The organism is Oceanobacillus arenosus (assembly GCF_003369575.1).
Taxonomy (GTDB): Bacteria; Bacillota; Bacilli; order Bacillales; family Amphibacillaceae; genus Oceanobacillus; species Oceanobacillus arenosus.
Genome location: NZ_PIOC01000024.1, coordinates 1 through 57,671, shown reverse-complemented (window position 1 = coordinate 57,671; position 57,671 = coordinate 1). Strand labels below are relative to the sequence as shown.

The window sequence follows — 57,671 nt, the reverse complement described above, 5'->3', positions numbered from 1 at the left end:
AAATTCATAATCAAATTAACCACTATATTCGACAATTTAATTACAAGGGCTTCTACAAAAAAAAGACACAGGTGCGAGCACCTGTGCAAAAACTAATTTATCTATTAAAAGGGGGTCAATTAGTTATCTATAATATACCTCATTTATATTGCGAATGTATTACAGGAGCGTTAAGAAGCAGTTAAAATTTAATTAACTTTTGCTGCTTTTGCTTCTTCTGCAAGATCTTCTACATACTTAATTGCAGCTTCAGCGGCAATACTACCATCACCGGTTGCTGTCACAATTTGTCGAAGTTGTTTTTCGCGAATATCACCTGCTGCAAATATACCAGCTACATTTGTTTCCATATTTTCATTTGTTGGAATGTAGCCTTCTTCATTCGTAATTCCAAGCGATTTAAATGGTTCACTAAGTGGTACCATACCAATGTAAACAAAAACACCATCCGCTGCAAATTCTGATTCTTCACCCGTAATATTATTTTTAAGAGTGACACTACTTACTTTTCCCTCAGGTCCGTTGATTTTATTTACAACGGTATCCCAAATAAAGTCGATTTTTTCATTTGCAAATGCGCGTTGCTGAATAATCTTTTGGGCACGTAATTGATCACGGCGATGGACAATCGTAACCTTATCTGCAAAACGAGTTAAATAAATTCCTTCCTCAACAGCAGAATCTCCACCACCGATGACAACAAGATTCTTCTGTTTAAAGAACGCACCATCACACACAGCACAATAAGATACGCCACGACCACCAAGTTCATTTTCGCCTTCGATGCCCAATTTCTTAAATTGTGCACCAGTTGTAATGATTAGTGCCCTCGTATTGTATTCTTTATTCCCAGCAATAATCGTCTTGTAATTACCATGATCAACGACTTCTTTGATTTCTCCGTATGCATATTCTGCACCGAATTTCTTAGCATGTTCAAACATTTTCGTTGAAAGTTCTGGTCCTAAAATATTTTCATAACCTGGGTAGTTCTCCACATCTTCTGTGTTTGCCATTTGTCCTCCAGGCATTCCTCGTTCTAACATTAATGTATCTAAGTTTGCACGAGATGCATACACTGCTGCTGTCATTCCAGCTGGTCCAGCACCTGCAATAATTACGTCATACATACGTTCTTCGGACATATTAATCGTCCTTTCTTTAAATTTACTTTGTACTATCTCTAGCTTAATAAACTAAACCTGATTCGTCTATTATTCTGCTCATAAAGTGAAACTAACATCCAGTACCACTGAATGTTAGTTGAACAGAATCAGGAATTTACAGCCCGTTAATGCGTGAAAAAAAGGACCTTATATTAATTATTCCCAAGGTCCTGCTTCCTTCGATAATGATGGGTGCTGCTTACATCCTTCTTCCCATAATGAAAGTGCCTTCGCCGGCTCACCTACATTGAATGCTGTTATACTATACCATCGATAATAGGATGGGTGGTTTTTTAGCCTTCCTTTTGAAAGTGAAATAAAACGTTGATAGGCATCCTGATACTGCTCCGTTCTCGCTAAGGTTACCGCAATACGTAGTTTCTGCTGTTCATGCATTGGATATACATTTAATAATGTATGGATATGCATTTTGTATGCTGCTTCATCATTTAATTCATGATAAAACAATGCAAGGTTTATATGGCTGTACAATGTGTTTGGATTTTGCTTCAAAATATCCAATTCCATTTGCACCGCTTCCTCTTCACGCCCTAAGAAAAATAGGACCTGCGAGTAATCATGCTTTGCAAGCATATATTCAGGGAATAGTGTAACCATTTCCTCAATGACTGGAAGTGCTTTTTCCCATTCCATATTTTCCATATGGTAAAATGCCGTTTCTTGATAGATAAGTAATTCATCTTCATCTTCAAGCTCAAAGTCGTCGTCCTCATCATCCACATCAACAATATCAATTAGGTCCAATAATGCCAATGCATCCTCGCTAAACTCACCTTTCGGCTCCTTTTCGAGATAGAGGCTCACATACTTTTCTGCATCATTTAAGAGACCCAAATGTGCATAATTATTTGCAATTAAATAATAACAATCCGTATATTCCGTTGATTGTAATACATTCGTCAACAACTGATTTGCAGCATGATATGCGCCAATCTCTGTATATATAACGGACATTTGACATTGATACAAGGGATCATTCGGCTTCGCTTCAATCGCCTTTTTCATCCATTTTATCGCAATATTAAACTTTCTATTTTGAAAGGCTTCGACACCTTTTGTGAAATAAAAATCACCTTCAGGAATAAAAGGGATAACATTATTTGATTTTTCTTTTGCTTTGTTTTTCACTTGTGTCATCGATATCCCCCTAACTACAAGACATACACACGTGAAAGTATACCACATTACAGCCCGTAATTATAGAGCCTGCGGGCAAAATTGTCTATGGCAATCTTATTTAATGTGCATCTATTGTAGATTAGGTTGGAATACTTATGCATCTTTTACCGGTGTTACTGCTTCATGCATCAACTGCTCCAATTCGGAAACATAACGCACCCGTTGTTCTTCATTCCACTGTAAGATCTTCGCCATATATTGTATGACATTCTCCTTATTCGTTCTCACCCAATGGATATCAAAAAATAATGCACCCGTTCTCCGAATAAAGAAGTCAACTGGTTTATATGCTGCTTCATACTCCATTGCATAGATCAGTTTCGCAAATACAGCAGGATCAATATTCTCTTTTACTGCTTCTTCTTTTCTACTTTGATAAATATCAAACAGTATATCGACATTGGAACCATATGTTGCAACGAATTCCGATGCGGTTGCTTCGTCCAATCCAAGTTCTATTCCTTCGTTTACTTTTTGTTGTTTGAAAGATTGGAACCCAGTCGAACCACCAACATCTCCACCAGAGATTGGTAAATGAATGGTTGCTGATTCGGTATAAATAATTCCTTCTTCTGCTTTTAATTGCTTAACCACTGTATCTACTGCTTGCTCTGCCATTTTCCGATATCCTGTCAATTTTCCACCTGCCATCGAGATCAGACCAGAGTCAGATACGAAGATTTCATCCTTCCGTGAAATTTCGCTTGGGCTATTTTTTCCTTCTTCCTCAATTAAAGGGCGAATTCCGGTCCAACTTGATTCGACATCTTCCTTCTTCATCTTCAATGATGGAAACATGTAATTTATTGCATTTAGCACATAATTTTCATCCGCTTCCGTCATCACTGGATGGGCGATATTTCCCTTATAGGTTGTATCTGTCGTTCCTACATAGGTTTTATTACCTCGTGGAATTGCAAAAATCATTCGACCATCTGGTGTATCAAAATAAATTGCTTGCTCTAATGGGAATACGTTTTTCGGAAAAACAAGATGAATCCCTTTCGTTAAATGCAATGTTTTCCCCTTTTTCGAGCCATCGATTTCTCGCAATTCATCAACCCATGGACCACCTGCATTGATGATTTTTTTCGCATAAAGGTTATATGTTCCTTGATCAATTTGGTCCTCGACAGTTATTCCAACAATTTTCTTTGATTCGTCATAGATAAAGTCTGTAACCTTTGCATAATTAATTGCCCTTACTCCACTAGCCACTGCTTTCTTCATGACCTCAATTGTTAGCCTTGCATCATCGGTTTTATATTCCACATAATATCCAGCACCCTTCAGTCCATCTTTTTTAATTAATGGTTCTCTTTGCAGTGCCTCCTGTGGGCTAAGCATTTTTCGCCGTTCACTTTTCTTTACTCCCGCTAGAAAATCATATACACGGAGTCCGATATTCGTTGTGAATGGTCCCAATGTGCTTCCTTTATGGAATGGGAGCATCATCCATTCAGGGGTTGTTACATGTGGCCCATTTTCATATACAATCGCTCGTTCCTTACCGATTTCTGCTACCATTTTAATTTCAAATTGTTGCAAATAACGTAGTCCTCCATGGACAAGCTTGGTTGACCTGCTGGAGGTTCCACCAGCGAAATCCTGCATTTCCACTAACCCTACTTTTAATCCTCGAGTTACAGCGTCTAGGGCAATACCTGCACCAGTTATACCGCCACCAATAATTAATACATCATAGGATTCATTTTCCAATTTATTGAATGTGTCTATCCGATCAAAGCTTGAAAACATTGTCATAACTGAACACTTCCATTCCTTTTTTGTAGATATCTGTGCAGACCTTAATAACTCTTTATAAATCATTATTATTTATTACAACCAATGTGAAGTAGCTCTATTTAGTATGTCAAAGAATAGAAAAAAAGCCACAAACAAACTAATGCATATCTGCATTAACTGTTGCGGCTTCTCCAATTCTCCGTCCAAAGCTTATTAACTTAATTTAAATATACCATATTTTTTACTTATCGTACAGTAATTAGACTAATTATCTAAAAGTTCTTTTCCATTGCATTTACAATTTCCATCAAACTTTTCCCCATACCTGATTCAACCGCCGCAACATATGAGCCTTCAACTAAAGGTGCTTCGACTAAAATCGCCTCTGTTTCCAACATTTCAATCGCCATTTCGGCATTCATTTTTGCACTACCAATATCATAGAAAAGGATGACACCTTTCCCTTTATCTGCATCATTTACCGCCTTCATAATTTTCTCCATGCTTGTTCCAATCTCATTTTCTTCGGTGCCACCTGCTAATTCAATAGGAACATCTTGAATTACTTCGCGTATCAGCTCCTTTAGACCTTCTACTATTTTAGGACTATGAGAAATTAACACGATTCCAACATATGACATACACTATTTACTCCCTTTGATTACTTCTTCAAGTGCTTCGAAAATTAGATATGTGGAAGCAGCACCCGGATCAATATAACCAATCGATTTTCCCTTGAAATATGCTGCACGGCCTTTCGTTGCCATAATGTCCTTCGTATCCTCCATCGCTTGCTTTGCCACTTTCAAAAAGGGATTATCTTCAAAATCATGTGCTTCTTGAAAGGAATGCACTACGGGCGCCCAAACATCAATCATCGTTTTCTCACCAGTTGTGGCTTTTCCCCGATGCATCACACCCTGTAAAGCTTCTTCAATACCACTTGTAAAACTAGTATAGTCTACTGGATTTATTCCCTTCACAGCCTGTGAAAATTTTAAGAAAGCCGTTCCGAACAACGGGCCTGATGCACCTCCAACCTTTGATATTAATGTCATCGCAACTTCTTTTAATACATCTGCAACTTCTTGGTATTCCTGTGTCGATAGTTTATTTTCGACCTCTTGAAATCCTCTAGCCATATTAATCCCATGATCACTATCGCCAATTACTTGATCTAAAGAGGTTAGATAATCTTTATTTTCCTGGATTTTTTCATTCACCTTTGTAAACCATTGAATCGCATCTTCCACTCGTAATTCCATGTTTCTCCTCCTTAAACAAGAAAAGCAGGCGCCTCTGATCTAGAATCCAACAGACTTTTAAGCTCATCATCCAATTTCAGTAAGGTTACAGAGCAACCAGCCATTTCTAATGCTGTCATATATTCGCCAACAAACGTTTTGTAAACATGAATGCCTTTTTCATTTAATATTTCATTCACCTTACTGTTTATGATATATAATTCCATTTCTGGTGTAGAGCCTAATCCATTAATCATGACGGCAACTTCATCACCGGGTCCATGTACGCCATCATCAAGGATTTTATGAACCAATTCACTTGCAATTTCATCGGCAGTCGAAATTTCCTTCCGCTCAATCCCAGACTCACCATGGATACCAATCCCGATTTCCATTTCATTTTCTTTTAGCTCGAAGCTAGGCTTACCAGCAGCAGGAACTGTACACGGAGTTAAAGCCATTCCCATCGAACGAACATTTGCAACTACTTTTTCTGCTACTGATTTCACCTCATCTAACGCTGCACCTTGTTCCGCCTTTGCACCAGCAATTTTATGGACAAAGATGGTTCCCGCAATCCCCCTTCTACCGGTAGTAAAGGAACTATCTTCAACGGCAACATCGTCATTAACAATAACTTGTTCCACTTTAATACCTTCCGCTTCCGCGAGTTCAGCAGCCATCTCGAAATTCAGTACATCACCTGTATAATTCTTAATAATTAGAAAAACGCCTGCATTGCCATTAACCGCTTTAATACCCTCTAACACTTGATCCGGAGTCGGTGATGTAAAAACCTCACCTGCAACTGCTGCATCGAGCATTCCCTTCCCTACATATCCTGCATGGGCTGGCTCATGCCCACTTCCTCCTCCACTAACTAAACCAACTTTATTTACAGTAGGTACATCACTTCTGACGATTACAGTTGTTTCTGGTAATTGTTTAATTGCAGATGGATTAGCTGAAACCATCCCTTTTAGCATATCTTGAACGACTAAATTTGGATCATTAATAATCTTTTTCAACCTGACCACTCCCCAAAGCAATATTATGATGGATTTTCTGAAAAAGGGAGACCAGAGTTATCATCTAAAAAACTTAGATATTTGGTCTCCCACTGCATTACCTATTTAAATACTCTCGTTGCCTCTACCGCCTTCTGCCAGCCTGAATACAGTCGATTACGTTGTTCCTCTTCCATTTCATTCGTAAAGGTGCGATCATTTTTCCATTGTTTCGCAATCTCCTCTTTATCCTGCCAATAGCCAACAGCTAAGCCCGCTAGATATGCTGCACCAAGTGCTGTTGTTTCTTGAACTACTGGGCGGTCTACTGGCACACTCAGCATATCACTTTGAAATTGCATTAATAGATCATTCTTTACTGCTCCTCCATCGACTCTTAACGCCTTTAATTCAATTCCTGAGTCAGTAATCATTGCATCAAGAACATCCTTCGTTTGATATGCTAAAGATTCCAGTGTTGCACGAATAAAATGCTCCTTCGTTGTTCCCCGTGTTAAACCAAATACAGCACCACGTGCATCACTATCCCAATACGGAGTTCCTAGTCCAACAAATGCAGGAACCATATACACACCATCTGTCGTATCCACTTGTTTTGCAAATGCCTCACTTTGCGGGGCACTATCAATTAGCTTTAAGCCGTCACGCAACCATTGGATTGCAGAACCTGCAACGAAAATACTTCCCTCCAGGGCATATTCAACCTTTCCGTCGACACCCCAGGCTAAAGTAGTAAGCAGACCATTCTCTGACTTAACCGCTTTTTCACCAGTATTCATTAACATGAAACATCCAGTACCATACGTGTTTTTCGCCATTCCTTGTTCAAAGCATGCTTGCCCAAATAGTGCCGCCTGCTGATCGCCAGCGATTCCAGCAATTGGAACTTCATGTCCATAGAAATGATAACCTACCGTATTCGCATAGATTTCAGAAGACTGACGTACTTCTGGAAGCATGCTCTTCGGAACAGTCAAAATATCAAGTAATTCATCATCCCATTTAAGATCGTAAATATTGAACATCAATGTTCTTGAAGCATTTGAATAATCCGTAATATGTGTTGTCTTACCAGATAGCTGGTAAACAAGCCATGTATCCATCGTGCCAAATAATAAATCACCGGCTTCTGCCTTTTCCCTCGCACCATCTACATTATCGAGAATCCATTTAACCTTTGTTCCCGAGAAGTACGGGTCAATTAGCAATCCTGTTTTTTCTCGAATAATGTCGTTATAACCTTGTTCAGCTAGGGATTTGCAGATTTCCTCTGTTTGCCTTGACTGCCATACGATTGCATGATAGATCGGTTTTCCTGTATTTTTATCCCAAACGACGGTTGTTTCCCGTTGATTTGTGATTCCAATACCAGCAATTTGACTTGGGTCCACATCTGATTTTCGTAAGACATCTGCAATACAAGCTAATACAGATGTCCAAATTTCATTGGCATCATGCTCCACCCAGCCCGGTTTCGGGAAATATTGTTGAAATTCCTTCTGCCCTGTTTCCACTATTTCCCCATTATGATTAAATAATATTGCCCTCGAGCTTGTTGTCCCTTGGTCTAATGATAAGATATATTTTTCAGTCATGTGATTCTCCCCTATCCAATTTTTTCTTGTACTTTCGAAGAACTATTATCTTTCTTTGTTAATTCTGTATATGCTGCACCAATCATAAGTATCGCTACTATGGCACTTAACACCCAAAATAAAGTTGAGAAATTCCCTAAGAATATTGCTTGGTAAAATACTGCTCCGTATACGCCACCAAGAATTGGACCAACGATTGGAATCCATGCGTAACCCCAGTCAGAACTTCCCTTGCCTGGAATCGGCAATATTGCATGTGCAATTCTCGGGCCAAAATCACGTGCAGGGTTTATCGCATAACCTGTCGTACCACCAAGAGACATACCAATCGCAACAATTAATGCACCAACAATTAATGGATTTAATCCCTCTGTAAATTCATTTGCACCGATAAACATTATCCCCGCCACTAAAATAAATGTTCCAATCATCTCACTTATTAAATTTGATAGTGGACTGCGAATCGCTGGACCGGTTGAAAAGACTGCTAGTTTAGCTTCTTGATCTTTTGTAGCCTTCCAATGTGGTAAATAATTAAGATAAACAATAACTGCTCCGATAAATGCACCAATGATTTGCCCACTAATATATGCTGGCACCTTTGCCCATGGTAGTTCACCAACAGAAGCAAATCCTAATGTAACGGCTGGATTTAAATGTGCACCAGTGAAGCTTCCTACTGCATATACCCCCATTGCAACAGCAAGTCCCCAGCCAATGGTGATTACAATCCATCCTGCTCCTTCTGCTTTCGTCTTCTTCAATACTACTCCACCGACTACTCCGCCACCAAAGATGATTAGAATCATTGTGCCAATTAATTCACCTAAAAACTCCGACATCACACTACACCCCTTTTTATCTATATTTTTGAATTAGCTTGCCCTAGATTTCCTTGGGTAGCCTTCGTTCACTTTGTCAAATTGAAACGCTCCCAATTCTTTCTAACAAGCGAACTAGTATAATTATGAAGCAGAAAAAGACCCACACTACAATAGACATACTCCTCTCTTAGCTAGTACAATTGCAATGTGGGTCTCCATTTCTCCATCACATAATTAACTTGTTCTTAAAGTATAGCGCAAATTGTAACCGCTGTCAAATCACTTCCCTAAATAATTAATAAAAATTTTCTTAATGCAGGAAAATATGTTTTAGTTAGTAACCTTACAATGGAGGAATAATAAATCTTCGTTGACTCAAAAGTGCCAAGTATTCTAGTGTGCGAAAGGAGCTCGGACCGGTCGCTCCAGAATACACTAAGCGCACCTTAGGGGAGCTGGTGAGCCTACTCGCAGGAGTCTCCATGTATTTCTTCCGCTGGGGATTGTGCAGTACATCGTAATATTTGAAAAGCAAATCCACTAATAATCTTCTTTGATTTAACACTATTTAGATATGAACACATACTTTACCTAAACAGCAACAACTATAGCAATTATGCTTTATAATAAATCCCATAAATCTTTTTTCGATGTAGAAATAGCAATTGCACCTGCATCAAGCGCATTCCTAACATCCTCTTCTGTTGTAATCAACCCTCCAGCAATAAGCGGCAGCTTCGTATTTTCATAAATTTGTTCTATCATACTTGGCATTAATCCCGGAAGAACCTCGATACAATCTGGTCGAGATCGTTCGATAAGTTTTAAATTATGATCAAGCGCTAAACTATCAAGTAAGAACATGCGCTGAATCGCTAATAGCTTATGCTTCTTTGCCAATGATATAACATTTGCCCTTGTCGATAAAATACCATCTGGCTTAATTTCATGAATCAAAAACTCCATACCGTATTCATCTGCCTTTAAACCTTGAATCAAGTCAAAATGAATAAGGACCTTCTTGTTTGCACGTTTTGCATAATCTACCATGCTCTTCAACTGTCCAAGCCGTGTTTCTAAAAAAATAATCGTTTCGTGTTTAGTCTCCAAGGCTCTGTCAAAATTCTTCATCGATCGAATTGCAGGAATTACTCCTTTGGGAACGTCCATTTTTTTCACCGCCCTGAACTATTTCTCTTCTCCATCTCTTCTTTCGTATAAATCACTTTCATCGGATTCCCACCAACAAAAGCACCTGCTGGCACATCCTTTTGTACAACCGATCCTGCCGCAACGATCGCACGATCACCGATAATTATACCCGGTAAAATGGTCGTATTGGCGCCAACCATTACCTCGTCGCCAATACTCACTACCCCTATTCGATATTCATCAATTAAATATTCATGTGCCAAAATTGTCGTATTATAACCAATAATACTATTTTTTCCAATCTTTATCTTTTCAGGAAACATAATATCTGGTGTGACCATAAATGCAATCGCGGTATGCTTGTCGATTTTCATTTTTAAGAAAGCACGATATAACCAATTCTTCATTCCCATAAATGGGACGAATTTTGCAATTAGGATAACAACCGTATTTTTAAATACCTTCCAAAATGATACTGTTTTATATAACTGCCATAAGGAATTAGGCCCTTCTATCTTATATCGCTCGGTTCGCCGCATCTCCTACACTCCTACAATCGTGAGTATTTCGCGCATTTCCTCCAAAACATATGTCGGATGATGTGCGAGAAGACGCTCTTTTCCTTTCAGTGACCAAGCAACTCCGGCAGTTTGTACGCCAGCATTATTCCCTGATTCAATATCGTGAGAATTGTCACCAACCATTAAGGTCGCACTCGCTTCTGCGTCTAATGCTTGCATTGCTTTCATTACCGGTTCTGGGTGTGGCTTCGGGTGGGTTACATCTTCCAACGTAATAATCGTATCAAAAAATGAATCCAACCCCGTGAGTACTAATCCTTTTATTGCTGTTGCCTTCATCTTTGTCGTAACAATCCCAAGTCGGACATTATTTTTCTTCAGCTCTTCTAATGTTTCCTTTACTTGCGGAAATGCTTTCACATAATGATCATGCTCAGTAAGATTATGCTCTCGATACTTTGCAATCATTTCCTCTACTCTGTCTGGATCAATCTTATGAAACGTTTCGATTAATGGCGGACCATTAAATTCGATTATCTCTGCATCTGTAAATGATAATTGATAATGATCAAAAGTATACTTAAATGAATCGATGATAAGCTGATTTGTATCAATTAGTGTTCCATCTAAATCAAAAAGTACCGTATCTATGTTCATTTGTTGTTTCCTTCCGTTTATTATTCTCTGCACGTCTCCAGAAAAAGGCGACGATGATTGTCATGATAATTGCTGTTGATAAACGAATAATCAATAATGGCCAAACAGGGATTCCTAATGGGATAAAGACGAGTGTGTCCTCCACTACGGCATGACATGAAACTAGAAAGATAAGCGCCAGATACATATCTTTTTTAGAAACACCATCTTCCTTCACTGCTTGAATCATTAAACCCGCGCCAAATGCGAGACCTATCGTCAATCCAGCAACCATTGTCATCGATGCATTCTTATCCATTCCTAGGAATCTCATAAACGGTGCAAACAGATTAGATAGCATCGTTAGCCAGCCTTTTTCACGTAAAAATTGCATAATAATCATTAATGGAATCACGATTAATGCTAACTGCAAAATAGCTATTACAGCTGTTTCCATACCGTGAACGATTATTTCTCCCCAACCAATAGGCGCTACCTTTGTTGCCGATATTAAGCCATATTGTGCTTGCCCCGCACCGCCACTCCACAATAAATTAATTACAACTGCAGTTAGCAAAGCAAGGAACAAACGAATCGCAACAATAATCCACCAGCGTACCCCAACTCTTGTGGCAACAGCAGATTCAATGAATAAATTATGTGAGAAAGAAAGCATCATCGCCATGATAAATACTTCCTTTACGCTAAAATCAAACGAGACAATTGCTGCAATACCTGCATAAAGATTCAATGTATTTCCGAGAACTAGCGGGACTGCTGCTTCACCGGAAAGGCCAATTAATCCCATGATGGGCTCTAATTGTTCGATAATCCAAGGCAATACAGGTGTAAACTGTAAGATTGTTACAATTAACGTAATTGGAAAAATGACTTTTCCTAAAGTCCATATCGTTATTAATCCTTGTAAAAATCCACGTTTTAATATTCCATTCATTTGCAAAAAGCCCCTTACAAATCAACTTATTTTCTTTTCTTCTTTTTCGCTTTGTTACGATTTATTGGTTTCCTTTTCTCTTGAGGCGGAAGATCATTATACTTGATTGTCGTCGTCTTGCGGCGATAGATAATCATGATAATGCCGAAAATAATCAATAATATCGAAATTAGCTGCGCTGTTCGTAGCTCACCGACAATATACAAACTATCGGTACGCATTCCCTCGATGAAATAGCGGCCAATGGAATAAAAGATAATATAGCTTAAGAATATTTCCCCTCGTAAAACATTCGTCCTACGCAATAAGAGTAATAGAATAAAGACGAGAATATTCCATGTGGATTCATATAAAAATGTTGGATGATACGTAACACCATCAATTGTCATTTGGTTCATTATAAAATCTGGTAGTACTTGGTAGAAAGTGGCAATAGAATCTGCTGCAATCGGGCCACCATGTGCTTCTTGATTCATGAAATTTCCCCAGCGACCAATTGCTTGCCCCAAGATTAGACTCGGTGCGACGATATCTGCTAATTGCCAGAACGATATCTTCCGTACACGGGCAAAGACGATTGCAGTTAAGACACCGCCAATGACAGCACCATGGATTGCAATTCCCCCTTGCCAAATGGCAAAGACTCCCCACCATGGACCTTCAGCATAACGTTCCCATTCAAAAGTTACATAATAAATTCGAGCAAAGATAATTGCGATTGGAACAGCAAAAACGATAAAATCAATCAATAACTCCTTATTAACCCCTAGTCGATCCGCCTCTTTCATCGCTAGCCACAAGCCTAAACCCGCTCCAACCGCGATAATTACACCGTACCAATAGATGGTTAGTGGACCAATTTCTAAAAATACGCGGTCTAATGGTGCAACACTATAAATCATCTAACCATCTCCTATTGTAAGCTATCTTTTTCATGTTCAATCATATTTGTTAAACGATCAGAAAACTCTTGCGCTGCATTTACTCCCATTCTTTTCAGACGGAAGTTCATTGCCGCAACCTCAATAATTACTGCAAGGTTTCTTCCTGGGCGAACGGGAATGGTTGCTTTTGGTAAATGGACATCCATAATTTTCATCGTATCATCATCTAAACCTAGGCGCTCATACTGTTTGCCTTCCTCCCAGTTTTCGAGCGTGATGACCATTGATATCCGCTTCTTCGTTCTTACAGATCCAGCACCAAACAAGGTCATAACATTAATGATCCCAAGTCCGCGAATTTCAAGCATATGCTCGATTAGTGGTGGTGCATTACCAATTAAACTATCATAATCTTCTTGTCTAATTTCTACATTATCATCAGCCACGAGCCGATGACCACGTTTAACAAGCTCAAGTGCGGTCTCACTTTTTCCGACACCACTCTGTCCCGTAATCAGTACACCAACCCCGTAAATATCTACGAGCACACCGTGGATAGCTGTAAAAGGAGCAAATTTCCCTTCAAGGAAATTGGTTATACGGCTAATGACCCTCGTCGTTTTACTTGGCGATTGAAGAATTGGCACTCCCGCTTGATTTGCCGCTTCAATCAATATTTCTGGAATTCTCATTCCCCTAGAAATAATTATTCCCGGGGTAATATCGGTACATAATCTTTCTGCACGATCCCTTTTCTCTTCATCGGAAAGCTCAAGAAAATAGGCCATCTCCGTTTTCCCAATCAACTGTAACCTTTCCTTTGGATAGTATTTAAAATATCCAGTCATTTCCATTCCTGGACGTGAAATATCACTCGTTATTATCTCCCTATGTAAGCCATCCTGTCCTGCAACTAACGTCAAATTAAAATTATCGACAAGATCTCTTGTTCGAACCGTCGTTCCCATCGCTTTTCCATCCCTCCATTCAAACTAGCTGACTGATTCCCATTGTAGCATTAGAATACTTGGTTGTCATCAAGCTATTCAGTGACACTCACAGTAGTACTTATCGTATTAAGAAAATATGCTTTCTTAACTACAACGTATAAAATTGCTCAATCCCTAATCGTAATTTCGCTCGCTCCTTCTCATCCAGATTAGGATCCTCATTTGGTCGTTGTTGCGTGAGCGAGACCATTGCCTGTGAATCATGAGCTAAAATTGCTTCCATTTTTTTATCAAAAAAAGGTGTAATATCATTGATGATGTCTGGCATGCCTAATGCTTCAAGATGGTCATTTGAAAATGCCTGTGCCCAAATGGCTGGACGATCTTCTGCTTCCATTAGCGAAACTGCTTCGATTGCCGCTGCACCAAATGCATTATGATCAGGATGGACTGCATATTCTGGATAATGCGTAATAACTAAACTCGGCTTTAGCTTATCTAAATAGCCTTTTAAACGTGCAGCAATTTCCATGCGATCTTCAAATTCAATTGTTTTATCGCGGTATCCTAGCATCTCTAACTCTATATCGAGTACTTCACAAGCCTTGATCAGTTCTTTTTTGCGGATGGCCGGCAGTGATTCCCGATTCGCATATGTTGGAGTTCCCATATTTCTGCCCATCTCACCTAATGTTCCACATAAGTAAGTAACGGGTATCCCTTCATCCCGAAATTTTGCAATGGTTCCTGCAGCACCAAATGCTTCATCATCTGGATGCGGATAAATTACAACAACATGTGTTTCCATATCAATCACCTATTTTCTGTTTATTTAAAAGGGGTTTCACTTATTTCAAGTGCAACCATCAAACGTCCTTCACGATCATGCCCAGCAAGGAGAAACTGTTCTTCCTCGTTTATGACCCAATCGGATAATCCCTCCGCATAAATCCAGCCAAGCGCTGTCTTTAAACCAACCCGGTAAGAACTCCCGTTGCCAACAATCTTGGCTTTTCTGAATGTAACTTTTGCATTTCGTATGTATGCCCCGACATTATATGCTTTTTCATTCACATGACTTGCATATGCCCCATTAGTCGTTTCTAAGTGAACATATACCGCTTTATTCTCAAATGAGCGTAGCTTTTCTTGTACTTTTTCTATTTCAATTGGTTTCACCTGATACACCTCCAATTTTTATCCGGAATTAACTGACTGTATGACGCCTACTTAATGAAGTTTCACTTTATCTAAATAAATTATTTCCACCAATCATCATTCATTGTTGCTGGCTGATTTCGTTTATGTTGTGAGATGAGATATCGTGCCTCAATTTTCGCAGCATCGGCTTCCGCAACTGGTTTTCCTTCTAAATAATCATCGAGCACATCATAACGAATCCCTAGTTCTATTTCGTCTGATTGTAATGGCTTATTATCGAGTAAATCTGCTGTTGGCACTTTCAAATAAAGCCGTTCATCCGCACCTAACGCTTGCAATAATGCACGACCTTGGCGCTTATTTAACCCAGCAAGTGGCAATACATCAGCCCCACCATCGCCATATTTCGTATAAAAACCTGTTACATTCTCTGCGGCATGATCGGTACCAATCACAAGTAAGTCATGCATTCCACCAAGTGCATATTGCGCAATCATTCGCATCCGTGCCTTAACATTTCCTTTATCAAAATCGCTCAGTGCCTCATCTGCTGACATTAAATAGCTTGCAGTGAATGCATCAACAGGCTGTGTAATATTAAAGATAATCGATTCATCTGGTTCAATAAAATCTAGCGCGAGCTGTGCATCCGCTTCATCCGCCTGCTGCATATATGGTAAACGAACAGCCGTAAAGCTCGCATTCTTATCTTCACTTCGCAATTCTTCTATCGCTAATTGAGCTAGCTTTCCTGCTAATGTTGAATCCTGTCCACCACTGATACCTAATACAAATCCCTTCGCAGTAGACTTAATTAAATATGATTTAAGGAAATCAATTCGATTACGAATCTCCTCTTTCGGGTCAATCACTGGTTTTACATGGAGTTCATCGATTATTCTTTGTTGAAAAGTCATGAAAATTATTCCTCCTATTCATCCACACTGAGGCAATCAAAATATTTACGTTTCTATAATATCATAATTTCATAAGCTAGGTCTCCTCCTGCCCTCTCCTATTAGTCTTATAATAAATAAATAATACGGCTGCTTATTAGAAAACTTGGTTGTCACCAAGCCTTTGGGTGACGGCCTTAGTTGCACTTATGTAGTAAGAAAGTCGTTATACTTTCTTATCTACTAAAGAGATAAGACAGTAAATAGCTTCTATACTACTTACTGCCTCCTACTTTATTTTGCACTAATTTTCTCTTTTGCTTCAACAAGCTCTTCCATCCGCTTGCGATCTCGTTCCATCACTTCTCTTAAATATCTTCCCGTATATGAAACATCGGCAGCCTCAGTAATTTGTTCCGGTGTACCAGTAGCAACAATCGTGCCCCCACGGTCTCCTCCCTCAGGTCCCAAATCGATAATATGATCGGCAGTTTTAATTACATCTAAATTATGCTCAATAATAACAACCGTATCTCCGTTATCCACAAGTCGTTGTAAGACAACTAATAATCGCTTAATATCATCCACATGTAAGCCCGTTGTTGGCTCATCAAGAATATAAATTGTTTTTCCGGTGGAACGTTTATGAAGCTCACTACCCAGTTTCACCCTTTGTGCTTCCCCACCAGAAAGTGATGTTGCAGATTGTCCTAATTTAACATAGCCAAGGCCTACATCATTTAAAGTTTCCAACTTGCGTTTAATCTTTGGAATTGGAGCAAAAAATTCTACAGATTCTTCAATACGCATATCTAAGATATCTGCAATCGACTTACCTTTATATTTTACTTCCAATGTTTCGCGATTATATCGTTTACCATGACATACTTCACAAGGAACATAGACATCCGGAAGAAAATGCATTTCTATTTTGATAATCCCGTCTCCTCGACATGCTTCACAGCGTCCGCCTTTAACATTAAAGCTAAAGCGACCCTTCTTATATCCACGCACTTTTGCCTCATTTGTTGATGCAAATACATCGCGAATATCATCAAACACACTTGTATATGTTGCAGGGTTTGATCGTGGTGTTCGACCAATTGGAGATTGATCAATATCAATTACCTTGTCAATATGCTCAATTCCTTTGATAGCTTTATGTTTGCCAGGTTTATGCTTTCCACGATAAAGCTCTTTCGCTAGTGATTTATAGAGAATTTCATTTACTAGCGTACTTTTACCTGAACCAGATACTCCTGTTACAACGGTCATTAAGCCGATTGGAATTTTCACAGAAACATTCTTCAAATTATTCTCCGATGCTCCGATTATTTCTAACTTCCGTTTATCTGCCTTTCGACGCTTCGCTGGGAGTGGAATAAATTCTTTTCCAGCCAAATATCGACCCGTTAGGGAATTTGGATTGTTAATCACGTTCTCTGGTGTGTCACTAGCAATCACTTGTCCACCATGTTCGCCAGCACCTGGGCCAATATCGATCAGCCAATCCGCTGCACGCATCGTATCTTCATCATGCTCGACAACGATTAAAGTATTATCCAAATCCCGCATATGCAGTAGTGTACCAATTAACCGGTCATTATCGCGCTGATGAAGTCCGATTGAAGGTTCATCGAGTACATACAGCACACCCGTTAAGGCGGAGCCAATCTGGGTCGCTAAACGGATTCGCTGTGCCTCACCACCTGATAAGGTACCCGACGCACGAGATAAAGTTAAATAATCAAGCCCAACATTCAGTAAAAATTCTAGTCGATTATCAATTTCTTTCAAAATCATTTTCGAGATTTGCTGTTCCTTTTCAGTAAGTTCAAGGTGTTTGAAGAAGTCCAATGATTCTACAATCGAGAAATCTGTTATTTTACTGATGTGCAAACCATTGATTAATACTGCCAATGCTTCTTCCTTTAGACGATGGCCTTTACATGTTTTGCAGGCACTTTCCGCCATATATTTCCCTAATGTTTCACGAATAAATTCAGAGGATGTCTCACGATAACGCCGATTGACATTATTGATGACCCCTTCAAAAAGAATATCGGTATCACGGATATTGCCAAATTCATTTTCATAATAGAAATGTATCTTCTCTTTGCCACTGCCATATAAAATAATATCAAGTTTATCTTTCGGGATATCTTTCACTGGTATATCCATATCAATATTAAAATGATCGCATGCACTTTTCAGCAACTTTGGATAATATTGCGAGCTAATTGGTTCCCATGGCGCGATTGCACCATCATTTAGTGTTCTTTCATAGTCGGGAATTACTAAATCAACGTCCACCTCTAATTTCGTTCCTAATCCATCACATGTTGGACATGCCCCAAATGGGCTGTTAAATGAAAATAACCGCGGTTCCAGTTCACCAATAGAGAAACCACAAATTGGACATGCGTGTTTCTCACTGAAGGTCAATTCCTCTTCATCGATAACATCAACAATAATCGTTCCTTCTCCAAGAGCCAGTGCCGTTTCCATCGAATCACTTAACCGTCCTGTAATTCCTTCTTTAACGACAATTCGGTCAACAACCACTTCAATCGAATGCTTTTTATTCTTTTCCAGCTTAATTTCTTCTGTTACTTCTCGCATTTCCTTGTCAACACGAATTCGAACATATCCTTCTTGTTTTAGCTTTTCAAAAACTTTAACATGTTCGCCTTTTCGTCCAGAAATAATCGGTGCGAGAATTTGAATCTTCGTTCTCTCTGGATATTCGAGAACTCGATCGACCATTTGTTGCACCGTTTGCGAGCTAATTTCAATACCATGATTTGGGCAAGTTGGACGCCCTACCCTCGCATATAATAACCGTAAGTAATCATAAATTTCTGTGACCGTTCCAACCGTTGATCTAGGGTTTTTACTTGTAGTTTTTTGGTCAATTGCAATCGCAGGGGATAATCCTTCAATTGAATCCACATCTGGCTTATCCATCTGTCCTAAAAATTGCCTTGCATAGGCTGAAAGTGATTCGACATAACGACGTTGCCCTTCTGCGTAGATCGTATCGAAGGCAAGTGAGGATTTTCCAGAACCAGATAATCCTGTTACAACAACTAATTTGTTTTTAGGAATCGACAGATCAATATTTTTCAAATTATTTGCTCTTGCACCTAATATTTCAATGGTCTTCCTTGACATGCTATCATCACGCTCCCGCTTTCAATTCAAAGATAATATCACGAAGTTCTGCAGCCTTTTCAAAGTCAAGCGATTTGGCGGCTTCCTTCATTTCCTTCTCCATTTGCTTGATTACTTTTTCTTTTTCTTTCTTCGATAGGTTGGTTAACTTCTTTGTACTACTTTCATACTCAGTTGGCTCCTCAGCTGCAATCGTTGCTTGGATAACATCACGAATTTCCTTCTTAATGGTTTTCGGTGTAATATGATGTTTTTCATTATATGCCATTTGGATTTCACGACGGCGGGTCGTTTCATCCATCGCTAACTGCATCGAATTGGTTATTTTATCTGCATACATAATTACTTCTCCGTGTTCATTTCGTGCTGCACGTCCCATCGTTTGAATAAGCGACCGTTCTGAACGTAAGAATCCTTCTTTATCCGCATCTAGAATGGTAACAAGGGATACTTCTGGTATGTCTAGGCCTTCACGCAGTAAATTGATCCCAATCAGTACATCGTATTTCCCTAAACGTAGATCACGTATGATTTCAATCCGTTCTAAGGTTTTAATATCTGAATGCAAGTAGGCAACCTTCATCCCTAGTTCCTTTAGATAATCGGTTAAATCCTCTGACATCCTCTTCGTCAATGTAGTAACAAGGACACGCTCATTTCGATCGATTCGTTTATTGATTTCTTGTATTAAATTATCAATTTGTCCTTCAATCGGCCGCACCTCAATTTCCGGATCCAATAAACCGGTAGGACGAATAATTTGCTCCGTCATTTCTGGTGTATGTTCAAGTTCAAATGGACCAGGTGTAGCGGAAACAAACACGAATTGTTTCGCCTTTGCCTCAAATTCTTCAAATTTTAATGGGCGATTATCCAGTGCAGATGGAAGTCTAAATCCATAGTCAACTAATACTTTCTTTCTTGCTTGGTCTCCATTATACATGCCCCTAATTTGCGGTAAAGAAACATGGGATTCGTCGACAACGATAAGAAAGTCCTCTGGGAAATAATCGATTAAAGTATATGGCGTAGCCCCTGCTTCACGCAATGTTAAATGACGAGAATAGTTCTCAATCCCCGAGCAAAAGCCCATTTCATTCATCATTTCTAAATCATAATTGGTTCGTTGCTCGAGTCGTTGTGCTTCTAACAGCTTGTTTTCTGCTCGCAGTTTTTTTAATTGCTCTGCCAATTCCAATTCGATATTTTTAATCGCTAGCTTCATCTTCTCTTCACCAGTAACAAAGTGGGACGCAGGAAAAATAGCAATATGCTCGCGATCACCAATAATTTCCCCTGTTAATGCATCGACCTCACGAATACGGTCAATTTCGTCACCAAAAAATTCGATGCGATAACAATTTTCTTCTCTTGATGCAGGAATTATTTCTACTGAGTCACCACGTACCCGAAACGTTCCACGCTTGAAGTCAATATCATTTCTTGCGTATTGAATATCTACGAGGTTACGTAATAACTGATCACGGTCTTTTTCCATTCCCATCCGAATGGAAAGTACTTGATTTCGATATTCTTCAGGATTACCGAGACCATATATACAGGAAACACTTGCAACGACTAATACATCTTCCCGTTCAAATAAGGATGACGTTGCAGAGTGTCGTAACTTATCGATTTCATCATTGATGCTTGCATCTTTTTCTATAAAGGTGTCCGTAGATGGGACATATGCTTCTGGTTGAAAATAATCATAGTAACTTACAAAATATTCTACAGCATTGTTCGGAAAAAATTCCTTAAATTCACTGTATAACTGTCCAGCCAATGTTTTATTATGGGCAATTACAAGTGTCGGTCGATTAATTTCCTGCACAACATTGGAAACGGTAAAGGTTTTTCCTGTTCCTGTTGCACCGAGCAATGTTTGATATCGTTGTCCTGCTAAAACTCTCTCGGTAATTTCTTTAATCGCCGTCGGTTGATCCCCAGCTGGTTGATATTGCGAAACAAGTTCAAATTTATTTTTCAATCAACACGCCTCCGTTCCTTCTATCTCTATTCTACCATATTATAAAATTTATTTTAACAAATAACGAACAAATATTCGATTATAATGCATAGAATGTCTAGCTTTATTTTACCCATATTGCAGGCAGGAAAACCATTTCTGCGTTGTTTGTTGCTATTAATATAAAGTGCTGACTAGTGACAATTTGGATATTAATTCTAGTCAGTAGTCGCTGTTCATACGTGAGTTTCACTTTTTCACTTCTATTAACGTCGATTGTCAGTGGTTAGTAACTCTTTTATATGTGATGTTTTACAACCCCAGCGGAAGAAATACACGGAGACTTCTGCGGGAAGAAGAGCCTAGATGAGACTACGAAGCGCGATAGCGTGAGTTGGCTCACCAGCTCCCCTAAGATGCGCGTAGTGTATTTCTGGAGCGACTGGTCCGAGAGGCCTTAGCACATTAAACTAGTTCGCACTTCATATCAACTCTAATTATCAACCATAAGTTAACAAAGCAATAATCTTGTAGTAATCATTCTATTGAAAAGACTTCCACCAGCTTCATTCTTGGTGGAAGTCTTTGTTAGATTACGCCGCTTTCTAAGATAGAGAATGTTGCTTCTGTGCAGTCAATTGCTGCCATTGCTCCGTATGGCAAGACTAACTTCGGCTCTGTGTGACCGAAATTTAGATTATAGAGTATTGGTAAATGTTCGAGTTTATATTCTTTCATTACCTGTAGGATTACTTCTTTATATTCCTGGTAATAGGTCTCATCTTGTGGTTTGCCAAAAATGATTCCGTTTGCCTTTTGTAAAATTCCTTGTGTAGCATAATTTCTTAGCCAATACTTCAATAGTGCTGGTGCCGGCTTTTCTTCTGATGTTTCAAAAAATAGAATACTATCTTCCCAGTACTTCTCTTCCGGCCAGAGCATCGTTCCTTTAGCAAACTCTAACACTTCGATACAGCCGCCAATTAAGCGACCTTTTACTATCCCCACGCCTTGTATTACCTCATATCCTTTATTAGGCTGCATCTTACGTCGTGTATTTTTATTAACGATATCCCATTCGAGATGTTCACTCGTCCATTCCTCAGCTGGTTTAATTTCTCCTATTACTTCATCTGAAAATAGAGTTCGTTTTATCTTATCAACCGTATATGCATCCATCGCCACGTTTTCTGCAAAGTCAGTCAAAACTGCGGGTCCATAAAAGCTGGAGATACCCGCTTTATGGCAGAATAGATGTGAAATCGTTACATCAGAATATCCCAAAAATATTTTCGGATTTTCACGAATCACATCGAAATCAATGTATGGGAGTAAACGAATACTATCCTCACCACCAACGTTTGCAAAGATTCCTTTAATTGTTTCATCCGCAAATGCTGCATTTAAATCTGCAGCACGTGCTTCTGGATTCTCATATACAAATGCTGACCCCTTCAAGCTACTTGGCATTGGCATAACTTGAAGTCCAAATACTTCCTCTAGTCGCTTCACTCCTTGATCATAACGCCATCTCAACTCTGGATCACCTGCACCGCCCCATGAAGGGCTTAGGGTAGCCACTCTATCTCCACGTTGTAATTTTCTCGGTTTAACCAGCATGATAATTTCCCCTTTTGAAAAGAATAAATTATGATTTAATCAATTTGAATATATTTGTAAGCTCCAGTATTTTCTCGACTATTGCTTGCTCCACGTGGTTATTATATCGAATCGTTTCTTTCGCTAATGGTGCAAGTTGTTCATGATATCCTATCATAATACTATGTAGTGCATGTTCAAACATCGTCCGATCATTCGCATCATTTCCAAAGGCAATATAATTTCCTCTTTGAACCCCTAATTCTTGAAGTGCACTCCATTTATCAACCCCATTTGGACTGATATCAAATACATTCTCATCCCCATGTTTATGGATCGTTAGCGCTAAGTTTGCTAATTCCTTCTCTAATCGTTCATTGTTACTCAATTCTAATAATAAAATTTTTACAATGGATGTTAGCGATTCTAGCTTCAAATTCCTTGCCAGTTTTGCTGGATCAAGATTTTGTAAGATCGGATGATCAGCAGGACCAGTGTAAGCGTAATCCCATTCTCCATCAATCAAGTATTTCACATCAAAAGAATCAATTAGATCACGAATACCAAGCAATTCTTCATCGCTAAAAGACTTTGAATAGACGATCTTTCCATTTTTGGATATAAGTGAACCATTACCACCTATCATCGTGTACGAATGGAAGTCCTTCCTTATTACAGGAAGCATATCACGGATTGGCCTTGCAGAAGCAAAAATGACCTCATCCCCATTCATTGTCAGTGCTGCTAATGCTTTCAGAATGTCATTTGATATCGACTGCCCCTTAAAACAAATGGTTCCATCTAAGTCGAATACAAATTGCATATAGCTACCCCCCAATTTAATCAACAATGATATACTTAACTAATATTTTTCCGCTTCTTTTTTTCTCGATATGGCTTTACAGTAAAAATCAATCCCAATTCATGATGGTCCCCTTCATAAAATGGTCCTTGAACAAATCGCATTTCATTTGCATCATCGACAACTTCTAATTTAAAATATGCCCCACTACTTTGTAAGGAGCTATAGAAATCTTGTTCCGTGTTAATTTTTACCCCATTCACTTTAATAATTGTTTCACCAACGAGTATATCCAGTCGTTCTGCTGGAGTGCCAGGAATGATTCCTAGTATTTTCAATCCATTGTTTTCCGGATGAAAATATGGTACATTTGTCCGATCATTCACTTTATATCGGTATTGAATCCATTCCCTGCCAAAGATGGCAATAATTACCGCGACAATTGACAAGCTTGAGAGATACATACTGCCAACCCCAATAAAAACGACAAGCACTCCTAATATAGCAATCGATTTAGCAAGCTTCTTTGCTGCATTCAATGGTAGGTTTCCTCGAACAATAAAATCAAAACCGAGCACAAACGGCACTAGCAAGATGCTAAATGACTCTCCACCAATCGAAAAATATGGCCAAAATGGTGGGAAAGAAGTAATCATTCCCGTTGGCACAAGAACGAAAAACGGAATAATACCAAGCTTCTTTAATCGATGTTGCCCAATCCAGATGCCTCTCTCGCTCAAAAGAAGACTAGGGTATGTCCTATTACGGTCCACATTTCGAATTAAGATTGCCTCAACAAACAGAAGCAAACCCAGTAGAATCACTAGAGAAGAGAAATTTACTTCTGAAAATAAACTTGAATCTATGTAGGACTGATATTCTAATAATTGAGGTGAAAATACTAGCAATATAATTGTAATCCCCAATGTATAGCTAGGTGATAGCATTGTGAAACGCATCGTAATACTTAGGATAATCGTGACGACACTTAATAATAATATTGTTTCATATGAAAATACGATGCCAACAACAAGCATAATTAATGAAAGAATAATGCCAGATATGAGTGTGGTTGTCCACGTCTTCCTCCATTCAGAAAATAGGTCGAACACCTTCACACCAAAATCCAATCGTTCTCGTTTTATTCGAAAATATCCTGCTGCAAATATCAGCAATAATGACCAATATAATAATGGATTTAAGAAAAGCTTTCCAATTCCTTTGAGTAATTCAATTAACCATGTTTCTACCATCCCAAACACCTTCCATCTCTTGTTAGCCCTTAACTAGTTATTCGATATGTAAAGGACCTATCCCTGCTTTACTGCAAATTAATATTAGAAAACTTAGGCATTAGAAATGTGCCGATATTTTTCTTAGCCACTGAATGAAAATCCGCGAGAACATGTCTCGCGGAATAATTGTCGTACAGTATAATATCGCTTATTTATAAATTTCGTTTAAAGCCGTTTCCAATTGTTGATCATCGTCACCGCTTCGAATTTGTTCAATGAGTTTCGCCTCAATCAACCCTGCAGTTTCTTCATCGACGATCCCAGTAGATCCAAGTGCATGATCTGCTTGGAAATTTTTCACCGCTTCTTCCGTTTTCTCATTGAAATAACCATCTGTACGTCCTGTATCATAGCCTATACCTGACAACATCAATTGCATATTTGCAATCGTTTCTCCTGTATGGTCAAAGCTAAGGGGTTCCTCAATTACGATTGGATTCGTATAAAAATACTCTGGCTGTTTCACCTCAATCGTTGGTTCGACACCTTTTCCATTTACCCACTCGCCTTTAGGTGATAACCATTTATTCATCGTAAGTTTAATCGTACTGCCATCTCCTAATGGTATCGCTTGTTGAACGGTTCCTTTACCATAACTTGTTTGTCCAACTACATCGTAGCCTAATTCCTTCATTGCTACCGCTAAGATCTCTGATGCAGAAGCACTTCCCTCATTGATTAGAACACTAATTGGATAGGGTTTTTTCTCCGCTAAATCGGAATATCTTGGTGCTTTCTCACCATCTTGATTCTCGATTTGAATATATGGCATATCCTTAGGGACAAATTGTGCTAGCATCTCTTCAACAACATCTAATAGCCCACCTGGATTGCCTCTTACATCAATGACTAAACCTTCAATTCCTTTTCCCTCAAGCATGTTCAATTGCTCGATAAATTCCTTTGCCGTGTTCGTTGAAAAATTCGTTACTTCCAAAATGCCCGTTTGTTTGCCATCAATTGTTTTGATATCATTGTAGACTGTTTCGACAGGAATCTCATCACGTGTTATGGTAATTGCAAAAGGCTCTGATGCTTCTTTCCGTTGAATTTCTAATACAACTTCAGATCCTTTTTCACCGCGTATTTTTGCAACTGCTTCATTTAGATTTAATCCTTCCAAGCTTTCGCCATCTACCGTTAGCACTTGATCATTTGGTCTTAACCCTGCTTTTTCTGCAGGCGATTCTTTGATCGGTGCAACAATGGTCACAACACCATTCACCATGCTTACTTCTGCACCAATTCCTTCAAACGATGATTCAATTTGCTCGTTGAATTGACTCATCGTTTCAACATCCATGTATGAACTATGTGGATCTCCAAGGGTAGCAAGCATCCCCTCAATCGCTCCTTCAACGAGCTGTTTATCATCCACGCCTTCTAAGTAATTCCCTTTAATAAGAGCAAAAGCTTGCGCAACTTTATCTAAGTTCCCTGCACCTTGCTTTGTATTCCCCTCGGCACTCTCTTTAACCGATGCATTCGGTGTTACTCCTATTTCCGGCTGTGCAAATTTCACACCGGAGTATGCACCTGCAAACCCTAATACTAAGGCAGCAATTAATAATAATATGACTTGTGACTTTTTCATCTTCATACTTCCACCTCGATATTGTTGATTCTTTATCTTACAAGTATTGCTGATTTAGCTGGTATATATTTTGGAAAACAGCAATCATTTGGTTCACTTTATGATGTGATATAGAAAAGCATACCATTATCTACTTCATCTGACTAGATTTTTCACTTTGAATTCCAATAAACGGGAGAATGTCGTTATACCTTCTTATCTACGAACAAAAGCTTAAAGCTAGTTTGAGCTGGTTCGACGTTGCCACAGGACGTGGAGACCTAAGTCGAACTTCTCCTTGCCTTTTGAGAAAAAGGAAACTCTTTGGGAGCGTAAGCGGTTGACGTGGATTACGGAGGTGAGACAAGTCTCGCTATAGCTTTAGCGCTGGAGCTGGACGTGGCTATTCTCGGTAATTAAGTTATCCACAACGTCCAACTTTTATAGTTTCCTAAGCAACAAAAAAGGCATCACAACATGATGTGTGATACCTTCTCAAACAATAGAATCATTCATAATTTAATTGTAAATTGCGTTCAATTATAGATAAGGCATTGGGTTAACAGGATTTCCGTAACCACCAATATGAACTTCAAAATGAAGATGTGGACCAGTTGAATCCCCTGTGTTTCCTGTTGCACCAATTGCTTGTCCTTGACTTACAGCTTGTCCCGCTGAGACAGATATTCTGCTTAAATGTGCCATAACCGTTGTATATGTTTGACCATTTATATGGTGAGATATCATTATCACATTCCCGAAGCCGTTCATATATCTTGCTTGACTCACAACACCGTCTGCTGGTGCAACTAATGTGGTACCCGAACCAACACCGAAGTCTACTCCATTATGTGAACCATTGCTCCCAAAAATAGGATGAACTCTAGGTCCGAATGGAGAAGTAATTGGTCCTGATGCTGGATAAATGAATATTCCCCCACCACTCACATTACTTGATTGGTTCGATTGCTTAGGTGTACTTGGATTTGCTGACGCTATTTTATTTGTAGATGCATTATTATTTGTCGCAGACTTTTCAGCTGCAGCCTTTTGTGCGGCAGCTTTCTCCGCAGCAATTCTATCAGCCTCTTCTCTTGCCGCCTGCTCTAACGCACCCTTTTTACCTTGTGCAAGTGCGATTGCTTGTGCTTTTGCTATTTCTTCCGCACGTAAAATCTCCTGTTCATCTTCTAATGACAATTTAATTTCTTCTAGTTGACCATGTTCTGCCTCTAGTTGTGCCATTAATGTCGCTTTTTCGTTCATTTGATTATCCAGTTGACCTTTTAATGCTACTAACTCTTGCTTTTGACCTTCAATTTGCGCTTTTTTTTCTTCTACGGCTACCTTCTTAACTTCAACTTCCTTTTTGTTCTCTTCTAATGTCTTCTTATCTGCAGCTTGCTCATCCATTATCGTCTTATCCTGGTCCATAATGGTGTTTACTGCAGTGGAACGGCTAATGAAATCACCGAAACTCTGTGCTCCGAACAATACTTCTATGTATTTCATTTCCCCTCCATTTTGTTGAATCGTACGGAGGCGATCTTTTAGCAGTATGTCCCTTTGTGCAATTCTTTCCTCTAAAACAATAATTTCTTGTTTTAATGCTTCAATTCGATCATTAAATTCCTGTATTTCTTTATCTGTTTCTTTTATTTGATTTTCTTTTTCATAGATATCATTACTCGTCTTCGTTAATTGTTCATCGATACTATTTATCTCTTTTTCAACTGAAGTTTGTTGACTTAGATTATCCTGAATCTTATTTTCATTATTTGATTTATTACTTTCCACGTTATTTTTCTTACTTTCAAGCTCTTGCTTTTCTCGTTCCAAGTTATTAATCTCATTGTCTATGTCATTTATTGTCTCTGCTGAAAGATAGGGAACATTTGCTGTACTAACGGTAATAACTAGTCCCGTAGCTAAAATATATTTGAAAAACTTTCTCATTGCAATTATTCCTCTTTTCTAATCATTTTTACTTATGTAACACTATGTTGATCTACATTTTTTATTAATTCCCATGCCTGTTGTAATAGGCATGGGAACCAATGATTGTTCTCTATTAAACTCTTAAGAACTTACGGATACTCATAACACTTCCCCAAACACCGATAATTGCACCGATTGCTAAAATTAGAAGTGATAGTTGCCATGCAAATGGATTAAATGGCAATAACTCAACAAAACTAAATGATATAGTGTCAATTACAGCTGAATCCAAGTAGTAGTAACCACCTAGTACAATAGCAATTGGGATGACCGAACCTAGTACACCTAATAGCAAGCCTTCGATAAAGAATGGCCATCTAATGAATCCGTTGGTTGCACCAACAAGCTTCATAATTCCTATCTCTGCACTTCGGGCGATAATAGTGATCTTTATCGTATTCGAGATTAGGAAGATTGCTGTAAATACGAGTGCAACAATTAATACTATCCCAATTACTCGTGCATAGTTATTAAACTTAAATAGTTGCTCAACTACATCTTTACCAAAAACGACACGATTAATATTGTCAAGTGATTGAATCTCTTCTGCGATTCTTTCTGTATCTTGTGGTACTTTTGCTCTAACAATAAAAGCGTGGTTTAATGGATTATCCTGTTCAAATAACTCCCATGTAGTCCCTTCATCACCCATGCTCTTAATTAGGCTCTGCAATTCCTCATCATTTGAAGAGAAGGTGACCGAATCAACGCCTTCAATTGCCTCCAATTGTTTTCCTAAAGCAATTACCTCTTCATCACTTGTCCCAAGTTCAACTAATGTTTTTATTTCGACATCATTTTCTATGTTCTTAGCAATCTCATTTAAATTAAGGACTAATGCTAGAAACACTGCTACTAAAATCAGCGTAGTTGTTACAGCACCAATTGAGGCAATTGTCATCCAACCATTTCGGATAATATTTTTACAGCCAACCCGGATGTGGCGCATTAATGTTCTAAATTTCATAACCATATTCTCCTTGATCTTCATCCCTAGCAATATTTCCACTTTCAATCGCAATGACGCGTTTCTTCATTGTATTTACAATTTCCTTACTATGCGTTGCCATGATAAGTGTCGTTCCTTTTGCATTGATATCTTCAAAAGTTTTCATAATTTCCCAAGATGTTTCAGGATCTAGATTTCCAGTTGGTTCATCGGCAATGACGATCTTCGGACGGTTCACAATTGCACGTGCAATCGATATACGTTGTTGCTCTCCACCTGATAATTCATTTGGTGTGGAGCGAGCCTTATTCTTAAGACCTACTTCTTCCAACACATCCATTACCCGCTGGCGAATATTACTTGGAGGTTCTTCAATTACTTCTAATGCATATGCAATATTTTCATAGACTGTTAGTCTTGGAAGCAATTTAAAATCTTGAAAAACAACACCAATCTGTCTACGAAGAAGAGGAATTTGTCTGTTCTTCAATTCCTCTAGGTTCATATCATTAATAAGGATTGTTCCACTTGAGGGTTTTTCTTCTCGATACATTAGCTTAATAAAAGTGGATTTACCAGCACCACTGGGACCAACAATATATACAAATTCCCCTTGCTTTATATCAACATTTATTCCGCTTAGCGCGGTCACCCCGTTTGGGTATGTTTTATATACATCTTTCATCAATATCATATTTGTATCACCTTTTAAGTTTTTTTAAAGTTCTTCTTTAATCTCAATGTTGAATCAAACAAAAACGCTGATTCTGGACTTTGCCTCTCTTGTCACAGAAATTGACATTAAACGTTTTATGTTTTCCTATTCTATTAGTAGACTTGCTCTTATGTAGTGGGAGCATTTCTATACCTTCTTATCTGTCAATGAAAAAGCACCTTCTTTATAGTGAAAAGAGGTACCATTTATCTTACTGCTATAGTATAACATTCTTCTACAATATTTTTAGACATAAAATTATTACATTTTCATGTCAAAGGAAATCCTTTTATTAATAAGGTGTAATATTGTCGAATTTTCAAAAAAAGCAAGAAGGCTTAGATTAAAGAAATCCCTCCTTCAATCTAAACCTTTACTTTTTACATTAAAAACGGTTATTGTTTTTCGGCTAACCAATTTGTTAAATTATCTAAGTCTTCCCCTGCTACATTTAGTGGAGGCATTTTACCTTTACCATTAGTAACGATATCAGCAATTTCCTCAGCAGAATATCTTGAACCGACTTGGGTTAAGTCAGGACCAACCCCACCTGATAGATCTGCACCATGACAAGCTGAACAGTTTTTTGCGAATACCGCTTCACCTGCATTAGCATCTACCGAACCGCCTTCAGTTGATTCTTCCGTACCATTATCAGTAGCCTCTTCTTTAGGCTCTTCATTACCGCCACCACATGCACCAAGAACTAAAGCTGTGACAAACAATGTCGCGATTACCCATTTTCTCATTTGATATCCTCCCTATGTAAATACTGAAAATATTATCAACTCTATTATACCCTTTTTATAACTATTTTAAAGCTTGGAGAACTATCTGGAGGTTAACGATTAGGAGACCAAAAGCGCAAGCGTTCGTTTGGCGAAGGACAGTGGTGAGGAAAATCTTGCTAATCTTGAGAATTGAAATGGAAAACTTGTATACTTTCCTACTTTAGTAAAAATGGGAGCATCCGCTAAGATGTCCCATTTTAATTACTTAATTTATTTGTGATCGTAAATATGCGTCGATAAATGGATCAATTTCTCCGTCCATTACTGCCTGTGTATTCCCAACTTCCGTATTTGTACGATGGTCTTTCACCATCGAGTATGGATGGAATACATAGGAACGGATTTGACTGCCCCAGCCAATTTCCTTTTGTTCACCGCGTATTTCAGCTAATTCTTGCTGCTGCTTCTCAACTTCCAATTGATATAATTTTGATTTCAGCATTTTCATTGCCGCTTCACGGTTTTTAATTTGTGACCGCTCATTTTGACAGGTAACAATTGTATTTGTCGGGATATGTGTAATTCTGACAGCAGAATCAGTTGTATTAACATGCTGGCCACCTGCACCACTTGCACGGTACGTATCAACTTTAATATCCTCTGTTCGCACTTCAATATCAACATCATCTGTCATTTCCGGTGTAACATCACAAGAAACAAAAGAGGTATGGCGCCGTCCAGATGAATCGAATGGAGAAATCCGGACTAAACGATGGACACCCTTCTCTGCCTTTAAATAGCCATAAGCATTATGCCCTTTTATGAGTAAGGTAACGCTCTTTACTCCCGCTTCTTCACCTGGCAAGTAATCTAAGATTTCCACTTTGAAGCTTCTATCCTCTGCCCAGCGTTGATACATGCGAAGTAACATATCCGCAAAGTCCTGTGATTCCGTACCACCGGCACCTGGATGTAATTCTAAAATTGCATTATTTGCATCGTATGGATTGCTTAATAATAATTGTAATTCAAATTCATTTACATCCTTGATAAATACTTCTAATTCTTTATTCAGTTCGTCAAATAGCTCCTTGTCATTCTCTTCCTTCACTAATTCGTAGGAAACTTCCAGGTTTTCATATTGATTTTCAACCGTTTCAAAGTTTTGAATGTCATGTTTTAGAATATTGGTTTCACCGATTACCTTTTGTGCAGCATCCTGGTTATTCCAAAAATCAGGATCCGCCATTTCTTGTTCTAATTCTTTTACACGATCTCTTTTAACATCTAAGTCAAAGAGACCCCCTAAAGTCTTCAATCCTTGCAGCTATTTTCTCCAATTCATGTTTGATTTCTACTAATTCCATCTAGCTCACCTCTAAATATTATTTTTGCTTAGAAAACTTGAATGAGTAGGAAAGCACTCCCGTTCGTTATCGGGAGTGCTTTCACTTATTAATTCCCATGACAGTTTTTATATTTTTTCCCGCTACCACATGGGCATGGGTCATTACGTCCAACCGTGACTGTTTTTACAAAAGGCTTCTTAACTTTTTTCTTATCTTCTTGTCCACCGGAAACAGCTGTCGTATTTTTCACGACTTCTTCCCGTTGTAAGTTCTCACGAATTTGCGCCTTCATGATATATTTAGAAACTTCATCCTCAATGTTACCAATCATTTCCTCAAACATTGCAAAGCCTTCAAGCTGATATTCCCGTAATGGGTCATTTTGTCCATAGGCACGCAGATGGATTCCTTGACGAAGCTGATCCATCTGATCAATATGATCCATCCATTTCGAATCAACCGTGCGCAAGACGATGACTTTTTGGAACTCTTGGAATTGATCTGGAGCAAGCTCCGTTGATTTCTCATCGTATTTTTCTCGTACTTTTGTCATCGTAACATCAATGATTTCCTCTGGCGTCTTCCCTTGGATATTACTAATTGAATATGCATTTTGATCCAATAGATTTCCATGGACATATTCAACGAATGCTGGAAGGTTCCAATTTGCTTCATCATCATTTTGCGTATGGGCAGCTACCGCACGCTGGATAGAAGATTCCATCATACTTTCAATGATTTCACGAATATTTTCATCTGCATCGATGACTTCGAAACGCTGTTTATAAATAATTTCACGTTGCTCTCTAAGCACATCATCATAAGATAGTACCGTTTTACGTGCATCGAAGTTATTTCCTTCTACACGTTTTTGAGCAGATTCAACTGCACGGGAAACCATCTTACTTTCAATTGGTTGAGAATCATCCATTCCTAATCTTTCCATCATCGCTTTGAGATTATCTGAACCAAAACGACGCATTAATTCGTCTTCCATCGATAAGTAAAATTGCGTAATCCCTGGGTCACCTTGACGACCCGAACGTCCACGAAGCTGATTATCAATTCGACGAGATTCATGACGTTCTGTACCGATAACTGCAAGGCCACCTAATTCGATTACACCTTCACCAAGTTTAATATCAGTACCACGACCAGCCATGTTAGTCGCAATTGTAACGGAAGATTTTTGACCAGCATTTTCAATAATTTCTGCTTCTCTAAAATGATTCTTCGCATTTAGAACATCATGTTTTACGCCCGCCTTTTTTAGCAAGCTAGAAATCAACTCTGATGTTTCTACTGCAACTGTACCAACTAATACAGGCTGTCCAGTTTTGTTTCGTTCTTTAATACTTTCAACAACTGCACGGAACTTTCCTTCCATTGATTTATAAATCAAATCTGGTCGGTCTTCACGGATAATTTGTTGGTTTGTTGGAATAACAATAACATCCATATTATAAATGTTTCTAAATTCCTCTTCCTCTGTTTTCGCTGTACCAGTCATCCCAGCCAGTTTATTGTACATACGGAAGAAGTTCTGGAATGTAATAGATGCTAGTGTCATGCTTTCATTTTGAATTTGCAGGCCTTCTTTTGCCTCAATCGCTTGGTGGAGCCCGTCACTATAACGACGACCTTTCATTAACCGTCCAGTGAAGGTATCAACAATGACTACTTCCCCGTCTTCAACTACATAATCATCATCCAAATGCATCGATACATGTGCTTTCAACGCTTGATTAATATGGTGTGTTAAGGAAACATGGTCCAAATCAAATAAATTTTCAATTGAAAAATATCGTTCTGCCTTATTGATTCCTTCTTCTGTTAGCTGTACACCCTTTGTTTTCTCATCGTACGTATAGTCATCGTCACGCCTTAATGTGGTTACGAAGCTATTTGCTTGTTGATACAAGGATGCTGACTTTTTGGCAGACCCTGAAATAATTAATGGTGTTCTTGCTTCATCAATTAAAATGGAGTCGACCTCATCAATAATTGCAAAGTTCAATGGCCGCTGTACCATCTGATTTTTGTATAATACCATGTTGTCTCGAAGATAATCAAAACCAAATTCATTGTTCGTACCATATGTGATATCACAATTGTATGCGTCTCGCTTCTCTTCCTTTGATAAACCATTGCCGTTTAGACCAACAGTTAAACCGAGAAATTCATAAAGCTCTCCCATTTGCTTTGCATCACGTTCAGCTAAGTATTCGTTTACTGTAATAATGTGAACACCTTTCCCTGCGATTGCATTCAAATATGCTGGAAGTGTTGATGCCAATGTTTTCCCTTCCCCAGTTTTCATCTCGGAGATGTTACCTTCATGTAGTGCGATACCACCCATTAATTGCACACCATATGGGCGCATACCTAATACACGTTTTGCAGCTTCGCGTACAACTGCAAAGGCTTCTATTAACATATCATCAATGCTTTCACCGTTTGCATAACGCTCCCGGAATTCCGCTGTTTTTTGCTTTAATTCATCATCTGACAGTTTTTCTATTTCTGGTTCTTTTGCTTCTATTAAATCAACTTGTTTTTGAATTCGGTTAAGTTGCTTTTGGTTACCATCGCCGAATATTTTCGTCAGTAATCCTGCCATTGTTAACGCTCCTTAATTAAATCAATACTATCATCCTCTATAATAATAACATTTATTCTCAATAGATGACAACTTGTTCTGCGGCTCATCAATACGAATGGAATAATATATTAGAGCAGCCTGAGGATAGACTGCTCTTTACTTTGAGGATAATATGAGGAAAAATGGGGCAATACGTTAGATGTATTATACTTTTAAATAATAGTGTTCTTCCTTCATAATATTTGATGCTTGATTCGAAATCCTCTGATTAGTTGCTGCAATGATCTTCAATAGCTGGACAATCGTTTCTTCATGCTGGTTCACCTTATTTACGAGTTGTTGAAGTGTCGCTCTGTCTTGTTCTGTCATTGCTACCCCTCCTAGTTCTATTAGCTTATTTTTATCATATTACTAGTTCTAAAGTCCAATTACCATTTTTCAAATTTAGAGTTGAATTCGACAGATTTTCACTCTAAAAATAAGAAACGGAGGCGCTTTTTATTAGATTTTGTCTTTTTTGATCATTTAAATTTTCTCAAAACAAATTATTGTATTTCGTTCTACAAATTTCGACAAAATAAGGGGGAAGTTCGATTAAAACCGCAACATCCTGTTGGCCCCCACTTATATAGTATAAAAGCTCTTACTACCAAAAAGACGACCCCATATGGGATCGTCTTTCCTACTGCTATCTTTATTAAACATTTGGTTCAATTAGGCCGTATTTTCCATCACGGCGCCGATACACGACATTTGTATCGCCAGACAGATCATTCGTATAAACGAAGAATTCATGTCCTAGCATTTCCATTTGTAAAACCGCTTCTTCAGAATCCATTGGTTTAAGATTAAATCGTTTTGTCCGAACAATTTCAATTTCATCTGATTCCTCTTCAACAGCAACCGCTCTTCTTTCATGCTCTAGTTGATCAGCAACCACTTGTTTTGGCGCACTATTTTGACGGAATTTACGGTTTATTTTTGTTTTATGTTTACGTATTTGTCTTTCTAATTTATCAACAACTAAATCAACCGCTGCGTAAAGATCTAAATGTTGAACCTCACCGCGTAATAATAAATCTGTCATTGGAATTGTTACTTCTATTCGCTGTTCATCATTATAGACACTTAAATTAACATGTACCTCGGATGTTGGGGGTGTATCAAAATACCTTTCAAGTTTACTGATCTTTTTCTCTACGTATTCTCTAATAGCACCTGTAACCTCAATATTTTCACCACGAATGTTAAATTTCATAGTAAGTGCCCTCCTTTTGACTATATTATACTACCTTTCCCGCGACTATTCCTTCTTAAACCACTAAAAATATTGGCAAGATTTGTCCTATTTATCCAGAAACGTTGGTACAACAGAGGTTGTGGAGTTTACATTATCTTAATAAACTTTACAATTAAAATAAATACAAGCATCGACTGCGCCTCCAACAATTCGAGCGAGAACAGGTCCATATCGAGCGAGAACCGCATTGAATCGAGCGGGGACAAGCCGAATTCGCGCGAAATCGTCACTGAATCGAGCGGACCTGACGCCGAATAGAACGTGCGCTCCTTTCCCTGATGAGCTACCATTAATTTGTATAATATACGAACCAATTAGAGCCCCCAAATTTTTTAAAAAGAATACATTAATCAATAAAAAGACGACACTAAAGTCCAAAAAGGTGATTTAGTGTCGTCCTTTCTCATAATAACCGTTTAATTCCACTGAATAATCATAAGACTTCATCTACCCCATCAATGAAGGAGCTTTTCTTATTTTTTCCGATCCATAAACATGCCATCCATTGCTTGTACACTTCTGTATGGATTCGTATACGATTGATTCGATTTCTTCTGCTGCTTCACTTGCTTCATTTCTGTTTTAAGTCCACTAAACATCACTTGCATCTTTTTTTGAACCGCTTGATTTATCGGCACAAGTTTCTCCCCAAGACTTTGTTCTTCTGTAGAAAATGGCGGACTTAAATTCTCCATTTCCACACCTCGTCTAATTAGCAAACGATTTAAGTCGGTAATGACAGCTTCTCTTGATTTAGCAGATACAGGCTTATCTAATAGATTTTTTAATTCTACGGTTAAATCATAAATAGGCTGTAATCGATTCATCAAACCTGCGCACCCTGTGCAAATTGTTGTTGCCTTGTTTTTAGAATTACCTGTTTCCACGTATCACGGAATTCCGTAACTAATCCCAATGCTTCTTCCAATAACGCTATTTCATTTTTAATATTTGCTTCTTTTAATTGAAAATGAATATATTCATACAACGGTAGGATTTGCTTCGAAATTTCTACTTTTTGATCCAATGTCAGCATTAATTCTTGGATAATGTTTTGCGCTTTTTGGATATTTGTATTTTTAGCTTCGTAATTTTTTGCATTAACATCCTTGATTGCTTGTTTAATAAATTTCATACAGCCATTATAAAGCATTAACGTCAATTCTCCACCTGATGCAGTATTAACGGCGTTGTTTTGGTATGTTTGATATGCTTTGTTTTGCGCCAAAATATTCACTCCTTAAGAAAATTACTAAATTACATTCCGTTTCCGCCGAAGCTCATGAGCATGGATGATTGATTATTCATCATCGAAATTGCCTGCTCCATTGCCGTAAATTGTCTCCAGTAGCGATCCTCGATTTGTTTTAACCGATCCTCGAATGCAGCAATTTGCTCATCAAGACTTTTCACTCTTTTTCCTAATGTGTAGTTGTCAAGTGTCGATGTTCCTTTACCTGCACGTGCTTCAATCTTACCTACTGTTTGTTTTAATGCATCCTGTAGACGATTTAATAGACCACGATCGGTTCCCTCATTACTATTGGAAAATAATTTTTGTACACTTGCAGGATCAGATTCAAGTGCTGCTTCTAACTTAGTTTTTCCATCCTTATTAATCGTTTGATCAATCTCTAATTTACCACCATCTAAATAATCTCTTGTCGTAGATATACCTAGTTCAGACAGGAATGAAAATGCGCCATCATTTTCTACCTTTTCATACCAGCCCGAGCGCATATCAAACAATGCTGAAGTAACAATTGACTCACCCTTAAGCAATCCACTCTTCGCTTTTTCTTCCCAAAGCTCAATTTCCTTTTCAGACATTTCTTTTCGCTGTTCTTCTGTCAATGGCGGGTAATCACGATATTTTGCTTCATTTTGTGTTGCATTTAGTGCATCAACTAATTCATTGTACTTGTCAACAAACTCGGTTATTTTTTTAACAGCTGCGTCCGTGTCGCTGGTGACGGTGAGTTTAGCAGCTTTATCGGTTACATCATTGAATTGGAAAGTGATCCCGTTTAGTGTATAGTTGTTGTTTTTTGATTCCAAGTCAGGTACGCCGTTGTAAGTAAATTTTGCGTTAACTCCTTTTTGTGCTGGTATAGCATCTTTAGCTCCAGAAAAACTAAGTAATCCTGAAAAGAGGTTATTTACACTATTACTCGAAAAGCTAATTTCATTATTGTTAACAGCAATTGGATCTGTATTGTATTTCCCAGTTCTAGTCGCTTCTAAAAATACCTTATTATTTATTTCATCATAAGAGATACGGACATTGCTTTTTTTACCGTCGATTTCTTTACTGTTGATTGTTTTAAATACATCGTTTAATGTATCAGTACTTTTTATTTCAAACTTAAACTCAATAGCTTTACCTTTTTCATCGTAAGTAGTGATGGTATGAGTACCTTCGTAATCAGTCCCTAACTTAGCATTCAGGTTAAGTTTATTTTCAGGTGTAAGTGTACCTACATGTACCTCCGCAGTTGCCAGCTGTTTCACTTCAAACGAATAAGTCCCATTCATCGCACTACTCGACCCGGTAGCCGTTACTGCACTTTCCTGCGATGAACTTACCTTTTTCGTTTCATACGTTTTGCTCAGCTTCATATCCAAAATCATTTTATCAAACTCAGCAATTTTCGTATTTATATCACGAAAAGCATCGCGCTGCCACTCATATTTCGTTTTGTTCTGCTCCATTTTATCAAGTGGAAGTCGTTCAGCTGCCATTAATTCCTTAATGATGTTATCTGTGTCAATTCCACTTGCAAGCCCGCCAATTCTCATCCAATACTCACTCCTTTTAGATTCTTTTATCAACTAAGAATCCCATAAAATCTGCCATTTCCGCATACATATCCAGCATTTTCTTCGGCGGAATCTCTTTTATTACCTCGTGTGTTGTCGAGTCTATTACTGAAACATAGTATCGATCGAGTTTTTCATGAAGTTGAAATTTAAGGTTTGTCTGAACAGGTCTTAAAAATTCATTTAAAGATGCAATCTTTTCTTCAATATCTTTTTTGTCTAGCTTTGGATCATTTTCTTCTATAGATGTATTTTCAATATCATCAACAATCAATTTCGTTATATAACCATCCACTTGCTTCATTGGCTGTACACCATATTCCTCTGCAACTGAATGATTTGCCCCATTCACAACATTATCAATTCCCATCCTAGTATCCCCCAACACTATTATTTACTTATGATATCGGCTAGAATTACTGAGGTTTCAAGGGCTTTTCAAAAAAATACTGCTTTATCCCGAATTAACTGGCTGTAAAATCCCTACTTAATGAAATTTCACTCTCTTGTTTGGAACTTACTTCTCTGTTTCCTTTAATAGCTTCAACAAATCCATAGAAACATTTGCAGCTTCACTATTTTGTTTTTGAATATCTACATAGATTTCTTTCCTGTGGATATCAATCGATTTGGGTGCGTCAATGCCTAGCTTAATTTGATCTCCTTCAATTGAAAGTATCTTTATTTCAATGTCCTCGCCAATTTGAATTGCTTCATTACGTTTGCGTGTAAGTACGAGCATTATCTCACCTTACTTTCATCTGTAGCGCCATTGGTTGTAATCGAAGCCTTAGATGGATACTTATCAGTGTTTAGGATAAACTGCTTCCCTCGCTTGTTCATTGTATTAATAATGATAGGCGCTTTTAAGTTTATTGTGCTTGTCGCAAAAGGATCCTTTAATGTCACAATCGCAAAGACACTAACGTCTTTTTCCTCTTTAATTTTTAATGTTTCTACTAAATTATCATCGAGTTCAAATTCATATGATTTGTAAATCAAATATGGATCAGTCACGATAAATGCCACATTCGCAGTGTTTATTGATTGTAAAATCTGAAAAACTGGATTATCTGGTAAATGAAGCAAAGCAAATTCTAGCTCATCACCAAAACCTGGGAGCCCATTAGGAAATCGAATCATTTTCTCTGCATTTATTTCCACTTCACCTAAATATTTTGTTTGAATAATCATACGAACGATTCGTCCTTCCTCATTGTTCTAAATTGGTAAAACTAATTTGTAAATCCTGCTTTTGTTTTAAACTTGTTTCAACTGTTCCTGGTTGATAGGTAATCCTTGGTTTATTTACCGTTGCCTCGATGATAGGATGATTTACTTTAACATCGGTATGTACTTCTGCTGGCTGGTAATTGAATTTCACTGCAAAGGTGGATGGAATAAATTTAATTCCTAGTGATTTCATTTGATCATGACTATTACGAACTGCCTGACTAATTAATGGGTTACCACCATTTTCAATTTTCATCAGTTCTGTTCCTTCACTGGCCCTTCTAGCAGTCCCCTGTGCCACTGCTTTCATTCCTTCCTGGCTATGTTGTTCGTTCCGCTTTAAGATTGACATCAAATTCATATCTTCCCATGCTTTTGATTGATCAATGTCAAGCTTTGCTGGTGTTGTCTGGATTGAAAGTGAGGCTTGCGGCTGTTGAATAGTTAAATCCGCTTTTGGCTGTTCAATATGTTGTTTAGCATTCGTGGTATGAATCTGAATTTCTGCAAGCTGTGAATGCATGCGAATTTGTGGTAATTGCATAAAGCGAACTCCCCTCAAAACTTGTTCGTTATTAAAACCCTGAACCCTATCACGGGTCAGGGTCATGTTAATCTATCTTAGAAAATCAAGTAGTGTCGGTTGGATAATTCTTGCGCCCGCTGAAAGTGCAGCACGATGTAAACTTTCCTGTGTAATTAATTTTGTAATTACTTCTGCATAGTCAATGTCTTCATTATTTGACATTGTCTGAGTTGCTACAATTTCTTGCTCGCTTAAACGATTCTCGACCAACTCTAACCGGTTCATTCTTGCACCTAAGTCTGCACGTGCATTGATAATATTATCAATACTCGAATCAATCTCGCCAAGGCTCTCATCGAGATTGCCAAGGGAATCATCGCCCTCTAGTTTTGCAATGAAATCATCAATAGTGGAAAATAAGTCTTTCTCGCCATCAATACTTCCAAATACCTTATTGCCGTCAACATTTGCCTGTAAGGATGATCCATCAGAAACTTCAATCTCTACTGATTTGAACTGATATGCTGCATCATTATAGGAAATATTCCATGTATCTGGATTTGCGCTTAATCTCTCAATTGGCGCTTTCGCCGTATTTGTGCCATTAAAAATATATTTATCATTTACTTTCGTATTTGCAATATCAATTAAATCTAATTTAATTTGCTTTACTTCTTCTGCTACATTTTTCCGTTCATTCTCGCCATATGTATCACTGCTAGCCTGCACTGCCAAATCGCGTAATCGTTGCATCGCCTGTGTCGCTTGATTTAGCGCTGCATCAGTATTATCATACCAGTTATGAACTTCATTTGTAGTTTGCTGATATTGCTCAACTTTTAACAACTCGGTGCGATAGCCCATTGCATTCATCGCGAGTACTGGATTATCCGAAGGTTTATTAATCTTTTTCCCAGTGCTTAATTGATTCATATACGTATCAAGTTGTGAATAACTATTCGTTAGATTCTTTAACATATTATTCGAAATCATACTCTGCGTTATCCGCATGAATTGCCACCTACCTTCCTACTAATCCCATATTATTGATTACACGGTCAATTAATTCGTCATATGCAGTCAAGCTTCTTGCAGCAGCATTATAAGCGTGCTGAAATTTAACTAGATTGGACATTTCCTCGTCAAGTGAAACAGAGCTTATAGACAATCGCTGATTTTGTACCTGTGTAAGTAGAATCGTCGTATTATCAGCCATCCGATTTGCTTCACTTGCATTGACACCTAATTTACCGATGACAGATTCATAGAAATCTTTAATTGACGTCTTTTCACCATTTTCAAATACTAAGTCATTGTAGAGAACATCCGCTAAATCACTTGCATTTCCGCCATCACCTGAAATGCCATCATTACTAGCTGCAACGAGAGATGGATTTTCCATAATAGACGCATCGACTTTGATGAGTTTTGCTGCATTTTCCGTACTCGCTAATTCCTCGAAGAAGTTACGACCGGTGTTTCCATCTAATCCATAACCTAATTGATGGACCCCATTAAACGCATCCGCAAATTTAAATGCCATATCATCTAATGTCGCAAGTATATCTGAATAATCCCCTTTAATTTCAGTACCGTCTGAATACCCGTAAGCCTGAATTAGCGCTGCTATCGAGCCTTCTTTTCCTGGAGGCATGTCAATTATTGATTCCACTTCATTTGCATCAGTCACAACTAACTTCTCAACTGCATCATAGTTTGCATCACCATTATTAATCGAAACGGTGCTATGCCCACCATCTGCACCATTTACTAAAACAATGTCGCCCACTTTGATTGTGGCAACTCCCTGAGCAATATCCTTTGCACTAGCACTGCTTTCATCATACCCAACACTAACTTCCATCATATTGGACAGTTCATCGATTAATACATCTCGTCTATCATAAAGATCATTTGTCACAAAACCATTTGTTTCCAGTTTTCGTACTTCTGTATTAATATCATCAATTTGTCTAAGGATTGAGTTTACATTGTTAACATTACTTTCAAGCTGTTGCTTCAAATCACCACGAATCGTATCCAGGGAATTATCTAAATAGCGGAACGTTTCTGCCAATGCTTGTCCACGCTGAACAACAACAGATCTTGCTCCTGAATTTTCAGGGTTCGTAGCTAATCCATTTAATGATTGCCAAAATTGGTCCATCGATGCGTTAAGACCTGTTTCCGATGGTTCATTCAATAAACCTTCCATTCGACTGAAGGCTTCCGCTCTTGTCGACCAATATCCAGAAAGACTGTTTTCTCCACGATATTGAGTATCAAGAAATTGATTACGAATGCGCTGAACTGATCCAGCCTCGACCCCTGTTCCAATTTGACCAGGGATTTGCGGACGATTTCTACCAACAGAAGGATATGGTGTTGTAGTCTCGAAGTTTACTCGTTGTCTTGAATAGCCCTCTGTATTTGCATTCGCAATGTTATGCCCTGTTGTATACAATGCTGATTGTTGTGTAAATAGCGCCTGTTTCGCCATTTCTAGTCCGTGAAAGGTACTCATACGATTACTCCTTTAAACCGTTAGTTTATCTTATATTCGTTTATTCACCGATTCAATCTATGCTTGTGAATCAAATAAGGATCTATTTGTAGACCCTGCTTCTTTACTTTTGCTACCATAATTCAAATTATTAATCGATGGGTTCAACATATCTAATGAAAGCTGCACAAACTGCATGGACTGGTTTAGCAATGCTTGATTCAGCTGTTCCTGTTGTTTCAACTTTGTAATCAAGTTGGTCAAATCTGTCGTGATTGCTGCCAATGCTTCTTGCTCCGCCCCGTCTTCGATTGTTTCCAGCATCGTTGTGATCGTCGCATTTTCAACCGGGATCTTACTATTTTTCGCCCATGCTGTTACACTTTCTTGTCGTTTTATCTCCGCCTGCTCTAACAGTCGAATTTGTTTCCGCTCTTTTACAAGTAAAGCCTGCAATTTATCAACAGATCCATCCTTCACGATTTCTGTTTTTTCTTGAGAAATCACTAGTAACGCTTCATGCACATGTACTAAGCTTTCTAATGATTGAATAATTGTTTGTACGGACAATTGATTGTCCTCCTTTTTAGAATCAAAACGGATTATTTCGACCAAAATTTAATCATTTTATCTGCCACTTTCTCGGCCTCTACTTTATAATCTCCAGTGGCGATTGCATTTTTAATCTCCTGAACATATGCAGCTCGCTTTTCATTCGGCTTTCCATTTTCTTGCAATTGTTTCGCATGGCTGGATATTTCAACTTGATCCTGTTTGTTTACTGTCTTTTGAATCTCTGCTTGTTTCTGCATTATATTTTTATATGGATTAAAGTTTGATTGATTTGGACCATTAATTTTCATATCAGCACACCCCTCTTTGTTTTATCTTTCGTTCCTTATTCGCTTATTATTACTATCGGAAAAACAACTCCAATAATGAAGCATTAATTTCGTTTATGTTTATTAAATGCATAATAGGTATTCGTCTCTTGCTTTTCTTTTATGCGTCTTTCTTCCGAGATTGTTTCAATTTCGTCATGGATTGCGAGCTCTTTTTTAAGCTCTTCTTGGCAATTGTGACAAAGCTTTCCTGTCGTAATACCGTTTCCACATCTTTCACATGGATAGGAGAGATTTGGAAAGTGGGATGGTAACAACCGTTTTTCTTTCACAAATTTTGTAATATAGCTTTCGTCAACATTTGTTGCTTCTACGATTTCTATCATTGTTGCCGTTCTATTTTTTTGTACTTGCAAAAACTTAAATACCGTTTGGAATGCTGCCTCTTCTTCCTTGTAGCAATTCTGACAGATGTCACGTATCCCTTTAAGAAAAAGATTTCCACAACGTGAGCAATTCGCTAATTCTGCCATTATCAATCCCTCATTTCAGTCATTATATCACGATTAGTAAACTAAGATTTAGCCATTTCATTTAATAGCAATCTTAGTTGCACCGATTAATTTAACATCGTTTTTTTTTAGAAGACTTAGGTTTAACCCAAGCCTTTGGGTGACAGCCTTAGTTGCACTTATGTAGTAAGAAAGTCGTTATCCTTTCTTACCTACCTACCAAAATCTTATCCTCGTATCAACGTAAAGGCATAAACTTTCGGACAGCCATTGTCCTTTAACAAACTTGCTGCATGTCTTAATGTTGTACCTGTTGTATATATATCATCGACAAGAATCACTGGTTTTTGAAGCGTTTCTTTGATAAAAAATGGATTTTCCGATTCGATTCGTTCCATTCTTGTTTTTTTCGATTGCTTTTCTCCATGAACCCGCGTTAGACACTCAGACATCTCCATTGGTAAAAATCCCGCTAACTGCTTCGCCTGATTAAAACCTCGCTCCTGTAATCGCTCTTCACTTAAGGGGATGGGAATAATAATTGCATCCTTCTTCAAAAAGGAAAGGTTCTTCCGGAACTCCTCAATAATATAGGACTGAAATACATTTCCTAGCACATAATCACCACGGTATTTCCATTTTGCAATAATCTCCTGGATAAATGGATTATAAGTGAAAATCGAATAATTAAGTGCAATCGAGTTTCTTAATGGATGCTCTATCCACCAACTACAATTGGAGCAAATCTCCGCTTCCGACCTTCTACTACAGTTCCTGCAGCGCTTTCCATCTAATCGGTCCAATTCCCCTTCACATATACTACATAATGGTCTCGGCTTTTCTGGCATAAATAAATTCGTCCAAGTTATGTCTAGCATGATAGCTCTCCCGCACCATAGGCATTCCATCATGAAAATCCTCCCCGCTTATTCATCATGTTTATCGATTGAATCGCCTGTACCATCGCCTCCGTTTTCCCATCATGAAAGAAAATCACTTCACCAGTTGGATCATCTGCACTCCTGCCAGCCCTTCCAGCAATTTGTACAAGCGCCGCTTCATCAAACACCATATGACCCGCATCAAAAATCACCACATCCACAGAGGGAAAAGTAACACCTCTTTCCAAAATCGTTGTCGTAATTAATACAGATAGCTCCTTCCTCCTAAATTGAGTCACCTTTTCCTCACGGTTCGAATCACCTGCATGGACAAAAAGCAATTTATCTTTCGTTGCTATTATTTGTTCTTTAAGTAACAGGCTCGTTAGATTCTCCTGCAATTTTTCTGCTAAACGAATCGTTGGCACGAAGATGAGTAATTGTCTAGTAGGGTTTTGTCGCTTTCGTGTCCAAGCGAGAAAAGTTGCCGGGGCTTGATTGTTTTTTAAATTTTTTTTTAATGAAAAGGTCATGGTCATTTTCGGAATTGGTAGGGGATGTCCATGGAAGCGAGCCGGGACAAAAACATGCGGGAGCTGCTTTCGATTCAATCGCATCTTTTGTTCCTTTCTTGGGGTCGCCGTTAAGTAAAGCATTGTTCCATGTACCGCTTTCGCTCGATTCGCCGCAAACGGTAATGATGGATCTGCATGATAAGGAAATGCATCAATTTCATCAATAATTAATAGGTCGAATGCATCTTTGAATCGTAATAATTGGTGGGTTGTTGCAATGATAAGCTGGGCTGTCGCCTCTTTTTCCTCACTCCCCCCATACAATGCCTGAACCGTTACATTTGCAAATGCTTGTAGAATTCTTGGTTTAAGCTCGCGAACAACATCAGCCCTCGGTGTTGCAATACAAATCCGCATTCCAAGCTTTAATGCTTCGGTTATTCCAGGAAAAAGCATCTCGGTTTTTCCTGCTCCACAAGTAGCAAGTCATGAATACGTAGAATTGACAATATGATATGTAGATGGGTAGAAAGGGTGATATAAAATGAAAATGTGGCACATAATGGATAAAGAAGGAAACACGTTAGCATTTTTATTTGTGGATTGGAAAGTAGCTGATTATGAAAAAGAATTACGTGATAAAGGCGTTGAGTATAAGACGGATTTTTATATCGACAATAAATTAATAACTGTAAGAAATTAATAAGAGAAGGGATTTATTCCCCTCTCTTTTCATCAAATGTGCATTTTCTTGTATTTTTTCTTCGCGTCAATCACTTCTACTTTATTAACTTTACGAATGCTAAAAACATACCCGATTACTTTAAAATTCAATCCTTTCTTTAAAATACGGATTACACTGTTTATAAAATAACCTATGATTATTCCTGTTATCAACCCAATTGCATAAAACATATTAATTTCTCCTTTTTTATAAAATGAGTTCTAAATATACTCTCGCCCGCATAAACTGTGTAGCGTAGGCAAACAGTTCTTATAGGACTTTAATACACTTTTTTAAATAACCCTATAATACATGTCATGTTATGAAGGAATCACGCCACCAATCACGAATATCTAATTGAGGTGGATGACATGGAATGTAGGTTAAACGAAATATTAAGACCTGGGGATATTACGCGTTTAGCTGATAAAACCGGAATACATAGAAATACAATAAGACGTTATAAAGATAATGAACGTTTACCCAAGATAGATCATGCTTATAAAATAGCTGATTTCTTCGGGAAAACCGTATATGATATATGGCCGCCAAAATAGGCGGTTTTTTATTTTTTAAAATGCACCCATTCGTGTGCATAAAATGCAATGTAATCCCATATCATTTAATAGCATGACATGGGAGGTAATTACATGACAACGATGAAGAATAAGCCGATTTCATTCAATCTTGATAACCCTGGTGAAAGGTACCTTTTTGAACACGTCAAAGATATTAAAAATTTCTCAGGATATGCAAAATCACTAATTGCTAAAGATTTAAAATACAAACGTGATGTTATCAAAGTGGAAGTTGGGAATAAGTGATAAGCGCAGCTCCTGCTGCAATTAGTATCCATGGCAACATACTGAATCACCTCTCTTTACATCTATTATGCACCCATTCGGGAGCAATTATACATTGGAGGGATAAAGATGATTGTTAAATTAAACGGTGATTATTGGTTTGATACGGATCGCCCCATTGATGATGAAGTAATTGTGTTAATGAAATCAAATAAGATTAAGAAATTCGCAATGATGGTTTGGACTGCTTCAGGAGTTTTGTTTGCTCAATCGGTTCATGCAGAAAGCTTTTATGAAAGCATGCGCCCATTAACACATGTATTTCAAGATATTGCATTAGGCCTTGGAATCCTCTTCGCTTTAGCCGGTTTTATCCTTCTAGGGTTTAAAAGGAGAATGGGGACTACCACCTTGAAAACCACGGCTATGGTTGTTGGTGGGGTGTTCTTAGTACCAAGCTTACTAATGTTAGTTGCTATTGTAGGGACATTGCTTAATGAAGCTTTAACAGAAGCATTTCAAAACGTTAGAAATGGAGTGAGTCAATAATGAGATTCTTTGGAGGATTAATATTCGGATTTATAATAGGTACAATCTACGCTCTTTACCAAACAGTAGAAGCACCCGAAGGAAAGTTAGTCGGTCTAATGGAAACAATAAAGGCCATATCGGAGGTGTTTTAAGTGGATGTAGTTATGCAAGGATCTACAATAAAAATCCGATTTCCGAATTTAATTCAACCATTGAAGGATTTCCCAACCATATATAAACCTAAGCCAAAATTGGAAGCAAAAGTAAACGGTAAAAGAGTACCTTTAAAGCTAATCCAAAATAAGCAAATCAAACAATCTCCATATAAGACATTTCAAATCGTCCCACACTCTAACGTCAAAAATGACAGGATAGAGCAGTTTTCGGACATATTGGCAGATTCATATGCTGAACTGTTTGAACGCTTCGCTAGCGGGAAAATAAGTGACCCAGACAGAGTGTTCTTTGAAACTTCCATTACTAAAGATTCTTTTCAAACCTTTATTACTACCAATGATGCGCTATACGATACCATTAAGCAGCAAGCACAAGTAACTTGGAAAAACGTTACTCTCCAGGAGAAAAAGAGAAAAGAACAACTCAAAGCTAATGACTGTTTAGCCTATGATTATAAATTAAAGTACCCCTTCTTCCTATCATTAAAAACGGACAAAACAATGCAGCAGATACCACTCGAGGAAATATTGGAAATATCACGTTTTATGCAAGGATTGGATCAAGTGTTTATCCAGTTCGGTATTCAATCAGCAGAGGAACATTGGTATAAGGATGCAGAAAAAGAGCGAGAAGAATTTGAAAGGAAACCTTCGAAACGATGGACTAAAAAGGAATTTCATAAATCAACGGAAATGAAAACAAGTCACCTCGGATTTGATTTTACATTACGATTCATTGTGCAGTCACAGGATGAAAGGAGAAAAAGAAGGATTGCTAGAGGGTTGAACTTAGCATTAAAGCAATTAAATCAAGATAACGAATTAAAAGAAAAGATGATTAAACCACATCGTATGGGTAAATTCATCCTTAAAGTGACAAGCCGTCATATTTCTGTACCGTTCATTTTTGGGAGGAGACAGATAATCACGCCACCAGAAATCAAACATTTTATTAAGCTACCACAAAGAACACTGCAAGATGAATATCCCATCATTGAAACAGTAACAGGAAAGGAAATAGATATACCAGATATTATTAAAAAAGGCGGTATTTCGTTAGGTGAGGTAACGTTTAAAGGCAAGAAACAACCCATATACATGCCTATTAACAACTGGGATGAATTATGCTTACCACGAACTGCTATAGGCGGGATGGGAAGTGGGAAAACAACTTTCGGTGCTAATTGGATAGTAGAATCGGTTAATAATGGTTTTGGCGCATTGGCAATAGATCCAGCCAAAGGAGAAATAGGAAACGAAGTTGCTGCCGCATTGCCAGGTAATAAGGTTGAAAGAATTAAGTTAGGCAGTGATCCTATATCTTTGGATTGGTGCGAAGTTAAACATTCATCTAGAGCCAAAAACAGACTGGCCAATACAATAATAGGATTTTTCAATACGACTACGGATGAAGCCGGCGCCCAAACATCAAGATATATTCGTGCTGCAGTTATCGCCATGCAAACTGGAAAACTATCCGAGATAATCCGAATATTTGAGGATGAAGAATATAGAAAGAACGTTATTGAATCAATGAAAGATGGAATTCACAAAATGACAATGGCGGATTTTGACGGAATGAGCGCGGGGAAGAAAGCGCAAATACTAGCCCCTATACTCAATCGATTAGATACCATCATTGGCGATGAATACTTAGCCGAATGCATGGAATCCGATCAATCTATTGATATGGTTGAACTAATGGGTCAAAGGAAGGCATTTATAATTGATGTTCCTAAATCTGAATTAGGACCAGAAGCCGTAGACATTATTGTTAATCTGTTGTCTACGAAAATAGACTTGGCCATGACCTTGCGTAAAGAGTCGAATCAATTCCCCTTCTTTATTGTTTTTGATGAGCCCCATCAATTCTTGAAATCAGCCAGGACATGGAAATCAGCTGCAGTCGAAAGTAGGAAATGGCGTGTTGGTTATGTATGGATGTTTCATAGTTGGGAGCAAATACCACGCAATTTGGCTGAAATAATTAAATCTGCAGGACCTCACTATCATTTGTATTCGAGTAGCAAAAAAACATTTTCCGATTTAAAAGAAGAGATAGCGCCTTTTACAGTTGAAGACGGATTGAAGTTGAAGAAATTTCATTCCATAAATATAATAAGAGCAGGAGAAGAGGGATTGATAAAGCCCGTAGTTGCTAAGATGTGCCCACCACCTAGTGAAAAAATAGCCCCTGCTAGTTAGGGGCTAAACAATATTTATATCCAGAATATCGCAAAACTCAATTTTAGATCGGTCAAAATTATCCATCTTGATGTATTTATCAATGTAATCGATCCTATAAATTTTTTCTTTAATACTGAGATAATCATGATTGCCCTTGCCATAGTATGTAATTTCTACCTCTAAGTCCTTGGTTATGGCTTCGTGCAGCTTAATACCGATTTCATCTAATTGTTGTTCGTCCAGAATAGGTTTAATTTTATTATCCATACTATCCCAATACTCATTCAACATTCCAATATGTTCTGGCATCATTAATGAAGTCCATTTCTTTGTACCACGATCATTCATTTAGATAGCCGCCTTTCTTCTTGCAGGTCCAGCAGAAAGAATATTTTCATGCTTAAATGTCCTAAATTTTTTTCGCCAAAAACAATAAGCCAATATGGAATCATCATCCATACTGATTACCCTAATAAATCGCTGTGTAACGTTATTATCCTGGTCAATATAAAAGATAACAATCTTTTCCCTTTTTTCCATCGAACGATTTAATAATCCCTTCATGCTGAACCCTCCAATTATAGAATGTGTGTTCCAAACGTTTGTTCTAGTATACCACAAAAACAGAACATATAAACTGTAATTTATTTACATTGATTAAATTAATTTTGTTGGATATAATAAGAACAAATGTTCTTTATGAAGAGGTGAATCTAGGTGGACTATTCCGTTTATCCAAGAAATGATGTGCTTTGTATTGATATGCGTTCCTTTTATGCAAGCATTGAGGCTGTTAAGCTGGGGTATGACCCTATGGAAGTTATGCTTGCGGTTGTTGGAGACCCTAATCGTTCAGGCAGTATTGTACTTGCTGCATCCCCTGCTTTAAAGAAAAGATACGGAATCAGTAATGTTAGTCGTTATTTTGAATTGCCGAATGACCCAAATATTATTATTGTCCCAGCCCACATGGGAGATTATTTAAGAATGTCAGTTGAAATCACCAAATTACTCAATAATTACGCCCCACCGGAAGCTATACACGTTTATAGTGTGGATGAAGTTTGGGTAACGGTTAATGGCTTAGGTAAGCTTTTTGGCGACCGCTGGGAAATAGCAAAAAGGATCAAAGACGATATTATGGATAGTTTTGGGCTTACTGCTTCGATTGGAATCGGTGATAATAAATTTCTTGCAAAAGTCGTTATGGATCTGCATGCTAAAAAGTCCGGAATTGCAGAATGTAAATATGAGGATGTGGAAGAAAAATTGTGGCCATCACCTATACAGGCCATCTGGGGGATTGGTCACCGAATGACGAAAAACTTGCATCGTATGGGGATTGTTACACTAGGACAGATTGCGAATTATAGTCTAGACAGCCTTAAAAAACGCTTCGGAATTATGGGAGAGCAACTGTATTGGCATGCATGGGGGATTGACTTAAGCCCTGTATTTGGTGATTTTACTAAAACTGAACAAAAAGGATTTGGTCATGGCATAGCCCTTCTTCGGGATTATACTGGTGAGGAAGTGGGCGCCTGCATTTTAGACCTTTGTGAAGAAGCATGTCGAAGAGCGCGTACTGGAGGTAAAGCAGGGAGAACAATACAGCTCGGTATCTCTTACTCTAAAGACACAGCTGGTGGATTTTCGCGATCAAAGTCGGTTGATATCCCTACTAACGTGACCATGGATATGTACGATGTTTGCATGCAGATGTTTAATGAATATTATGATGGTAAAAGTATGATTAGACACGTTAATGTTGGATTGACTAAATTGTACGATAAAGAAGAAATGGATATACAGCTTGACTTATTTGATGATCGCACAAAGAAAAACGATATTGGATATGTAATGGACTCGATTCGTGATCGTTTTGGTACAACCGCAATCCTTCGAGCGTCCAGCTATACAGATGCTGGGATTACACGGGAACGTAGTAAGAAAATTGGTGGACATTTTGCTTGATTAACACAAATCTAACGAAATATACAAAGGAATTTATTAACTTTTATAGAAATAATTAATCAGGAGGTGAGATCATGCTAAAAATGCGTTGTCCTGCTTGTGAAACAGAATATCAAGATAGCGACTTAGTGTATCTGGACATCGGAAATACCGTGCTGCACCAGGATTGTGTAAAGCGAGTTGATAAAAAAGACGAAGGTACATACAAAGAAATAATTCACCAATATGATTTCTTTGAAGAATTAAGATAAATAATTTTTAATTTCACACCCCCTTTTGACCATCTGATTCGATTGTATGGTTAGGAGGGGATTTATTATGTCCAAGAAATTTGATAATCATTTAACGGGATTTGGCGATTGGAAGGATTGGGAAGATTATGAGGAGTATGGAGAATCAGAGTGGTCAAATAAAGAAAGCTGGTATAACGCTTATCGTGATACACCAAGTAAAGAGGAATGTGACAGAATTAGTGCGGCATTGTCTGGAGAGGTTAAAGTATATTTTGTTAAGAAGTAAGAAAAATGCCCCTAACATCAATGGCTAGGGGCATTGATTTATTTCACTCTTAATTTTTGACCCGCATAAATTGTATAGTTTTTATCTAAACCATTCCAGGACTTAATTTGCGCCCAGGTAGAACCATACTTATTCGATAAAGCTGAAACCGTATCACCGCTTTTTACCGTATGATAATTCTTCGTAGCTGCAGTAGATCCGGTTAATTTTATTTTTTGACCAACGTGTATTAAGTTTGGATTACTGATATTATTAATATCGGCAAGTTTAGCAACAGTCGTATTATGGTCTTTAGCTATTTTAGAGAGCTTGTCACCACTTTTAACCGTGTAGGTACTAACACTGATAGTTGACTTTTTAGGCTTGTCTGCAGGCTTATTTGCGACTTTGTTATTAGTTAAAACCTCTCTATCCCACACATCCAAATTGTACGTATTGATGATATTAATTACCTTACTAGCATATTTTGGATCAGTAGCATATCCTGCTTTATGGATTGCAGTGATTTGTTTTTTATAATCACTTACACCAATTGCAGCCTTATAACGTTGATTGACTGTTAGGAATACACAATAGTCAAGGATAGATGTTGACCAATTAGGATAAGCCCTAAAGTTATCTTTAATATCATACCGTTCACCGCCATAAACCTCCCATGTATCCATCATCGCGCTATTGCCGTTGTAAGAACCTTTAATACCAAATAAGTTATTATACTTAGTAGCAAGACCACTTGCACCCCATGCTGATTCTAGGGCAGCTTGTCCTGCTGCAACCGATGGCAAGATACCAAACTTACTCCAAAGTTGCAATGCACCTGGTTTAATCTTATTTAGAAAATTATCTGTTTTTGCACTCATTTATTTAATCTCTCCCTTTTTAAATTATAAAAGACACCTCAGTGAGATGTCTTATTTATCATCTTTCTTTAATTCTTCATCGATTTTTGTTCCCAGCATTTCCTCGCCGATTTCTTCAGTAGCACTTTTAGAATCAATGTGCTTTAACTTTTCTGCTAAATTCTGAGGTACAAGTACACCTACCTGCGCTAAATTTTCCGTGATGGATAATCCTTCATTGGCAATATAAAAAAGGACAGTCGCATAAGTAACCGCTCCTTGTAATCCAAGTATTTGATCAACTACATTGGCTAAGATAATCACGACTAGCACTAGCAATTTTCTAGCATAACCAAATAGTGATTTTCTTGACCATAAGTTTTCATTTTTAATGGCCTTAGCAACACCGGTGATAATATCCAAAGCCATTAATAGTAACAACAGATGCAAAAATTTTACATCCCCAAATAAGAAAAATCTTGCAGCCTCTAAATGTTCCAAATTAAAACCTCCCACATTAACAACTCCCTTTTTATTTTAATTTTCCCCCTTCTAACTCTCTATATTTGCGCATGAAAAAAGCACCTCGATTGAGATGCTTTAAATTATAAATTATTATAAGTTTCCTTAATTTCTTTTAGTAATTGTTCTTCCGTTTTATTTGCAGGATCATCCTTATACTGGTTCTGTTCTGAATTTAAATGCCAGAGCCATGCTTCAAGCAAGCTTAAATACGTGTTTTCGAAATGATTTAAAAATGAAGTTGAACCTACATATCCATTTCCAGCACCAAAACTTTCTAATCTTACTGCACAATCATTCTTGAATCTTAATTGGTTAAATGGTGTCAAATGTAGATTACCGTCCCAATCAATCGTTAAAACGTTAGTATAATTATCATCACCAGCCAACAAGGTTTCTTTTAATTCTTCTTTAGTAATAAACTCCCTTTTAGGTTTTTCTGTTCTATGGGACATCAACTCAATTGTTGTGTCTGTTAAACCAAAGGATTCAGGTTTTGTTTCTACTATCTGACCATCAATTGTTACTGTCTTGTTTCTTTCTAACCATAAATCTGCACTATTATAAGATGAAAATGTCATATCATTATCTAAAACATTACTTTCATTTTCCTTTTCTATATTCCTGAATTCTCCATCATTTTTTAATCTGTGAGTAGGAAATATAATCTTAACTGCATTAATTGTAAAAATCATTATTCAACCTCCTGTTAATCTTATTTACTACTATATTCGACAGGAGAAAACAATAACCCTTCTTTTTACCTATAAAAAAGAACCCTATTCGGATTCTCTAAGTGTTTTCGCTTCTTCTATTAAATCTGGAACCTGCTCATATTCCTTTTCTATCATTGTTTCCTCTACTTCTTGCATCTTGTCAAAATACTCTTGGTTATCTACCACTGGGCTTACTTCTTGGATAAATAAATCTAAATAATTAGCGAAAATAGAAATCGTTTGGTCTACATCCACATGCTCTTCATATTCCCTGGTTACACTTTTTACTAATGCATCTTCGAACTCTTCAGCATCACTAAACAAATATACTGTTTCGCCTGATTGCTGTAATTCTTCAATTTTGCCTGTTGAAAAGTTCTGCCATGGATAGTTCGGTCCTGTATCAACTGTTCGTTCTGTTGGTATGTCTACCACTTCCTTTTCTTCAGCCGGTGCATCCACTTCTACTAGTTCAATAGAATTATTTGATACTGCAGACATCTGGGCAGCAGGTTTAGATTCTTTTTCGGCAGTTCCACATGCTGCTAATAAAATTAATCCCAAAAGTAAAAACGACACTTTCTTCATATTTAGTCACGTCCTTTTTACCTCATTATACTAATATTACGTGACTAAACCAATAAAGATTCAAATAATTATTATAGCGTCACCCCCTTTTGGCTTCTAATGAAGAGCCCCCAAATAACAGTTGCACTAATTCGAGCAAGCTCATCAACTGGCCTGATTTCCACTTCTGCAAACCTATTTCGTTGAATATTTCCTTTATTATCTTTCATAAGGTATGGAGTTAAGTCCAAGTTTTCTCCCTGCAAAGTAGTCGCTGGAATAATGGTACCGTCCACTTTGATTTCAAGTTTCGTTGGTTTAGCATCATGCTCATAGATACCGTAGATGGGATCGTGAGTATGTTCCGGAATCTCAATAGGCGGTATCGTTACTTCAAAATCATGGGTATGCTCTGGCAGTTCATGAGTATGGTCCATGTCATGGGTATGATCCATGTCGTGAGTGTGGCTTGGAACTGTATGCGTGTGATCCATTCCGTGTGAATGTGCAGGAAGTGGAACAGTGTGATTATGGTCAAATCTACCATCCCCAGATATGTTTACTAAATGAGTATGTGCTTCATGAACATCAGTCGATGGCCCAGATGTTATCTGAAGCACTTCTTTAGGAAATAGCTTTGTTGTACTTGAAACAGAAGATTCACCACCGCTTGTAGTAGTATTTCTGCTAGATGGTCCCGAAGTACCCCCTCCACCTGAAGCACTTGTTTTTCGACTTGATGGGCCGCTTGTTGTCCTGCTTGAAGGACCACTTGTATTTCCGCCACCACTTTTAGTTGATTTCGACTGTACAACCGATTCTTTTTGATAATGCCCTCCTGACTTAGCTCCTTTGTGATTACCTCTGAAATAGTCCGTGTACCAGGACAATTCCATAAAATTAATGTTAACGGCATCTTCCGGAATCCTTATTCTGAATTTCACCGGATGCTCTGGATCCGCATTATCCGTTTGGTCACTGTTTAAAATGTTTGTTGCTCCCATACTATAAGCGTCATTCACCTGCTGCTTACGTTCCTGGTCTGCTTGGGTAGTTGCAATATCATCCAGCTTATTGTTAAGCCCAAAATCAATATCCTCATACTTGCCAGTTAAATCATTCTTAGATTCTGTAATGATGCGTACAGTGTAAACTTTTTCACCGCCAAGATTATCTGGAACAATAATATTAACTAAATCACCTAAACGGTTTTTCTCGTGTGCAAATTCTGGTTTAACTGATAAATCGGCACCCTTAGCAGTTAAAGATATTTTGGGAATCTTCCACTGATCTAATATGCTTTGGCCAGATGCTTTTAATGATTCGGCATTAGTAAATCGCCCATCAATCCAAATGTACTCACGTAAGCCGTATTTAGCGATTGATTCAGCATCTTCCAAGTAAGGCACACCGTTATTAACGCTTGTAATATCTAATTGATTTACACCTTCCCCAGCACCTAATGGATAGATTCTATTTACTATTTCAGTCGGATCTATCACTTCATCAAATGAACCCATATTCTTTCCCCATCTAAGCTCACCTGTGACTACTTCGGTAGGTTCGACTAGGTTTAGTGTCCAAGGGTAATTAACCGTGTCATATGTCCATTCATAGGGTACGTTAAACGGCTTAGGAATGGATAGTATAGGAGCAAGTAATCCATTTTCATTTTCGAATGAGTATTGGAAATATCGTCGAAAAGCAACTGTACCCTTTTTCCAATGCTTTGTTTTTTGCTTATCGAGAATGTATTGAATGTTATCTGCTGTCGTGATGTTAATACCTGGTTGATGGTATTTAAAAAGCACGCTATCTAGCAATGTAGCTAGAACGTGCTCTAATTGGTATGTTACTTCATTGTCTAATAACCTAGTTTCTTCTGGGATGATACGGAATAAGCCAATAAATTCGTTTGTTTGGTCCTCGATGATCTCTACAACGTTAAATGGTTCACATATTTCTTTTTTAGGATCGTCTATGGGTAAGCAAAAAGAAGCACTCCACAATTCATTGAGGTGCTTCTCATAGCTTATTTTATATGCGTTCTCTAGGATGCCTAATTCGGTTAGGTCTTTTGTTTTTATTGTTAGGATGTTATTCACCTCCAAAATAAAAAGCACCTCGAGTGAGATGCTTTTGTTAGTTATCTTTAATTCAGTTAGTTAGAAGTTTGTTCCATTTATGGATTAAATAAGATTATAATGCTTAAGCGCATCACTATGTCTCATTATCCTAATACCTCTAGAAAATGCCCCATCAATTAA

General features: G+C 38.0%; 61 protein-coding genes and 1 pseudogene. 8 read left to right on the top strand and 54 right to left on the bottom strand.

Annotated elements, in window-relative coordinates:
* Positions 1 to 188: 188 nt before the first annotated feature.
* The 46 genes and pseudogenes from trxB to CWR48_RS21095 form a co-directional block, all read right to left on the bottom strand.
* Positions 189 to 1,145, bottom strand: a complete 957-nt coding sequence (gene trxB / locus CWR48_RS16080) for a thioredoxin-disulfide reductase (RefSeq protein ID WP_115774352.1) — start codon at positions 1,143 to 1,145, stop codon at positions 189 to 191.
* Between the two features lie 177 nt (positions 1,146 to 1,322).
* Entirely contained in the window at positions 1,323 to 2,324 is a 1,002-nt protein-coding gene (locus CWR48_RS16075) for a tetratricopeptide repeat protein (RefSeq protein ID WP_115774351.1), read from the bottom strand.
* Between the two features lie 135 nt (positions 2,325 to 2,459).
* A complete protein-coding gene (locus CWR48_RS16070; RefSeq protein ID WP_115774350.1) occupies positions 2,460 to 4,130 on the bottom strand; it encodes a glycerol-3-phosphate dehydrogenase/oxidase in 1,671 nt (556 codons plus the stop codon).
* 254 nt (positions 4,131 to 4,384) lie between these two features.
* Positions 4,385 to 4,753: a dihydroxyacetone kinase phosphoryl donor subunit DhaM gene (gene dhaM / locus CWR48_RS16065; RefSeq protein ID WP_115774349.1), complete on the bottom strand. Its 369-nt coding sequence runs from the start codon at positions 4,751 to 4,753 to the stop codon at positions 4,385 to 4,387.
* A gap of 3 nt (positions 4,754 to 4,756) precedes the next feature.
* Complete coding sequence (gene dhaL / locus CWR48_RS16060; RefSeq protein ID WP_115774348.1) at positions 4,757 to 5,377, bottom strand: dihydroxyacetone kinase subunit DhaL; 621 nt, start codon at positions 5,375 to 5,377, stop codon at positions 4,757 to 4,759.
* Positions 5,378 to 5,388: 11 nt separating this feature from the next.
* Positions 5,389 to 6,384: a dihydroxyacetone kinase subunit DhaK gene (dhaK, locus tag CWR48_RS16055; protein WP_115774347.1), complete on the bottom strand. Its 996-nt coding sequence runs from the start codon at positions 6,382 to 6,384 to the stop codon at positions 5,389 to 5,391.
* Between the two features lie 101 nt (positions 6,385 to 6,485).
* Complete coding sequence (gene glpK, locus CWR48_RS16050; RefSeq protein WP_115774346.1) at positions 6,486 to 7,979, bottom strand: glycerol kinase GlpK; 1,494 nt, start codon at positions 7,977 to 7,979, stop codon at positions 6,486 to 6,488.
* Between the two features lie 11 nt (positions 7,980 to 7,990).
* Complete coding sequence (locus CWR48_RS16045) at positions 7,991 to 8,821, bottom strand: MIP/aquaporin family protein (protein WP_115774345.1); 831 nt, start codon at positions 8,819 to 8,821, stop codon at positions 7,991 to 7,993.
* Between the two features lie 603 nt (positions 8,822 to 9,424).
* A complete protein-coding gene (locus tag CWR48_RS16040) occupies positions 9,425 to 9,973 on the bottom strand; it encodes a glycerol-3-phosphate responsive antiterminator (RefSeq protein ID WP_115774344.1) in 549 nt (182 codons plus the stop codon).
* Positions 9,974 to 9,978: 5 nt separating this feature from the next.
* Entirely contained in the window at positions 9,979 to 10,494 is a 516-nt protein-coding gene (locus CWR48_RS16035; protein WP_115774343.1) for an acyltransferase, read from the bottom strand.
* Positions 10,495 to 10,497: 3 nt separating this feature from the next.
* Positions 10,498 to 11,133, bottom strand: coding sequence for a pyrophosphatase PpaX (gene ppaX, locus CWR48_RS16030; RefSeq protein ID WP_115774342.1), 636 nt, complete (start codon positions 11,131 to 11,133; stop codon positions 10,498 to 10,500).
* Entirely contained in the window at positions 11,108 to 12,067 is a 960-nt protein-coding gene (locus tag CWR48_RS16025; protein ID WP_115774341.1) for a nucleoside recognition domain-containing protein, read from the bottom strand. Before CWR48_RS16025 ends, ppaX begins: the two co-directional genes overlap by 26 nt.
* A gap of 26 nt (positions 12,068 to 12,093) precedes the next feature.
* Entirely contained in the window at positions 12,094 to 12,969 is an 876-nt protein-coding gene (lgt, locus tag CWR48_RS16020) for a prolipoprotein diacylglyceryl transferase (RefSeq protein ID WP_115774340.1), read from the bottom strand.
* 11 nt (positions 12,970 to 12,980) lie between these two features.
* On the bottom strand, positions 12,981 to 13,919 hold the full coding sequence (gene hprK / locus CWR48_RS16015) for an HPr(Ser) kinase/phosphatase (protein ID WP_115774339.1): 939 nt from the start codon (positions 13,917 to 13,919) through the stop codon (positions 12,981 to 12,983).
* 130 nt (positions 13,920 to 14,049) lie between these two features.
* Positions 14,050 to 14,709, bottom strand: a complete 660-nt coding sequence (bshB2, locus tag CWR48_RS16010) for a bacillithiol biosynthesis deacetylase BshB2 (protein WP_115774338.1) — start codon at positions 14,707 to 14,709, stop codon at positions 14,050 to 14,052.
* A gap of 20 nt (positions 14,710 to 14,729) precedes the next feature.
* Positions 14,730 to 15,080 (bottom strand): YojF family protein, encoded by a 351-nt coding sequence (locus CWR48_RS16005; protein ID WP_115774337.1) that lies wholly within the window; start codon positions 15,078 to 15,080, stop codon positions 14,730 to 14,732.
* 80 nt (positions 15,081 to 15,160) lie between these two features.
* Positions 15,161 to 15,979: an ammonia-dependent NAD(+) synthetase gene (gene nadE / locus CWR48_RS16000; RefSeq protein WP_115774336.1), complete on the bottom strand. Its 819-nt coding sequence runs from the start codon at positions 15,977 to 15,979 to the stop codon at positions 15,161 to 15,163.
* Positions 15,980 to 16,252: 273 nt separating this feature from the next.
* Positions 16,253 to 19,132, bottom strand: a complete 2,880-nt coding sequence (gene uvrA, locus CWR48_RS15995; RefSeq protein ID WP_115774335.1) for an excinuclease ABC subunit UvrA — start codon at positions 19,130 to 19,132, stop codon at positions 16,253 to 16,255.
* A 7-nt stretch (positions 19,133 to 19,139) separates the two neighbouring features.
* Complete coding sequence (gene uvrB, locus CWR48_RS15990; RefSeq protein ID WP_115774334.1) at positions 19,140 to 21,122, bottom strand: excinuclease ABC subunit UvrB; 1,983 nt, start codon at positions 21,120 to 21,122, stop codon at positions 19,140 to 19,142.
* A 567-nt stretch (positions 21,123 to 21,689) separates the two neighbouring features.
* Positions 21,690 to 22,721 carry a S66 family peptidase gene (locus tag CWR48_RS15985; protein WP_115774333.1) on the bottom strand — a complete coding sequence of 344 codons (1,032 nt, stop codon included), beginning with the start codon at positions 22,719 to 22,721 and terminating at the stop codon, positions 21,690 to 21,692.
* A gap of 28 nt (positions 22,722 to 22,749) precedes the next feature.
* Entirely contained in the window at positions 22,750 to 23,523 is a 774-nt protein-coding gene (locus tag CWR48_RS15980; protein WP_115774332.1) for an HAD-IIB family hydrolase, read from the bottom strand.
* 35 nt (positions 23,524 to 23,558) lie between these two features.
* Positions 23,559 to 24,755, bottom strand: a complete 1,197-nt coding sequence (locus CWR48_RS15975) for a PDZ domain-containing protein (protein WP_115774331.1) — start codon at positions 24,753 to 24,755, stop codon at positions 23,559 to 23,561.
* Between the two features lie 190 nt (positions 24,756 to 24,945).
* Entirely contained in the window at positions 24,946 to 26,397 is a 1,452-nt protein-coding gene (locus CWR48_RS15970) for a S41 family peptidase (RefSeq protein ID WP_115774330.1), read from the bottom strand.
* Between the two features lie 513 nt (positions 26,398 to 26,910).
* Entirely contained in the window at positions 26,911 to 28,326 is a 1,416-nt protein-coding gene (locus CWR48_RS15965; RefSeq protein ID WP_115774329.1) for a murein hydrolase activator EnvC family protein, read from the bottom strand.
* Between the two features lie 115 nt (positions 28,327 to 28,441).
* The gene (gene ftsX / locus CWR48_RS15960; protein ID WP_115774328.1) at positions 28,442 to 29,335 is read right to left on the bottom strand and encodes a permease-like cell division protein FtsX; all 894 of its coding nucleotides are present in this window, start codon (positions 29,333 to 29,335) and stop codon (positions 28,442 to 28,444) included.
* Positions 29,325 to 30,011 (bottom strand): cell division ATP-binding protein FtsE, encoded by a 687-nt coding sequence (gene ftsE, locus CWR48_RS15955; protein ID WP_115774327.1) that lies wholly within the window; start codon positions 30,009 to 30,011, stop codon positions 29,325 to 29,327. The genes ftsX and ftsE overlap by 11 nt, the downstream gene beginning before the upstream one ends.
* Positions 30,012 to 30,427: 416 nt before the next feature.
* Positions 30,428 to 30,781, bottom strand: a complete 354-nt coding sequence (gene cccB, locus CWR48_RS15950) for a cytochrome c551 (protein ID WP_115774326.1) — start codon at positions 30,779 to 30,781, stop codon at positions 30,428 to 30,430.
* 247 nt (positions 30,782 to 31,028) lie between these two features.
* A protein-coding gene (gene prfB / locus CWR48_RS15945) for a peptide chain release factor 2 (protein ID WP_115774325.1) occupies positions 31,029 to 32,130 on the bottom strand; the annotation gives its coding sequence in 2 pieces (ribosomal slippage) (positions 31,029 to 32,057 and positions 32,059 to 32,130; 1,101 coding nt in all).
* Between the two features lie 88 nt (positions 32,131 to 32,218).
* Positions 32,219 to 34,732 (bottom strand): preprotein translocase subunit SecA, encoded by a 2,514-nt coding sequence (secA, locus tag CWR48_RS15940; protein WP_115774324.1) that lies wholly within the window; start codon positions 34,730 to 34,732, stop codon positions 32,219 to 32,221.
* 186 nt (positions 34,733 to 34,918) lie between these two features.
* A complete protein-coding gene (locus tag CWR48_RS20515) occupies positions 34,919 to 35,083 on the bottom strand; it encodes a hypothetical protein (RefSeq protein ID WP_170140792.1) in 165 nt (54 codons plus the stop codon).
* Between the two features lie 328 nt (positions 35,084 to 35,411).
* Positions 35,412 to 35,972 carry a ribosome hibernation-promoting factor, HPF/YfiA family gene (gene hpf / locus CWR48_RS15935; RefSeq protein ID WP_115774323.1) on the bottom strand — a complete coding sequence of 187 codons (561 nt, stop codon included), beginning with the start codon at positions 35,970 to 35,972 and terminating at the stop codon, positions 35,412 to 35,414.
* A 515-nt stretch (positions 35,973 to 36,487) separates the two neighbouring features.
* Complete coding sequence (gene fliT, locus CWR48_RS15925; protein WP_115774321.1) at positions 36,488 to 36,841, bottom strand: flagellar protein FliT; 354 nt, start codon at positions 36,839 to 36,841, stop codon at positions 36,488 to 36,490.
* Positions 36,841 to 37,242 (bottom strand): flagellar export chaperone FliS, encoded by a 402-nt coding sequence (fliS, locus tag CWR48_RS15920; protein ID WP_115774320.1) that lies wholly within the window; start codon positions 37,240 to 37,242, stop codon positions 36,841 to 36,843. The genes fliT and fliS overlap by 1 nt, the downstream gene beginning before the upstream one ends.
* 29 nt (positions 37,243 to 37,271) lie before the next feature.
* The gene (locus CWR48_RS15915) at positions 37,272 to 38,813 is read right to left on the bottom strand and encodes a flagellar hook-associated protein 2 (protein WP_115774319.1); all 1,542 of its coding nucleotides are present in this window, start codon (positions 38,811 to 38,813) and stop codon (positions 37,272 to 37,274) included.
* 16 nt (positions 38,814 to 38,829) lie between these two features.
* Positions 38,830 to 39,204, bottom strand: a complete 375-nt coding sequence (gene flaG, locus CWR48_RS15910) for a flagellar protein FlaG (protein ID WP_245976836.1) — start codon at positions 39,202 to 39,204, stop codon at positions 38,830 to 38,832.
* Positions 39,205 to 39,351: 147 nt separating this feature from the next.
* Positions 39,352 to 39,576, bottom strand: coding sequence for a carbon storage regulator CsrA (gene csrA / locus CWR48_RS15905; protein WP_115774318.1), 225 nt, complete (start codon positions 39,574 to 39,576; stop codon positions 39,352 to 39,354).
* On the bottom strand, positions 39,576 to 40,028 hold the full coding sequence (gene fliW / locus CWR48_RS15900) for a flagellar assembly protein FliW (RefSeq protein ID WP_115774317.1): 453 nt from the start codon (positions 40,026 to 40,028) through the stop codon (positions 39,576 to 39,578). The genes csrA and fliW overlap by 1 nt, the downstream gene beginning before the upstream one ends.
* A 19-nt stretch (positions 40,029 to 40,047) precedes the next feature.
* A complete protein-coding gene (locus CWR48_RS15895; protein ID WP_115774316.1) occupies positions 40,048 to 40,611 on the bottom strand; it encodes a DUF6470 family protein in 564 nt (187 codons plus the stop codon).
* Between the two features lie 72 nt (positions 40,612 to 40,683).
* Positions 40,684 to 41,604, bottom strand: coding sequence for a flagellar hook-associated protein FlgL (gene flgL, locus CWR48_RS15890; RefSeq protein ID WP_115774315.1), 921 nt, complete (start codon positions 41,602 to 41,604; stop codon positions 40,684 to 40,686).
* Positions 41,605 to 41,614: 10 nt separating this feature from the next.
* Positions 41,615 to 43,117, bottom strand: coding sequence for a flagellar hook-associated protein FlgK (gene flgK / locus CWR48_RS15885; protein ID WP_115774314.1), 1,503 nt, complete (start codon positions 43,115 to 43,117; stop codon positions 41,615 to 41,617).
* Positions 43,118 to 43,174: 57 nt separating this feature from the next.
* A complete protein-coding gene (locus tag CWR48_RS15880; RefSeq protein WP_115774313.1) occupies positions 43,175 to 43,666 on the bottom strand; it encodes a flagellar protein FlgN in 492 nt (163 codons plus the stop codon).
* 32 nt (positions 43,667 to 43,698) lie between these two features.
* Positions 43,699 to 43,959: a flagellar biosynthesis anti-sigma factor FlgM gene (gene flgM, locus CWR48_RS15875; RefSeq protein ID WP_115774312.1), complete on the bottom strand. Its 261-nt coding sequence runs from the start codon at positions 43,957 to 43,959 to the stop codon at positions 43,699 to 43,701.
* Positions 43,960 to 44,042: 83 nt separating this feature from the next.
* Positions 44,043 to 44,471 (bottom strand): TIGR03826 family flagellar region protein, encoded by a 429-nt coding sequence (locus CWR48_RS15870; RefSeq protein ID WP_115774311.1) that lies wholly within the window; start codon positions 44,469 to 44,471, stop codon positions 44,043 to 44,045.
* Between the two features lie 206 nt (positions 44,472 to 44,677).
* Positions 44,678 to 45,328 (bottom strand): ComF family protein, encoded by a 651-nt coding sequence (locus tag CWR48_RS15865; RefSeq protein ID WP_245976835.1) that lies wholly within the window; start codon positions 45,326 to 45,328, stop codon positions 44,678 to 44,680.
* Positions 45,329 to 45,357: 29 nt separating this feature from the next.
* A complete protein-coding gene (locus tag CWR48_RS21100) occupies positions 45,358 to 45,864 on the bottom strand; it encodes a helicase-related protein (protein WP_342772472.1) in 507 nt (168 codons plus the stop codon).
* Between the two features lie 99 nt (positions 45,865 to 45,963).
* Positions 45,964 to 46,314 (bottom strand): annotated as a pseudogene (locus CWR48_RS21095) (DEAD/DEAH box helicase); the annotation flags it as partial.
* A 76-nt stretch (positions 46,315 to 46,390) separates the two neighbouring features.
* Between CWR48_RS21095 and CWR48_RS20510 the strand changes: the two are divergent.
* Positions 46,391 to 46,549 carry a hypothetical protein gene (locus tag CWR48_RS20510; protein ID WP_170140791.1) on the top strand — a complete coding sequence of 53 codons (159 nt, stop codon included), beginning with the start codon at positions 46,391 to 46,393 and terminating at the stop codon, positions 46,547 to 46,549.
* A 32-nt stretch (positions 46,550 to 46,581) separates the two neighbouring features.
* On the opposite strand, the gene CWR48_RS15855 is transcribed toward CWR48_RS20510, so the two are convergent.
* Positions 46,582 to 46,761, bottom strand: a complete 180-nt coding sequence (locus CWR48_RS15855; protein ID WP_115774309.1) for a hypothetical protein — start codon at positions 46,759 to 46,761, stop codon at positions 46,582 to 46,584.
* A 180-nt stretch (positions 46,762 to 46,941) separates the two neighbouring features.
* Between CWR48_RS15855 and CWR48_RS21235 the strand changes: the two genes are divergently transcribed.
* From CWR48_RS21235 to CWR48_RS15840, 4 genes are all read left to right on the top strand, one after another.
* Positions 46,942 to 47,127 (top strand): helix-turn-helix transcriptional regulator, encoded by a 186-nt coding sequence (locus tag CWR48_RS21235; protein WP_115774308.1) that lies wholly within the window; start codon positions 46,942 to 46,944, stop codon positions 47,125 to 47,127.
* A 93-nt stretch (positions 47,128 to 47,220) separates the two neighbouring features.
* Positions 47,221 to 47,394 (top strand): hypothetical protein, encoded by a 174-nt coding sequence (locus CWR48_RS20505; RefSeq protein WP_170140790.1) that lies wholly within the window; start codon positions 47,221 to 47,223, stop codon positions 47,392 to 47,394.
* Between the two features lie 108 nt (positions 47,395 to 47,502).
* Complete coding sequence (locus CWR48_RS15845; protein ID WP_115774307.1) at positions 47,503 to 47,922, top strand: hypothetical protein; 420 nt, start codon at positions 47,503 to 47,505, stop codon at positions 47,920 to 47,922.
* Positions 47,923 to 48,155: 233 nt separating this feature from the next.
* Positions 48,156 to 50,285 (top strand): ATP-binding protein, encoded by a 2,130-nt coding sequence (locus tag CWR48_RS15840; protein WP_147294895.1) that lies wholly within the window; start codon positions 48,156 to 48,158, stop codon positions 50,283 to 50,285.
* 3 nt (positions 50,286 to 50,288) lie between these two features.
* On the opposite strand, the gene CWR48_RS15835 is transcribed toward CWR48_RS15840, so the two are convergent.
* Together CWR48_RS15835 and CWR48_RS15830 are read right to left on the bottom strand one after the other, a co-directional pair.
* Entirely contained in the window at positions 50,289 to 50,615 is a 327-nt protein-coding gene (locus CWR48_RS15835) for a YolD-like family protein (RefSeq protein WP_115774305.1), read from the bottom strand.
* Complete coding sequence (locus CWR48_RS15830; protein ID WP_115774304.1) at positions 50,616 to 50,831, bottom strand: hypothetical protein; 216 nt, start codon at positions 50,829 to 50,831, stop codon at positions 50,616 to 50,618.
* A 153-nt stretch (positions 50,832 to 50,984) separates the two neighbouring features.
* On the opposite strand from CWR48_RS15830, the gene CWR48_RS15825 reads away from it, so the two are divergent.
* The 3 genes from CWR48_RS15825 (at position 50,985) to CWR48_RS15820 (ending at position 52,760) form a co-directional block, all read left to right on the top strand.
* Positions 50,985 to 52,241, top strand: coding sequence for a Y-family DNA polymerase (locus CWR48_RS15825; RefSeq protein WP_115774303.1), 1,257 nt, complete (start codon positions 50,985 to 50,987; stop codon positions 52,239 to 52,241).
* Positions 52,242 to 52,315: 74 nt separating this feature from the next.
* A complete protein-coding gene (locus CWR48_RS20500) occupies positions 52,316 to 52,492 on the top strand; it encodes a hypothetical protein (protein ID WP_170140789.1) in 177 nt (58 codons plus the stop codon).
* 67 nt (positions 52,493 to 52,559) lie between these two features.
* Positions 52,560 to 52,760: a hypothetical protein gene (locus CWR48_RS15820; protein WP_115774302.1), complete on the top strand. Its 201-nt coding sequence runs from the start codon at positions 52,560 to 52,562 to the stop codon at positions 52,758 to 52,760.
* A 38-nt stretch (positions 52,761 to 52,798) separates the two neighbouring features.
* Here CWR48_RS15820 and CWR48_RS15815 read toward each other — a convergent pair whose 3' ends face one another.
* From CWR48_RS15815 to CWR48_RS15795, 5 genes are all read right to left on the bottom strand, one after another.
* Positions 52,799 to 53,620, bottom strand: coding sequence for a glucosaminidase domain-containing protein (locus CWR48_RS15815; RefSeq protein ID WP_115774301.1), 822 nt, complete (start codon positions 53,618 to 53,620; stop codon positions 52,799 to 52,801).
* A gap of 51 nt (positions 53,621 to 53,671) precedes the next feature.
* A complete protein-coding gene (locus tag CWR48_RS15810; RefSeq protein WP_425453908.1) occupies positions 53,672 to 54,100 on the bottom strand; it encodes a phage holin family protein in 429 nt (142 codons plus the stop codon).
* A 104-nt stretch (positions 54,101 to 54,204) separates the two neighbouring features.
* Positions 54,205 to 54,816, bottom strand: coding sequence for a hypothetical protein (locus CWR48_RS15805; protein ID WP_115774299.1), 612 nt, complete (start codon positions 54,814 to 54,816; stop codon positions 54,205 to 54,207).
* An 84-nt stretch (positions 54,817 to 54,900) separates the two neighbouring features.
* Positions 54,901 to 55,425: a hypothetical protein gene (locus CWR48_RS15800; protein WP_115774298.1), complete on the bottom strand. Its 525-nt coding sequence runs from the start codon at positions 55,423 to 55,425 to the stop codon at positions 54,901 to 54,903.
* 71 nt (positions 55,426 to 55,496) lie between these two features.
* Positions 55,497 to 57,509 (bottom strand): phage tail spike protein, encoded by a 2,013-nt coding sequence (locus CWR48_RS15795; RefSeq protein WP_245976838.1) that lies wholly within the window; start codon positions 57,507 to 57,509, stop codon positions 55,497 to 55,499.
* Positions 57,510 to 57,671 lie beyond the last annotated feature (162 nt).

Coding starts and splice junctions, on each gene's coding strand:
- flaG (WP_245976836.1), bottom strand. CDS start 39,204: ATGGGAATTGATAATGTTGTGAATGGGGCAAATCATTCAGTTGCAGAG.
- nadE (WP_115774336.1), bottom strand. CDS start 15,979: ATGACTTTTCAACAAAGAATAATCGATGAACTCCATGTAAAACCAGTG.
- bshB2 (WP_115774338.1), bottom strand. CDS start 14,709: ATGGAAACACATGTTGTTGTAATTTATCCGCATCCAGATGATGAAGCA.
- glpK (WP_115774346.1), bottom strand. CDS start 7,979: ATGACTGAAAAATATATCTTATCATTAGACCAAGGGACAACAAGCTCG.
- CWR48_RS15800 (WP_115774298.1), bottom strand. CDS start 55,425: ATGAAGAAAGTGTCGTTTTTACTTTTGGGATTAATTTTATTAGCAGCA.
- ftsE (WP_115774327.1), bottom strand. CDS start 30,011: ATGATATTGATGAAAGATGTATATAAAACATACCCAAACGGGGTGACC.
- CWR48_RS15985 (WP_115774333.1), bottom strand. CDS start 22,721: ATGCTGGTTAAACCGAGAAAATTACAACGTGGAGATAGAGTGGCTACC.
- lgt (WP_115774340.1), bottom strand. CDS start 12,969: ATGATTTATAGTGTTGCACCATTAGACCGCGTATTTTTAGAAATTGGT.
- CWR48_RS21100 (WP_342772472.1), bottom strand. CDS start 45,864: ATGACCTTTTCATTAAAAAAAAATTTAAAAAACAATCAAGCCCCGGCA.
- hprK (WP_115774339.1), bottom strand. CDS start 13,919: ATGGGAACGACGGTTCGAACAAGAGATCTTGTCGATAATTTTAATTTG.
- CWR48_RS15965 (WP_115774329.1), bottom strand. CDS start 28,326: ATGAGAAAGTTTTTCAAATATATTTTAGCTACGGGACTAGTTATTACC.
- flgM (WP_115774312.1), bottom strand. CDS start 43,959: ATGAAAATTAATGGTCCAAATCAATCAAACTTTAATCCATATAAAAAT.
- CWR48_RS15895 (WP_115774316.1), bottom strand. CDS start 40,611: ATGCAATTACCACAAATTCGCATGCATTCACAGCTTGCAGAAATTCAG.
- CWR48_RS16075 (WP_115774351.1), bottom strand. CDS start 2,324: ATGACACAAGTGAAAAACAAAGCAAAAGAAAAATCAAATAATGTTATC.
- CWR48_RS15835 (WP_115774305.1), bottom strand. CDS start 50,615: ATGAATGATCGTGGTACAAAGAAATGGACTTCATTAATGATGCCAGAA.
- CWR48_RS20500 (WP_170140789.1), top strand. CDS start 52,316: ATGCTAAAAATGCGTTGTCCTGCTTGTGAAACAGAATATCAAGATAGC.
- CWR48_RS15805 (WP_115774299.1), bottom strand. CDS start 54,816: ATGATTTTTACAATTAATGCAGTTAAGATTATATTTCCTACTCACAGA.
- CWR48_RS15820 (WP_115774302.1), top strand. CDS start 52,560: ATGTCCAAGAAATTTGATAATCATTTAACGGGATTTGGCGATTGGAAG.
- fliW (WP_115774317.1), bottom strand. CDS start 40,028: ATGATTATTCAAACAAAATATTTAGGTGAAGTGGAAATAAATGCAGAG.
- cccB (WP_115774326.1), bottom strand. CDS start 30,781: ATGAGAAAATGGGTAATCGCGACATTGTTTGTCACAGCTTTAGTTCTT.
- dhaM (WP_115774349.1), bottom strand. CDS start 4,753: ATGTCATATGTTGGAATCGTGTTAATTTCTCATAGTCCTAAAATAGTA.
- CWR48_RS15815 (WP_115774301.1), bottom strand. CDS start 53,620: ATGAGTGCAAAAACAGATAATTTTCTAAATAAGATTAAACCAGGTGCA.
- uvrA (WP_115774335.1), bottom strand. CDS start 19,132: ATGTCAAGGAAGACCATTGAAATATTAGGTGCAAGAGCAAATAATTTG.
- ftsX (WP_115774328.1), bottom strand. CDS start 29,335: ATGAAATTTAGAACATTAATGCGCCACATCCGGGTTGGCTGTAAAAAT.
- CWR48_RS15975 (WP_115774331.1), bottom strand. CDS start 24,755: ATGGTAGAAACATGGTTAATTGAATTACTCAAAGGAATTGGAAAGCTT.
- CWR48_RS20515 (WP_170140792.1), bottom strand. CDS start 35,083: ATGACAGAACAAGACAGAGCGACACTTCAACAACTCGTAAATAAGGTG.
- CWR48_RS16070 (WP_115774350.1), bottom strand. CDS start 4,130: ATGACAATGTTTTCAAGCTTTGATCGGATAGACACATTCAATAAATTG.
- fliT (WP_115774321.1), bottom strand. CDS start 36,841: ATGAATCGATTACAGCCTATTTATGATTTAACCGTAGAATTAAAAAAT.
- secA (WP_115774324.1), bottom strand. CDS start 34,732: ATGGCAGGATTACTGACGAAAATATTCGGCGATGGTAACCAAAAGCAA.
- CWR48_RS16025 (WP_115774341.1), bottom strand. CDS start 12,067: ATGAATGGAATATTAAAACGTGGATTTTTACAAGGATTAATAACGATA.
- CWR48_RS21235 (WP_115774308.1), top strand. CDS start 46,942: ATGGAATGTAGGTTAAACGAAATATTAAGACCTGGGGATATTACGCGT.
- CWR48_RS15855 (WP_115774309.1), bottom strand. CDS start 46,761: ATGTTTTATGCAATTGGGTTGATAACAGGAATAATCATAGGTTATTTT.
- CWR48_RS15870 (WP_115774311.1), bottom strand. CDS start 44,471: ATGGCAGAATTAGCGAATTGCTCACGTTGTGGAAATCTTTTTCTTAAA.
- CWR48_RS20510 (WP_170140791.1), top strand. CDS start 46,391: ATGAAAATGTGGCACATAATGGATAAAGAAGGAAACACGTTAGCATTT.
- CWR48_RS16045 (WP_115774345.1), bottom strand. CDS start 8,821: ATGTCGGAGTTTTTAGGTGAATTAATTGGCACAATGATTCTAATCATC.
- CWR48_RS15970 (WP_115774330.1), bottom strand. CDS start 26,397: ATGAAGATGAAAAAGTCACAAGTCATATTATTATTAATTGCTGCCTTA.
- csrA (WP_115774318.1), bottom strand. CDS start 39,576: ATGCTCGTACTTACACGCAAACGTAATGAAGCAATTCAAATTGGCGAG.
- CWR48_RS16035 (WP_115774343.1), bottom strand. CDS start 10,494: ATGCGGCGAACCGAGCGATATAAGATAGAAGGGCCTAATTCCTTATGG.
- CWR48_RS15980 (WP_115774332.1), bottom strand. CDS start 23,523: ATGCAATTTGTATTCGACTTAGATGGAACCATTTGTTTTAAGGGGCAG.
- CWR48_RS15865 (WP_245976835.1), bottom strand. CDS start 45,328: ATGCTAGACATAACTTGGACGAATTTATTTATGCCAGAAAAGCCGAGA.
- CWR48_RS15915 (WP_115774319.1), bottom strand. CDS start 38,813: ATGAGAATTGGCGGGCTTGCAAGTGGAATTGACACAGATAACATCATT.
- hpf (WP_115774323.1), bottom strand. CDS start 35,972: ATGAAATTTAACATTCGTGGTGAAAATATTGAGGTTACAGGTGCTATT.
- CWR48_RS20505 (WP_170140790.1), top strand. CDS start 47,221: ATGACAACGATGAAGAATAAGCCGATTTCATTCAATCTTGATAACCCT.
- flgL (WP_115774315.1), bottom strand. CDS start 41,604: ATGCGGATAACGCAGAGTATGATTTCGAATAATATGTTAAAGAATCTA.
- ppaX (WP_115774342.1), bottom strand. CDS start 11,133: ATGAACATAGATACGGTACTTTTTGATTTAGATGGAACACTAATTGAT.
- CWR48_RS15830 (WP_115774304.1), bottom strand. CDS start 50,831: ATGAAGGGATTATTAAATCGTTCGATGGAAAAAAGGGAAAAGATTGTT.
- CWR48_RS15845 (WP_115774307.1), top strand. CDS start 47,503: ATGATTGTTAAATTAAACGGTGATTATTGGTTTGATACGGATCGCCCC.
- CWR48_RS16040 (WP_115774344.1), bottom strand. CDS start 9,973: ATGGACGTTCCCAAAGGAGTAATTCCTGCAATTCGATCGATGAAGAAT.
- flgK (WP_115774314.1), bottom strand. CDS start 43,117: ATGAGTACCTTTCACGGACTAGAAATGGCGAAACAGGCGCTATTTACA.
- trxB (WP_115774352.1), bottom strand. CDS start 1,145: ATGTCCGAAGAACGTATGTATGACGTAATTATTGCAGGTGCTGGACCA.
- dhaL (WP_115774348.1), bottom strand. CDS start 5,377: ATGGAATTACGAGTGGAAGATGCGATTCAATGGTTTACAAAGGTGAAT.